The sequence below is a fragment of the Spirilliplanes yamanashiensis genome (assembly GCF_016863475.1).
Classification (GTDB): Bacteria; Actinomycetota; Actinomycetes; order Mycobacteriales; family Micromonosporaceae; genus Spirilliplanes; species Spirilliplanes yamanashiensis.
In genome coordinates this window covers 1-56,902 of sequence record NZ_BOOY01000014.1, presented here as the reverse complement: position 1 = coordinate 56,902, position 56,902 = coordinate 1, and the positions used below count along the sequence as shown (strand labels likewise).

Below are 56,902 nucleotides of genomic sequence, written 5' to 3'. Positions count from 1 at the left end.
ATCGCCTCCGCGGCCCGCTTGTCGCCGAACCGGATCGTGCGCTGCAGCAGCGTCGCCGTGTCCGGCGGCAGCGCGCCCGCCCGGGCGCTGATCGCCGCCAGCAGCCCCAGCTCGTCGGGCGAGCGGGCGCTGGCCAGCTCCTCCTGCGGCTCGATGCCGAGCTTGCGCACCACCGCGTTCGCCGAGCCGTTGAGCAGCCGGATCAGCCACCCGAACGTCGTGGAGAAGACCCGCATCGGGCCCGCCGTCAGCAGGGCCGCGCGCATCGGCCGGGCCAGGGCAGCGTTCTTGGGTACGAGCTCACCGAACAGCATCGACAGCAGCGTGGCCAGCACCAAGGCGAGCAGGTGGTTGACGCCGTCGCTGGCGATCACCGGCTCGAACAGCCGGGCCAGGGCGGGCTCCGCCAGGTAGCCGGTCAGCAGGGCGGTCAGCGTGATGCCGAGCTGCGCGCCGGACAGCTGGAACGACAGCTCGCGCAGCGCCCCCTGCACCGTGCGCGCGCCGCGGTCGCCGCCCTGGGCGCGCTGCGCGATCTCCACCCGGTCCACCGTGACCAGGCCGAACTCGGCGGCCACGAAGAACGCGTTGCCCGCCGTGAGCAGCACGAACGCCACCAGGGGGAGCAGCGCGGTCAGGAGCAGGCCGTCCATGATCGCTTCACCTCGGCATCATTCTGCCGGACGCGCGCACCGCCGTGCGGAATCGCGGTGGACGGTTACCTTCGGGTGATGGTGACCTTGCTGGACGAACTGGTGCTGCTCGCCTACGACGACGACGGCGAGCGCAGGCTCGGCTCGACCGAGCTGGAGTACGGGCTGGGCGGCGCGCTGCTGCTGGAGCTGGCCCTGGCCGGCCGGGTGGACGTCGACGGCAACAGGGTCGTGGTGGTCGACGCGTCGCCGGTCGGCGAGCCGCTCATCGACGCCGCGCTGGCCCGCGTCGCCGCGGAGCAGAAGCCGCGCAAGCCCGGTCACTGGGTCGACAAGCTGCGGCGGGGCGCCCGCGACGCCGTGCTGGAGCGGCTGGTGGCGCAGGGCACGCTCGACCGGGCCGAGCAGAAGGTGCTGTGGGTCTTTCCCCGCACCCAGTACCCGGTGCCGGGCGGCGTGGAGCCGCCGGCCGAGACCGACGCCCGGCAGCGGATGCGCGCGGCGGTGACGAGCACCGGCGACGTGGCCGACCCGCGCACGGCGGCGCTGTGCTCGCTGGTCGCCGCGGTCGGCTTCGACCGCAAGGTGTTCGCCGACCTGCCCCGCGGCGACGTGAAGCGCCGGCTCAAGGAGATCGGCCGGGGCGCGTGGGCGGCCACCGCCGTGAAGCGGGCCATCGAGGAGGTGTACGCGGCGGTCACCATCGCCGTCGTGGCGTCCTCGACCGCCGCGGCGGCGGGCGGCGGGTCCTAGGCCCCCTGCGCCTCGGTCTCCTTGGGCTTCACCGACCGCAGCAGCACGGTGGCGACGTCGACGACCTCGACGTCCTCCTGCCGGCCCTTGCCGGTGACGCCGTCGCCCAGCATCGTGTAGCAGAACGGGCAGCCGACGGCGACGGTCTGCGCGTTCGTCGACAGCGCCTCCTCGACCCGCTCCACGTTGATGCGCTTGCCGATGCGCTCCTCCATCCACATGCGGGCGCCGCCGGCGCCGCAGCAGAACGAGCGCTCCGAGTTGCGCGGCATCTCCGTGATGCCGTCCTTGGCGGCCGCCCCGAGCACCTCGCGCGGCGCCTCGAACACCCGGTTGTGCCGGCCGAGGTAGCACGGGTCGTGGTAGGTCAGGCCGCCGTCGATCGGCTGCACCGGCGTCAGCTTGCCGGTGGACACCAGGTGGGCGAGCAGCTGCGTGTGGTGCACGACCTCGAACGTGCCGCCCAGCTGCTCGTACTCGCGCCCGATGGTGTTGAAGCAGTGCGGGCAGGTCGCGACGATCTTCTTGGTCTTCCGCTCGCCGAACGCCTCGTTGAGCGTCTCGACGTTCTGCTGGGCGAGCATCTGGAAGACGAACTCGTTGCCCATGCGCCGGGCCGGGTCGCCCGAGCAGGTCTCGCCCTCGCCGAGGATCGCGAAGTCGACGCCGGCCTCGTGCAGCAGCGTCGCCACCGCCCGGGTCGTCTTCTTCGCCCGGTCCTCGAACGCGCCCGCGCAGCCGACCCAGAACAGGTACTCGAAGTCCTCGGTCTCGCCGACCCGCGGCACCTCGAAGTCGAGGCCCTTCGTCCAGTCCTCGCGGGTGTTCTGCGGCGCACCCCACGGGTTGCCCTTGTTCTCCAGGTTGCGCAGCATGACGCCGGCCTCGCTGGGGAAGCTCGACTCGATCAGCACCTGGTAGCGGCGCATGTCGACGATGTGGTCGACGTGCTCGATGTCGACGGGGCACTGCTCGACGCACGCGCCGCAGGTGGTGCACGACCACAGCACGTCCGGGTCGATGACCCCGCCCTCCTCGGCGGTGCCGATCAACGGCCGGTCGGCCTCGGCCAGCGCGAGCACGTCCACGTGCGCCAGCTGCGCCGCGGTCGCCTTCTCCTCGCCGGTCAGGTCCTTGCCGCCGCCCGCCAGCAGGTACGGCGCCTTCGCGTACGCGTGGTCGCGCAGGCTCGTGATGAGCAGCTTCGGCGACAGCGGCTTGGCGGTGTTCCACGCCGGGCACTGTGACTGGCAGCGCCCGCACTCCGTACACGTGGAGAAGTCCAGCAGGCCCTTCCAGGTGAACTGCTCGACCTGGGCGACGCCGAACTGGTCCTTCTCCGGGTCGGCCTCCTCGAAGTCCAGCGGCTTGCCGCCCGACATCATCGGCTTGAGCGGGCCGAGGCCCGAGCCGGCCGGGCGCCCGGGGTCGCGCTTGAAGAAGATGTTGGGGAACGCCAGGAAGCGGTGCCAGGCCACGCCCATCGTCACGTTCAGCGAGATGGTGATGAGCCAGCTCATCGAGATGAAGATCTTGACCAGGGCGACCCAGGTGGCGCCGTCCTCCCACGCCGGCAGCGCCGAGCCGATCGCGTGGCTGACCGGGGTGGCCCACAGCGGGTACTCGAAGTGGTCGGTGGCGACCTTGAAGCCGCGGATCAGGAACCCGCAGACCAGCACCGCGACGATGATCCACTCGACGAAGTAGCCCTGCCACATGGTGGAGCCGGTGAACCGCGACAGGCCCTTCGCGCGCGACGGCCGGTTCTTCAGCCGCACCGCGATCAGGTACAGGATGCCCACCGTGCCGAGCACGCCGATCCACTCGGTGACCAGCCCGAACACCGTCCAGTGCCCGATCACGGGCAGGCCCAGCTGCGGGTCGACCACCTCGAAGTACGCCTCGACGACCAGCAGCGACAGCACCACGAAGGCGACCATCACGAACCAGTGCGCGGCGCCGACCGCACTCCACTTCAGCATCCGGGTGTGCCCGGCGGTCTCCTTCAGCATCACCGCCGCGCGCTGCCCCAGCTCGCCGGAGCGCGTCGGATCCGGCTGCCCCAGCCGGATCACCGCGACCATCTGCCGCACGGCGCGCACGGCCAGCGCGACCGCGACCACGGTGACGGCGGCCGCCAGGACGGTGGCGACGATCTGTGCGGTGCCCATCTGCGCTGTGCCTCCTGCTGCTGCCGCGTCGGGTCCTGAGACTACGTTACCCGCGAGTAACCCACACCGGCGCGCGCGGATCTTCCCGGCCAGTCTGCCGGACCCGCGAACGGCACGCGGGCAGAGTGAAACGGCGCGCCGCACCCGGTGAGGGCGGCGCGCCGGGAGCCGGCGCTCAGCGCCAGCGCGCGAGCAGGATCAGCGACGCCACCATCGACCCGAAGCCGACGGCCAGGTTCCAGTACCGCCACGACTCGACCGGGTACTGCTGGTCGGAGAGGTAGTACACGACCAGCCACAGGATGCCCACGACGATCAGCGCCACCGCGGTCACCGGCAGCCACAGCGGGCTCGGCTTCTTGGCCGCCGCCGTCGAGGACGGGCGCAGGTCCGTCGGCGGCGTGTAGACCTTCTTCTTGCGAACCTGAGACTTCGGCACGGCGCTCTCCTGAGGGGGACAAGTCGTGAACAACGCACCTCGGGCCCTGCCGGACCCCCGGCGGCCGCCCGCGGCGCATAGAGTTCGACAGCTAGCGTAGTCACTCCGGATCGGGGACGAGCACCCCACCGGGCAGTTGGATCAGAACGGGCCGGACATGCGGGAGGAAACGGACGTGGACTACACCTCCGGCACCCAGTCGTGGCGTCTCGTGCTCACCCGCGCCGTCACCGGCCTGCTGCGCCGCCGCCGCGGCAAGCGCCAGGCCGGGTGGTCCATCGGCGTCCCGCTCATCGCCCTCGCCGCCGGCCTCCTCTTCACCACCACCGCCACCACCGCCCGCGGCACCGCCCTGCGCGACGACCGCCGCCCCGAACTCACCCAGCTCATCGCCGACCAGCGCACCCGCATCGCCGACCGGGAGGCCCGCGCAGACGCCCTCCAGGCCGCCGTCGAGGCCCAGACCGGCGCCCTGGCCGACGTCGACGGCCCCGTCCGCGCCGCCCGCCGGCAGGCCGACGCCGGCCGCACCGCCGCCGGCCTCACCGCCCTGCGCGGCCCCGGCCTCACCGTCCAGCTCGACGACTCCCCCCGCCGCACCACCGCCGACGACGTCGACGGCCCCCGCCCCGACGACCTCGTCGTCCACCAGCAGGACGTCCAGTCCGTCGTCAACGCCATGTGGGCCGGCGGCGCCGAGGCCATGTCGATCATGGGAATCCGCGTGATCTCGACCAGCGCGGTACGCTGTGTGGGCAATACGCTGCTGCTCCACGGCCAGCCGTTCTCCCCGCCCTTCACCATCCGGGCGATCGGCGACTCCGACGCGATGCAGGCGTCGCTGGCCGGCTCCGCCGGGGTCCAGCAGTTCCGGGACGCGGTCGCCGACTTCGGGCTCGGCTATCGGGAAACCGTGGAGGGGGACGTGACGGTTCCGGCGTACGACGGGTCCACCGGCCTGCGCTCCGCACAGGTGCCCGGCTGATGGCCACCGCCCGCGACCCGCACGACCTCGGCCGCCACCGCGCCCCCGACGGCGAGGACCCGACGGCCTACCTCCCCCGCATCACCGACGACACCCCCGACCCGGCCGCCGGTCCATCCGGCCCGCCCGCGGCCCCGCCGCCTCCCGCGCCCGCCGCGTCCTCCGGACCTGCCGCACCCCCCGCCTTTGCCGCGTCCTCCGCCTTTGCCGCTCCCTCCCGGGCCGCGGTCCCTTCCGGGTCGGCGACTCCGCTCGGGTCCGCCGGTCGTGGCGAGCCGTCCACTGCCGCCGCCGGGTCCGCGGTCGTTCCCGGGTCGCCATCCGCTTCCGGCGGGTCCGCGGCTGGGTCCGGGTCGCCGCAGGCTGCCGGGTACGAGGCCGGGCCCGCCCGGTCGGCCGGGTTCGGGTCTCCGGTTCCGTCGGGGTCCGCCGCCGTCCCGCGGTCGCCGCAGCCGGGCAGCCCCGCCGTGCCGTCGCGGGCCGCCGATGGCGCGCCGCCGCCGGTCGCCGCCGGGTCCGCGGGGGTCGCGCGGGTGGGGGTCCCGCCCGTGTCCGCCTCGGCGTCGGTGTCCGCCGCCGCCGTGTCCGCCGCCGCCACCGCGGCCGAGGAGCGGCAGCGGGAGCTCATGGCGGAGGTCCTGCGCGAGCAGGAGCGCCAGCAGCGCGAGCGCCGCAACCGGGAGCGGCAGGAGCAGACGCGCCGCGGCGGCATCCGGCCCGACTTCGTCAACCCCGGCCCGGCCCCGCACCTGGAGGGCCCGACGCGCGACATGCGGTCCGCGCGGCCCCGCCCCTACGACCCGCCGGTTCCGCCCGCACCCGCCGGCCTGGCCCCGGGCGTCACCCCGGGCCTAGCCTCCGGAACGGGACCAGCCGGAACCGCCGGAACCGCCGGCCACGCCGGCCTCACCCGCGGAGCCGGGCCCGACGAGACCGCCCGGCATCCCGCGCCGCCGGCGCAGCCGCGGCCGGAGCCGCGCCCCCGCCCCGAGCCGCCGCCGGTCCACGACGGGATGGCCGCCCGCGGGGCGGCGGTCCGGCCCGGCGACGAGGCCGCCGCCCGCGCCGACGTTCCGGGCCGTGGGCCGGTGCAGCGGCCCGAGGCCGCCCACCACGCCGAGCCGTTCGCCCAGCCGCCGCACGGGGCGGCGGCCGTGTCGCCGTTGCCCGCGCAGGCCCGTCAGCAGGCGCCGGCCGCCGCGGGGCGGGCCGGTGGGGTGCCGCCGGACATGCCGACCGCGGTGATCGGGCGGGTGGCGGACGAGACGGCGCTGATCCCGGCCGTACCCGCGGAGAAGCCGCCGCCGGTGGTCCCGGCCCGGCCCGCGGTCCCGCCGGGTGGCGCGGAGCGCCCCGACGGGGCGGTGGTGGCGGCCGCGGCGGTCCCCACGACACCTGTTGTGGACGACGAGCCGGCGCCGGCGGAGCCGCCGAAGCGACGGGCGGGTGAGCGGGTGGTCCAGTTGCGCGCGGAGAACACCCCCGAGGGGTACAAGAGCGTGTACTCGGAGCTGACCCGACCGACGCTGGGTTCCCGGATCCGGGCGGCGGTGCGCGGCCTCGGCGAGGCGATGATCACGTTCGGCCTGGTGGTGCTGCTGTTCGCGGCGTACGAGGTGTTCGGCAACACCGCCGAGGTGGAGGCGGAGCAGAGCAACCTGGACGACCAGCTGGCGCAGGAGTGGGCGCAGCCGGATCCGACGGTGAGCGCCGGGCCCGGCCCGAAGGCGCTGAAGCCGCTGGCCGGCAAGGGCATCGCGCGGCTGTACATCCCGAAGCTGAAGAAGCACTGGGTGGTCGTCGAGGGCGTGGAGCAGAAGGACATCCGGCACGCGCCGGGGCACTACCCGGACTCGGCGATGCCGGGCAAGGTGGGCAACTTCTCGGTGGCGGGGCACCGCAACCGGGCGACGTTCTGGCGCCTGGACGAGGTGCACACCGGCGACCAGATGGTCGTGGAGACGGCGACGGACTGGTACGTGTACACCGTGACCCGCAACCACATCGTGCTGCCGAGCGCGGTGGAGGTGGTGGCGCCGGTGCCGGGCAAGCCGGGCGCGAAGCCGAAGAAGGCGATGCTGACGCTGACCACGTGCAACCCGAAGTTCGACAACTACCAGCGGCTCATCGTGCACGCCGAGCTGACCTCGAAGAGCAAGCGGGACAGGTCCCGGCCGGACCAGGGCCAGCCCGCCATCCTGAACGGCTGAGGGTCATGTACGCGTGGATCTGGCGCAAGCTGCCCTTCGGGGTGCCCGGCAAGCTGATCGGCTCGCTGGCGCTGGCGGCCGCCGCGGCGGCGCTGCTGTGGTTCGTGGTGTTCCCGTGGGCGCAGCCGCTGCTGCCGTTCGACGACGTGCAGGTCACCCAGAACACGGACGACCCGGGTGGCGCCGACGACGCCGGGATCACCGGGGGCGGCGGCGAGGACCAGGTCTCCGAGGACGACAACTCCGTGCCGTACCCGACGCACACCAACAACGCCGAGCCGACGCCGACCAGGTGACATGATGCGCATTCTCGTGATCGACAACTACGACTCGTTCGTCTTCAACCTGGTGCAGTACCTGGGCCAGCTGGGCGCCGACTGCGAGGTGCGGCGCAACGACGAGATCACCGTCGCCGACGTCGGCCGGTCCGGCGCCGCGGGGGTGCTGCTCTCCCCGGGCCCGGGTACGCCGGACCGGGCGGGCATCATGATGGACGTCATCGAGACGTACGCGGGTGACCTGCCCCTGTTCGGGGTGTGCCTGGGGCATCAGGCGATCGGGGCGGCGTTCGGCGGCACGGTCACCCGGGCGCCGGAGCTGCTGCACGGCAAGACGTCGCAGGTGCAGCACAAGGGTTCGGGCGTGCTGGCGGGCCTGCCGGACCCGTTCACGGCGACCCGCTACCACTCCCTCGCGGTGCTGCCGGAGACGCTGCCGCCGGAGATCGAGGTCACGGGCTGGACGGAGTCCGGCGTGGTGATGGCGATGCGGCACCGGGAGCTGCCGGTCGAGGGTGTGCAGTTCCACCCGGAGTCGGTGCTGACCGAGGGCGGGCACACGATGCTGGCGAACTGGCTGGCGTCGTGCGGTCTGCCGTCGGCGCTGGACCGCGCGCCGGAGCTGGCCGCGGAGGTCGAGGCGCGGCGCCAGGCGGCGTTCGCGTCCTGACCGGCGGCCGCCCGGTCAGAGGCTGAAGCGGCCGAACAGCCCGTCCTCGAGGAGGCCGCCGCCCCCGCCGTCACCCGGCGGGGTGGAGCCGTCGGGGCCGGGGGTGGTCTGGCCGGGGTCCGGCTCCTGCTCGATGGTCTCGACCCGCACCTGGATGGTGGCGCCCTTCTTGGCGGTGCCCTTGACGCTCTGCTCGAGGATGCGCGGCTCCTGGCCGGCGGGCACGGTCTCCGTCGGGTCGGCGATCGGCTGCACCTTGAAGCCGAGCTCGCGCAGCCGCTGGATGCCGACGTCGGCGATCTGGCCGGTCACGTCCGGCACCTCGGTGAGGTTGCCCTTCGACACGTCGACCTTCACCGTGGTGCCCCGGTCGACGGACTTGCCCTCGTCGGGAGCCTTGACGACGGTCCCCTCCGGCTGGGCGCCGTCGACGGGGTTGGCGTTCATCTTCAGGCCGATGTTCTCCAGGTTGTCGCGGGCCGCGTCCTCGGACAGGCCGACCAGGCGCGGGATCGGCACCTGCTCCGGGCCGACGCACATCTGGTAGGTGACCGTCGAGCCCTGGTCGACCGGGCCGCCCTTCGGCGACCAGTCCGCGACCTGGTTCTTCTCGCAGCCCTCGTCCTTGATGTCGGGACCCTTGGCGGGCACGAGCTTCGCATTCGTCAGCTCGGACTTGGCCTGGTCCTCGGACTGGCCGGTCAGGTCGGGCACGGTGACCTGCTGGACCTGCTGCTCGCCGCCGCGGTTGGCCAGCACCAGGCCGACGCCGAGGGCCACCACCGCCAGCACGCCCAGCGCGGCCAGCACGGCCATCACCCAGTTCGACGTCTTGCGCGGCGGCGGGCCGCCGACGGGGCCGCCGGCCGGGACGGTGCGGGTCATGCCGGTGGTGCGCACCGGGCCGCCCAGCGCCATCGTCTCGGCCTCGGTCATCACCGGGGTGGCGAGCACCGGGCGGCCGGACACGGCGCGCAGCGCGTCGGCGCGCATCTCCTGGGCGCTCTGGTAGCGGTTGAGCGGGTTCTTCGCCAGGGCCTTGAGGACGATAGCGTCGACGTCCGGCGGGACCTCGGGGTTGATGTCGCTCGGGGCCTTCGGGTCCTCCCGGACGTGCTGGTACGCCACGCTGACCGGGCTGTCGCCGACGAACGGCGGGTGCCCGCAGAGCAGCTCGAACAGCACGCAGCCGGCCGCGTAGACGTCGGAGCGGGCGTCGACGGACTCGCCGCGGGCCTGCTCGGGCGACAGGTACTGGGCGGTGCCGATGACGGCGCTGGTCTGGGTCATCGTGGTGGCGCCGCTGGCCAGGGCCCGGGCGATGCCGAAGTCCATGACCTTGACCTGGCCGTTCGGGGTCATCATCACGTTGCCGGGCTTGATGTCCCGGTGGATGATGCCGTGCCGGTGGCTGAACTCCAGCGCGGCGCAGATGTCGGCGATGATCTCCAGGGCGCGGCGCGGCTGCAGGCGCTGCTCGGCGGCCAGCACCTCCTTGAGGGTGTGGCCGGCCACGTACTCCATGACGATGAACGGCAGCCGCTCACCGGTGGCGCCGGTCTCCTCACCGGTGTCGTAGACCGCGACGATCGCCGGGTGGTTGAGGGCGGCGGCGTTCTGCGCCTCGCGGCGGAACCGCTCCTGGAACGTCGCGTCGCGGGCCAGGTCGGCGCGCAGCATCTTCACCGCCACGTCGCGACCGAGCCGCAGGTCGCGGCCGCGGTGGACCTCGGCCATGCCGCCGTAGCCCAGCAGCTCGCCGACCTGGTACCTGCCACCGAGCAGGCGGGCCTGAGCCGTCATGGCGTCCTTCGTCCTTCGATCGTCAGCGGGAGTTGCTCCATCACACGGTACGACGCGACGGCCGGGCCGCCCCCGCCCACATCAACGAGGGCCTGCCCCTGATTGGTGCGATACAGGAACGAGATGACCCCGGCGCACAGCAGCACCAGGATCGCCAGCACCACGGCGACCACGATCAACACCTGCCGGCTGCCGGAGCCCTCCGGGCGCCGGGCGGGCGGGGCGAGCGGCGGGGCGCTCGGCCGGTTGTACGTGGGTCCACCCGTCGACGGTACCGAAGCCGCGCCGCGCGCCTGCTGTGCGCCGGAGACGGGACGCGGCACGCCGGGCTGCTGCAGGGGCGGCCGGGGCGGCGAGACGGGCTGTTGCGGGTACGTGCGCGGCGGCCCCGACTGCGGCCGGTTCGCGCCGTTCTGGGCGTGCGGCGGCACGGCGGTGGCGCCCTGGTGCGGCAGCCCCGCCTGGACGTGAACCGTGCTGGTCAGGGTGGCCGCGGCCTGCCGGGCGACGGCGGCGAGCGCGGCCGCGCTGGGCCACCGGGCGGCCGGCTCCTTGGCCATCGCGCGCTCGACGATCTGGCGGACCGCGGGCGGGATGTCGGCGGGCAGCGGGCGGGGGCTGTCCCGCACGTGCTTCATCGCGATTTCGATGGGCGTGTCGCCGTCGAACGGGCGGTGCCCCGACAGGCACTGGTACGCGACGACGCCGAGCGCGTACACGTCCGAGGCCGAGGTCGCGACGTTGCCCGACGCCTGCTCGGGCGAGATGTACGAGGCGGTGCCGAGAACCGCGCCGGCCATGGTGAGCTGGCCGACCAGCGCGGAGCGGGCGATGCCGAAGTCGGTGAGCACGAGCGTGCCGTTGGGGCGGACCAGCAGGTTGCCGGGCTTCACGTCGCGGTGCACGATGCCCTTGGCGTGGGCGGCCTCCAGCGCGTCGGCGGCCTGCGCGATGAGCGCCATGGTGCGCGCCGGGGTCAGCCGGCCCACCCGGTTGAGGGTGCGGGACAGGGCGTCGCCCTCGACGTACTCCATGACCAGGAACGCGATCTGCTGGTCGCTGCCGTAGTCGTAGACGTCGACGACGCCGGGGTGGTTGACGGTGGCCATGGTGCGGGCCTCGCCGCGGAACCGCTCGGCGAAGCCGGGCTCGTCGAGCAGGGCCGGGAGCAGGATCTTCACGGCGACGGTGCGGCCGAGCACCTCGTCGGTGCCGCGCCACACGTCGCCCATGCCGCCGCCGGCGATGCGCTCGTCCAGGCGGTACCGGCCGCCGAGGGACACCCCGGGACTGATCATGTCAGTCGCCTCCCCGGCCGGCGGCCGCCCGCATGATGCGGCCGGCGATGCGCGCCGCCTCGGCGCTGCCGCCGTCGCCGTAGTCCTCCAGCACGACGCACACCGCGGAGACCGGCTGGCCCTTGTCGTCGATGGCGAAGCCGATGAACCAGCCGATGTTCTTCGTGACGCCGGTCTGCGCGGTGCCGGTCTTGCCGCCGACCTGGAAGCCGTTGATGGCGGCGTTGCGGCCGGTGCCGTTCTCGACGACCAGCTTCATCATGTCGCGCAGGTCGCTGGCGACCTGCGGGGTGATCGGCTCGCGCAGCACCTTCGGGCTCGCGCTGTCGATCTGCCGGCGGTCGGGGCCGAGCAGGCGCTGCACCAGGTACGGCTGCATCTGCTTGCCGTCGTTGGCGACCGCGGCGGCGATCATCGCGCCCTGCAGCGGCGTCATCCGGACCTCGCGCTGGCCGATCGACGACTGGGCGAGCGCGCCGGGGTCGTCCTGGCCGTCGGGGCCCTGGATGGCGCCGGTCTCGCTGGCGGCGACGGGCAGGCCGCCGCCGGTCAGGTTGCCCACGGTCAGCTCGGCGTCCTGGCCGAAGCCGAACTTGGCGGCGGTGGCCTTGAGCTTGTCGGCGCCCAGCTCGACGCCGAGGCGGGCGAAGCCGGTGTTGCAGGACTCGCGGACGGCCTCGGCGAGGGTCACCTGCGACTCGGGGCAGATCGACGGGGCGGCGTTGCGGATCGGCGCGCCGGACGTCGGGGCGGTGTAGGTGCTGCCCGCCGGGATGGACGTCTCCTTGGTGATGCCGTTCTCCAGCGCGGCGGCCGCCATCACGATCTTGAAGGTGGAGCCGGGCGGCAGCACCTCGCTGAGCGCCCGGTTCTTCAGCGGGCCGTTCTCGGCCTTGAGCAGCTCGTCGTACGCCGCCTGCGCCTTCTTCGTGGCGTGGTCGGCCAACGGGTTCGGGTCGAAGCTGGGCATCGACACGAGGGCCTGCACGGCGCCGGTGCGCGGGTCGATGGCGATGGCGGCGCCCCGGTCCACGCCACCGTTGTTCTTCGTCAGCTGCTCGTACGCCACCTCCTGCGCCCGCCGGTTGAGCGTCAGCAGCACGTTGCCGCCGCCGGTGTCGTCGTCGGTGAACATGTCCTTGACCCGGTCGGCGAACAGCTTGTCGCTCTCGCCGGACAGGAAGTCGTTCTCGCTGCGCTCGATGCCGGTGGCGCCCAGGTTGACCGGCTTGTAGCCGATGACGTGCGCGTACGGCTGCTTCAGCGGGTAGGTGCGCCGGTACTTGAGCTGGTCGTTGGTGGCGACGCTCTCAGCGAGCGCCTCGCCGCCGGCCTCGATGACGCCGCGCTGGCGGTCGTACTCGGCGACCTGGACGCGGGAGTTGAAGCCGCTCGTGCGGTATTCGTCGGCCTTGTACGCCTGCACCCAGTTGAGGTTCGCGAACAGCAGGCCGAACAGCACCATGATCACGATGCCGGCGCGGCGGAGCGGGGCGTTCACCGGATCACCTCCGTGGCGGCGCCGTGCAGCTGCGCGGGCGGCTGCTTCGCGCCGGGCGCGGCGGCGGGACCGCCTGCGGCGCCCGTGGCGGGCCGGCGGGCCGCGTCCGAGATGCGCAGGAGCATGGCGATGAGCAGCCAGTTGGCCATCAGTGAGGAGCCGCCGGCGGAGAGGAACGGGGTCGTCTGGCCGGTCAGCGGGATCAAGCCGGTCACGCCACCCACGATGACGAACACCTGCAAACCCATGGTGAACGCGAGGCCACCGGCGACCAGCTTGCCGAACGAGTCGCGCACCGCCAGCGCCGCCCGCAGGCCGCGCGAGACCACCAGGAAGTAGATGACGAGCAGGGCCGACAGCCCGAACAGCCCGATCTCCTCGCCGAGCCCGGCGAAGATGAAGTCGTCCTCGACCTCGGGGATGAACCGCGGCTGGCCGCCGCCGGGGCCGGTGCCGAACAGCCCGCCCGTGCCGAGCCCCAGCAGCGACTGGACCAGCTGGTAGCTCTCGTTGAACGGCCGCTCGCCCTCGAACGGGTTGAGCCAGATCTGGGCGCGGTCGTAGAAGTTGCGGAACGGCCCGCCGACGGACGCGCCCAGCACGTACGCCAGGTAGACGCCGCCGAAGAACAGCAGCAGGCCGATGATGAGCCAGCTGGAGCGCTCGGTGGCGATGTACAGCGTGACGATGAACAGGCCGAAGTACAGCAGGGCGGTGCCGAGGTCCTTCTCGAACACCAGGACCAGGAGGCTGAACAGCCACACCGCGACGATCGGGCCGAGGTCGCGGCCGCGCGGGAAGTCGATGCCGAGGAACCGCTTGCTCGCCAGCGACAGCACCTCGCGCTTGCGCACCAGGTAGTAGGCGAAGAACGAGACCAGCGCCAGCTTGGCGAACTCGCCCGGCTGGATGGAGAAGCCGCCGAACCGGATCCACAGCTTCGCGCCGTTGACCTCGGAGATGCTGGCGGGCAGCACGGCGGGCAGCATGACCAGCACGATGCCGATCAGGCCCAGCGTGTACGCGTAGCGCGAGACGATGCGGTGGTCGCGGATGACGGCCAGCAGCACGCCGGCCAGGATCAGCGACAGCAGCGTCCAGGCGAGCTGACGCCCGCCCACGCCGGAGAAGAGGCCCAGGTCGATGCGCTCGTCGGGCTCGGCGCGGGCGAGGTCGACGCGGCGCAGGTACGCCACCCCGATGCCGTTGAGCAGGGCCACGGCGGGCAGCAGCACCGGGTCGGCGTACGGCGCGAGGAACCGCACCACCATGTGCAGCGCCACGAACAGCGCGGTGAGCAGCGCGGTCGGCACCCAGAACCGCGGCGTGAGCGTCTCCAGCACGGTGGCCTCGACCGTTGCCGCGTACACCGCGACCAGCGCCATCGCGAACAGCAGCATCGCCAGTTCGGCGTTGCGGTGCGTCCGGGGCACCGGGACACGCGGCTGCTCGCCCGCGCTGGCGGGCGGCGGAGCCGGTACGGCTGGGGCGGTCACGAGTGATCCCGTTCGGTCGGGGCCGGCACGGTCAGTCGGCGGGCCGGCAACCGACGGGCGGGTCGACCGGCAGGGCGGCGGCGGAGGAGGGCGGGGCGTCGGGGGCGGTGGCCGGCGTGGTGGCGCCGGGCAGGCCTCCCGGGCCGGACGACGGCGCGACCGACGGGTTCGACAGGGGCGGGACGGTGGGGGTGGTCGCACCGGCGGAGGCCGTCGGCGGGCACAGCGGCTTGAGGTTGGCGTTGGCCGGGTCGGTGCTGGTCAGCGCGGCGAGCGTGCGCTCGGCGTCGGCCCGGTTGTCGGCCTGGATGCCCTGGCGGACCTGCGTCTGCGCGACCGTCGTCAGGTCCTCCAGGTCGCCGGTCGCGCTGTCCTGCTGGACGGTCGACAGGTTGAACCCGGCGATCTCGCCGGGGATGCCCTGGAAGATGGCGAGCTGGCCGGACTCGGTGGCGCCGACGTAGTAGCGGGTCTGGGTGTAGCGCCAGCCCAGCCACAGGCCGCCGCCGAGGATGCCGAGCAGCACCACCATGAGGATCGTGGTGCGCACCGGGTGCCGCTTCGGCTCGGCCAGGTCCTCGGCCGGCTCGGCGACGGGCTCGGGCTGCGCGGGGCGCGGCGGCGCCTGGAGGGCGGCGGCGCGGGCGGCCGAGGTGGAGCCGTCGGCCACGGTGGTGTTGCCGCGGTCGCGGGCGGCCGCGCCGCCGACGATCGGCGCCGCCTCGAGGATGTCCTCGTCGGTGGCGTCGGCGATGACCACGGTGATGTTGTCGGGGCCCCCGCCGCGCAGCGCGAGCTGGACGAGCCGCTCCGAGCAGGCCTGCGGGTCGGCGTACTCGCGCAGGGTGGCGCCGATCGTGTCGAAGCTGACGACGCCGGACAGGCCGTCGGAGCAGATCAGGTAGCGGTCGCCGCGCTGCACCTGGCGGACGCTGTATTCCGGGTCGATGTCGCGGCCGTCGAGCGCCCGGGTGAGCAGCGAGCGCTGCGGGTGGCTGCTGGCCTCCTCGGGGCTGATGCGGCCCTCGTCGACGAGCATCTGGACGTACGTGTCGTCCTTGGTGATCTGCGCGAACTCGCCCTGCCGCAGCAGGTAGGCGCGCGAGTCGCCGATGTGCACCATGCCGATCTTGCTGCCGGAGAACAGCACCGCGGTGAGGGTGGTGCCCATGCCCTCGAGGTGCGGGTTGGCGTCGACGGTGTCGCGCAGCTGCTGGTTGGCGGTGCCGACGGCGTGCCGCAGCGCGTCGACCAGGGCGTCGCCCGGCACGTCCTCGTCGAGCGGGGCCATGGCGCCGATGACGATGTTGCTCGCCACGTCTCCGGCGGCCATGCCGCCCATCCCGTCGGCGACAGCGAGCAGCCGCGGTCCGGCGTAGACGGAGTCCTGATTGCCGTCTCGGATCAGACCGCGGTCGCTCTGCGCGGCATAGCGCAAGGTCAGTGTCATGTCCGTAGCTCGAGGGACGTGCGGCCGATCCGGATCGGCACACCAAGGGGGACGGGCGTCGGTGCAGAGACCTTAGCGCGGTCGAGGTACGTCCCGTTCGTGGAGCCGAGGTCCTCGAGGAACCACTGCCCGTCACGCGGCACGAGGCGCGCGTGCCGGGCCGACGCGTAGTCGTCGGTGATCACCAGCGTCGAGTCCTCCGCCCGCCCTATCGTGATGTGCGCTTCACCCAGGGTGATGCGCGTGCCGGCCAGCTGCCCGGCGGTCACCACGAGCTGGCGGGCCGCCTTGCCGCGCTTGACCTTGGCCACCGGGCGGCCTGCCGGCGCCGCGCCGCCGACGCCCCGGGGAGCGGCGACGATGCGGCTGGACCGGGTGCCGGCGAACAGGTCCCGGCGGATCACCCCGACCACCGTGAACACGAAGATCCACAGGAGGATGAGGAACCCGAACCGGGCGACGGTCAAGACGAAGTCGGGCAAGGTGACCTAGCCGTCCACTCGGAACGTCAGCGTCGTCGTGCCGAGCTGGATCATGTCACCCGGGTTGAGGGCGACGGCGGAGACGCGCTGGCCGTTGACCATCGTGCCGTTGGTGGAACCGAGGTCGGTCAGCACGACCTGGTTGCCGTCGAAGTCGAGCCGGGCGTGCCGGCGCGAGATGCCGACGTCGGGCAGGCGCAGGTTGGCCTGGTCGCCGCGGCCGATGACGGTCGAGCCCATCTGCAGCGGGTAGGTGCGGCCGTCGCCGCCGACCAGGCGCACGTTGCGCTGGCCGCCGTGACCGCCGTGCGGCGGGTAGCCGCCACCCATCTGCGGCTGCTGGTCGTACGCCGGCTGGCCGTAGCCGCCCTGGTCGTAGGCGGGCGCCTGCACCGGGGCGACGTCGCCGCCGGTGTAGACCTCGGCCGTGACCCGGAACATGCCGGTGTCGAGCCCGTCGCCGCGCTCGATCTCGACGATGACGTCGCCGTACACCGTCCAGGCCTGCTCGCCGATGAACTCCGCCTGCGACTGCGCCAGCTCCTGCGCCAGGGCGGCCGCGTACGGCGCCAGGCGGCTGTGGTCGTAGGGCGAGAGATCGATCACGTAGCGGTTGGGCACCAGGGTGCGACCGCCGGCGAGGATCGCCTTGTGCGCCTCGGCCTCCCGCTGCATAGCGTTGAGGATCTCGACAGGGTGGACCACACCCTTGAACACCTTGGCGAAGGCCCCCTCGACCAGGCCTTCCAATCGCTTCTCAAAGCGCTGCAGCACGCTCACCGGCTCCTCCTCGGGTTCCGAGGACATGATGGTATCCGGCAGCCGCTCGCGCATCCCCCGCGCGGAACGGCCGCCAGACCGTGACCCTCGTATGGCCGCCCGCGACGTCGTGCTAACCTCTGTCACGCGTCACGGGCGGTAATCTGTTCGTGGTGCAAACAGGGACAGCGTAATCTGTCCCGGCACCTGCCGAGGAGTGGGGCGGTCACCCGTCTCCCGCACCCGACGCAGGATGATCACCACATCAGGGGATGTGGCGGAATGGCAGACGCGCACGGTTCAGGTCCGTGTGTCCGAAAGGACGTGGGGGTTCAACTCCCCCCATCCCCACCAGCAGTAGCGGCCCCCCGGCAGAAACCGGGGGGCCGGTTGCGTTACGGGGTGTGGTGACCGGGGGCGTTATGCTCCCGTGGTTCCTGTGCTCCCGGACACGTATGGAGAGTCGTGTGAGTGTCGCCCTGGTGACCGGCTCCGGTGGCCTGATCGGGTCGGAGGCGGTCCGCCACTTCGCGGGGCTCGGCCTCGACGTCGTCGGCATCGACAACGACATGCGCGCCGAGTTCTTCGGCGCCGAGGCCTCCACCGCGTGGAACGTGCGCCGCCTCGGCGAGGAGCTCGGCTCCGCGTACACCCACGAGGCCCTCGACATCCGCGACCGGGACGCCATGGCCGCGGTGTTCAAGCGCTACGGCCGCGACGTCGCGGTGGTCATCCACACGGCGGCGCAGCCGTCGCACGACTGGGCGGTGCGCGACCCGTTCACCGACTTCGACGTGAACGCCGGCGGCACGCTCAACGTGCTGCAGAACGTCCGCGAGCACTGCATCGAGGCGCCGGTCATCCACTGCTCCACCAACAAGGTGTACGGCGACCGGCCCAACTCGCTGCCGTACGCCGAGCTGGAGACGCGCTGGGAGCTGGACCGCGCGCATCCGTACTTCGACGGCATCACCGAGGACATGTCGATCGACGCGTGCCTGCACTCGGTCTTCGGCGCCTCGAAGGTGGCCGCGGACGTGATGGTGCAGGAGTACGGCCGCTACTTCGACATGAAGACGGTGGTGTTCCGCGGCGGCACGCTGACCGGGCCCGCGCACGCGGCCACCGAGCTGCACGGCTTCCTGGCGTACGTGATGCGCTGCAACCTGGAGCAGCGCACGTACCGGATGTTCGGCTACAAGGGCAAGCAGGTGCGCGACGCGATCCACAGCCACGACGTGCTCAGCGCGTTCGAGGCGTTCTTCCGCGCCCCGCGCTCGGCGGCCGTCTACAACCTGGGCGGCGGCCGGCACTCGAACACCTCGATGCTGGAGGCGTTCGCGACGGCGGAGCGGATCAGTGGCAAGCCGATGATCACCGAGTACCACGAGGCCAACCGGGTGGGCGACCACATCTGGTGGATCGGGTCGAACGCCGCGTTCCAGGCCGACTACCCGGACTGGAAGCAGGTCTACGACGTGCCGATGATCCTGCAGGAGATCTACGAGGCCAACGTGGACAGGTGGGTCCCGCAGTCGTGAAGCGCAACGTGCTGGGCGTCCTCGTGGACGCCACCGACTACGCCGCCGCCGCGGACGCGGTGATCGCGGCGGCCGTCGAGCGCCGCCCGTTCGCCCTGACGGCGCTCGCGGTGCACGGCGTGATGACGGGCGTGCAGGACCGGGCCCACAACGCCCGGCTGAACAGCTTCGACATGGTCACGCCCGACGGCCAGCCGGTGCGCTGGGCGCTGAACCTGCTGCACGGCGCCGGCCTGACCGACCGGGTCTACGGCCCGACGCTGACGCTGAAGGTGCTGGAGCGGGCGGCGGCCGAGGGCCTGCCGGTCTACCTGTACGGCTCGACGGAGCCGACCCTGGCGCGGCTGGTGCCGGCGCTGGAGCGGATGTTCCCGGCGCTGAAGCTGGCCGGGGTCGAGGCGTCGAAGTTCCGCTCGGCCCAGCCGGGCGAGGCGGCCGACATCGCCGACCGGATCCGCTCGTCGGGCGCGCGGGTGGTGCTGGTGGGGCTGGGCTGCCCCCGGCAGGAGGTCTTCGCGTACGCGATGCGCCCGCTGCTCGACATGCCGCTGCTGGCGGTGGGGGCGGCGTTCGACTACCACGCGGGCCTGCTGCGCAACCCGCCGCCGTGGATGCAGCGGTACGCGCTGGAGTGGCTGTGGCGGCTGGGCCTGGAGCCGCGCCGGCTGTGGAAGCGCTACGTGCTGCTCAACCCGGCGTACCTGACCCGGCTGGCGGCGCAGAAGCTGCGGCTGTGGAAGGCGGCCCCGCCGGCGCCGGCCACGACGCCGCTGGAGACGTTCCCCGTCTAGGCACAGCAGCGGGGCTCCGCCGGCGCCCGTCGCGCCACCGGAGCCCCTGCCGACCCTCCCCAGGTCGGGCCATCCCGTCGCGGATACCGGGCGACGGAAGCTCGACACGAGCGTATGGCAGGGGACACGGCCGATACAGGGTCGAATATGCCTTTCGCCCAATGGAATGAGAACGCTCAGTACGCAAGCCGTCACACAGAGTCCATTTCGGACCCCTACGGGGCGGGCGTCAGGGGTCTGAGCGGGGAAAACCCGGTTCCCGGGGTTGCGCCCGCACGACAGGCTGACACCCGTGACCACCCCGGCTGATCTGACCGTCGTCGGCGCGCTCGCCGCCACCTGGCTGGCCGCGGGCCTGCTGGCCGACACCCTGCCCGACGTCGGCACCGCCCGCGTCCTGCTGCGCCGCACCCGGGCGCTGTCCGTGCTCGTCGGCGTCGGGGCCGCCCTGCTCGTCGCCGTGCCGTTCGTCGACGCCGCCACCCCGGGCGCGTCGCGCCTGCCGTCGGCCGCGCTGCTGCCCGCCGTACCGGCGCTGGTGGTGCTCGTCGTGACCGTGCGCCGCCTCGGCTGGCTGCGCCGCGGCGCGGCCGCGTTCGCGACCGCGCCGCTGACGCCCGCCTCGCCCGCCCTGCGCGCCGCGGCCGCCCACCCCCTGCTGGCGACCCCGTTGCAGGTGACCGGACTCGCGGCGCTGGCCGGCGCGCCGGTCGCCGCGGGTGTCGTGGAGCTGCCCGGGTCCGGCCTGGCCGGCATCGCGATCTGCGTCGTCGGCCTGGCCGTGCTGGTCATCGGCGCCCGGCACGCCCTGCGGCACAGCCGCCTCGCCGAGGGCGCCGTCCGGGTCCGCGCGATGATCCGGTCGTCCTGACCCGCTACGGGCGGCGCTTGGCGTCCTGCACGTAGAGCAGCTCGAGGATCGACCGGGCCGCCTCGAACCAGCGGTCCAGCCACCCGGGCGGCGGCACCGAGCCCTTAGGCGGCAGCTCCAGCAGCAGGCCGCGCAGCAGCGGGTGGTCCGCCATCGAGGGCGGCGGGGCGCCGTTCTCGAGCCAGCCGGGCGGCGGGTAGACGGGCTCGCTCAGGCCGCCCATGTCCAGGGACGGCAGCGTCGGCGGGCGCTCCAGGCCCGCCGCCGGGTCCAGCGCCGGGGCGGCGCCGTTGCGGGGGGCCAGCTCGGCCTCGACCGGCTCGGGCAGCTGGTCGCGGCGCTGCCGGTACGGCCCGACGCCGCCGAATCGGTCCGCCGCCGTGGACGAACCGTTGTTCAGGTTCTCGGAACCCATGAGGATCACTCTCCGCCTGCCTCGCTCGAATGACGCGTCCGACCCGCGCACTACCAGGTCAACGACGTTCAGGCGGAGAGGGCGACGGCACCGGCCGCCGCCCTCTGCCCGTCACAGGTCGAACTCGCCGTCCTTGGCGCCCCCGACGAAGGCGTCCCACTCGTCGGTCGTGAACAGCAGGGCGGGGCCGGTCGGGTTCTTCGAGTCGCGCACGGCGATGCCGCCGCCCACGAACGCGACCTCGACACAGTTGTCGCAGTTGGGGCCGCTGCGCGAGCTCTTGAACCACTCGGCACGGCTCAGATCTACGCGGAGTCCCTTGGTCTTGATCTCCACAATGGCTCCTTAGCCAGCTTGGCAAGCATGGCGGCGGATTCCTCCGGCGAGAGGGCCGCCGTGTGGAGGGAGTTGAAGATCAAGTGGTACTTGACCAGTTCGTCGTTCTTCTCGAGGAACAGGCCCCCGGTCGCGTTCTCGGCGAACACCACGTCCGGGTCCCGGTCCTCCGGGAAGTCGAGGATCGTGAACGTGCCGTCCATGCCCGCATGGGCCCCCGCCTCGAAGGGCAGGATCTGGAGGGTCACGTTCGGCATCTCCGTGGCCTCGATCAACTGGACGATCTGGCCACGCATCACCGCATCCCCGCCGACGGGCCGGCTCAGTACCGCTTCATCCAGCACCACCCACAGGTCGATCGGATCGTCCTGGATCAATAACGACTGACGTTGCATCCGGACACGCACGCGGCGCTCGGCTTCGTCCTCGTCGATGTCGGGGCGGGCGGTGTGGAGCATCGCCTTGGCGTAGTGCTCGGTCTGCAGCAGACCGGGGACCACCTGCTGCTCGTACGCACGGATCCGTTGCGCGGCCGCCTCCAGGCCGACGAAAGCGCCGGTCAGGACGGTGCTGTACGGGTGCCACCAGCCCTTCATCCGGGCTTCTCGCGCTATCTGCACAAGTTCCTCGGCGACCGTACCGTTCACGCCGTAGACGGTGAGCAGGTCCTGGACGTCCTTGGGCGTAGCCGTGTTGTGACCGGTCTCGATGCGGGAGACCTTGGACTTCGAGCAGCCCAGCCGGTCGGCGGCGACATCGATGGTGATGCCGGCCTGCTCCCGATATTTACGCAGCTCAGCGCCCAGCCGACGACGTCGGATGGTCGGGCTCCGGCGCTGGTCCACACACACCTCCGGGGGGCGGCTCCGTGACGGTGGGACTCGGTGCAGTGCACCCTGCGTCACGGTCGGTCCGCTCAGTGTGCCGGGTTTCCGGGGGTCGCACCAAGCGCGCGAGGGGTCCGGCCGACGCTTTCGTGCAACTTGCATAGAGGGACCTCGTGGTGCAATCTTTCCGTAGGCCTGGTGTCACTCTGAGTTTGATGTTGAAGCCCGTAGTGCGCGTTTTGCACCGCTATGACAGGGGCGCCACCTCGACCGTTCGTCCCGTGTGGACGTCCGACCGGATGACCGGGCGGATCGTCGCACGTGGTTGGACTGTTGGGCGTGGCGATGGCGGGAAGGGCAACGTCCGAGGTGGGCAGTCAGCCATCTTGGGTATTGCATAACGCCGCAAGGCGGGCACACTGGCTCTTCGTGCGACAGCACGGACGAACCACCCCGTCCACCCCCGCGACAGGACAGGAGAAGACGTGCTACCTCGGTCCGGTGATGTTCTCCATCTGACGAAGGCTGCGAGCGTGCAATTCACGTCGCCGAAGCTCTTCCGCGTCATCCGGGTGCACGACTGGCCGACGTACGACGGCTGGATCTGGCTGGACGGGTACGAACTCAACGCCGCCGGGGACGCCGTCGAGCGCCGCTCGGTCTTCGTACAGCTCAGCGGCCTGCGGCAGATCGGCAAGGCGCCCGATCCCCGCACCCGCAACTCGCGCCGTCCGGGCGTCACCCCCGGCACGACGTCGGGCCGCGTCATCCGCACCGGCCGCTGACCACCGTCAGCAGGGGTCGACCGTGACCGTCCGGGTCGGCGATCGCCAAGTGCCCGCCCGGGCGGCGATGGTGTACGTGTAGCCGGTGCCGGCCGCGGTCGTCGTGTCGGTCCAGGCGACCGTCGCACGCCCCGCGATCGTCGTCGTGCCGCCGGGCGTGCGGACGATCTCGTACCCGTCGGCGTACGTGTCCGTGGTCGCGGTCCAGCCGAGATCGACCGTGGGGTCGTTGAGCGCCGTCGTGGGGATCGCGAGGGCGATCGACGCCCACGCCGGGTTGGTGGGATTGATCGAGCTGGTGCGGACGCCGGTGCCGCCGGCCGCCGCCACCGGCGCGTGGTAGCTGCGCAGGCCGGCGCCGATGCCGTTGACCGCGGGACCGGCCGTCATTCCGGCCGGCACGGACGACGTGGTGCCGCTGTGCGCGAAGACCGTCACCAGCATGTCGTTCGCCTGGGCGGTCACGGACGACGCGGCCGCGGTGGCGGTGGTGCCGTTGTTGCTGACGCTCACGACCGCCCCGCCGGCGTTCCGGTACGAGGTCAGGCTGCCCACCGCCACGGCGATCGTGCTGAACGTGGCGGTGTAGTCGGCCGGCGGTGAGGCGGGCGCCGCCAGCGCGAACACCGCCAGGCGGACGTCGTAGCTCGCGCCGTCGGCGAAGTTCCCACCGAGATACAGCCACCCGGGCGGCGTGTTGATGCCCGCCGGGGCGGCGCCGCCGTCGTCGTAGGTCATCACCGACATGATCAGCATGTCCCCGGCCGCGGTGGCCGGCGTGGTGAGCGTGATGGAGCCGCCGAGGCCCGAACCCGTCGTCGAGGCGCGGTAGCCCGCTGCGAGCGGGGTGCACGGGCGGTCGGCCGTCAGCGGTCCGGGCGCGTTCAGGGTGTCCGTCCCGAACGTCCCGGCGGCGCCCCGCGCGGACGAGAACGCGGCACTGGACGTCTGGTAGCCGGTCAGGGACGCCAGCCCGACCAGGATCAGCGTCAGCGTGGCCAAACCGTGGCGGCGCAGGCGCCGGCGCAGCGTCGTGTGCCGCATCTGCTCCCGCCTCCTCCCGCCGTCCGGACGGCGCTCCTATCGGCGCGGCGCCGCCGCGGTTGAGGGGCCGATCGCTCAGGAGGCACCGGCCTCCTGCCGACAAGAGCGCGAGAGGAGGTCGCCGGTCGAAGGGACGCAGGATGGGAAGCGGACGCCCCCGTCGCGCCCCGGCGTACCGCCGGCCGGACCTGACGCTCGTCGTGGTGATGCTGCTCGCCGCCGCCGTGGCCTTCGCCGCGATCGGCTGGCGGGACGACCGCACGGCCACGACCGAACCGGTGCTCGCGACGTCCCCGCTGTTCGACGACGACGGCGGCGACGCCATGTTCGCGCTGGCCGCCATGGAACCGGACATCGCCGTCCAACGGTGCGTCCAGGTCGGATACGGCGGGCCCGCCGTCCCGGGCACCGTGCGGCTGACCGCGGCCGACGTCCGGGGCGCGCTGGCCGGCCGGATCGCCGTGACCGTCGAACGGGGCACCGGCGGCCGGTACGGCGACTGCGCCGGCTTCCGGGGCGCGCCGATCTACGCCGGCACCCTCCGCGACCTGGCCGACGACCACGACGACGGCCTGGACACCGGGTGGTCCCCGGGCGCCGGGGAGTCCGCGGCGTTCCGGGTCACCGTGCGGCTCGCGGGCCAGGAGCAGCCGGCGCCCGGCGCGGCGGCCGCCGCCTCGTTCGTCTGGCAGCTGCGGGGACCGGCACCGGTCGCACCGCAGGCCACCGGCGGCACGCCGGCGCCGCCCGGACCGGCGTCCCCGGCCCCGTCCGCCGCCCCGTCCTCGGCCGCGTCCCCGTCGAGCCCGGCCACCGGCGCGCCGACGACCTCCGGAGCCGTTCCGGCCGCGCCGCCCGCGGGACGGACGGCGAGCACCGGCGGCATGGCGGCCGTCCTCGAGGACGTGCGCCGGTTCCTCGAGCAGGCGGGCCGCTACGCGGCGGTGCCGATCGCCGCGATCGTCGCGCTGCTGCTCTTCCTGCTGGTGCAGAGCCGGCTCGATCAGCGCGACCCCAAGCTCGCCCTCGCCCCGGTGTGGGCCGACGACCACCTGTGGATCCCCGAGTCACCGGAGCAGTCATGACGCGCAGCCCCCAGGTCGCCGACGACCTCGTCCCGGTCGCCAACCGCATCGCCGGGGTGCAGCTGAGCCGCGTCCCGGTGTTCGCGGCGCTGCCGCTGCTCGCCGCCGCCACGCCCGGCGCCGCCGTGCCGCCGCTGCTGCTCGGCTGCGCCCTGTGGCTCGCCGTGGCGCTGGCGTCGTGGCCGCTGAGCCGGTTCGGCCGCACGGCGGCGCTGACCACGCTCAACGTGACCCTGATCGGCGACGGCATGGTCCTCGCCTGGGCCTGGTACCGCCTGGACGGGCTCGACGGCCCCGTCAGCCTGGTCATCGTCCTGCACACCATCGCGGTGACCCTGGTGACGGCGTTCCGCACCGGCGCCAAGATCGCGCTGTGGCACTCGCTGCTCGCGGTCGCGGTGCTCGACGCGGTCTCCGCCGGGCTGCTGGGTCCCGCCCGCCCCTTCCCCGTCGTCGACACCGCCGTCTACCTGGGCGGGCTGTGGGCGGCCGCGCTGGGCACGGCGTGCCTGGCCGCCGTCAACGAACGCGAGCTGCGCCGCCGCCGCTACGACGAGCAGGTGCTCCGCGACCTGGCGCTGCGCTCCGGCGCGCAGGCCGACGCGGGCGCCGTGGCCCTGGGCCTGGCCGCGTTCGGGTACGCCGAGCTGTCCGCCCGCCGCGCCGCCGTGGCGGTGCTCACCCACGGCGACGTCGCCGGCCGGCCCGACTTCGGCGCCGTGGTGGACGAGGACGGCACCTCCCGCACCCGGATCCTGACCGGCCCGCCGCCGGCGGAGCTGCGACCCGACGACGTCCGCCTGCTCGGCCGGCCGGACCCGGTCCGCGACGCGTGGATCCACCAGCTGCTGCCCGACCCCGTCAACGTGGTCGTGGTGCCGTTCGCCGTCCAGGACGCGGTGGGCTTCCTCGTGCTGGAGCAGCCGCGCCGCCGTTCGGCCCGGGCGTCCCGCCGCGTCAACCGGCGGATGCTCGCCACCGCCCGGCAGGCCGCCGCGCAGAGTGCCGCCGCCGTGGGACGCGCGCTGGTCGCCGACCAGCTCGCCGCCGCCGCACTCACCGACGGGCTCACCGGCACGGCCAACCGGCGCCGGTTCGACGCCCTGCTGGCGGCCGAGGTGCGCGGGCCGGTGCCGTTCGCGCTGCTGCTGCTCGACCTCGACCACTTCAAGGCCGTCAACGACACCCACGGCCACCAGACCGGCGACGCCGTCCTGGTCGCCGCGGCCGCCGCGCTGCGGGCCGCCGCGGGCGCCGGGTCGCTCGTGGCCCGGTACGGCGGCGAGGAGTTCGCCGTGCTGACCCCCGTGCCGCCGGCCGAGCTGCCCGCGTTCGCCGAGCGGCTGCGCCGGGCGGTGGCGGACGCGGACACCCCCGTGCCGGTGACGGTCAGCATCGGCGCCGCCTGCTTCCCGCACGACGACGTCACCGAGCAGGGCCTGATCGGCCTCGCCGACGAGCGGCTCTACACCGCGAAGCGGGCCGGCCGCGACCGGGCGGTCACGGACGGCGCCTCCGCGGCCGTCCGCCATCCGCAGCCCGCCGGCCTCAACCGGTGACCGCGCGCGCCGATGAAACGGGGGACACCCGACGTCCACGGAAGGCACCCGCACGCATGACGACCGACCACGCCCCGCGCGGCTACCGTCCCCGGCACCGGCCGGGACCGGCCGACGAGCGCGCGAAGTTCGCCGTCATCGTGTCGGCCGCCCTGGTCATCGGGCTGGTCGGGGGCACCGCCACCTGGTCGGCGTGGAACGCCCGGACCGACAACACCGGCAACGAGTTCGAGACCGGCACGGTCGTGCTGCAGGACGACACCAGCGGCGGGACGCTGTTCGCCCTGCCCGCCATGGAGCCGGGCGTGGTCGAGGAGAACTGCGTCGAGCTGACCTACGCCGGCTCGCTGCCGTCCGAGGTGCGGCTCTACGGCGCCCCGACGGCCGGCACGCTGGGCCCGTACCTCAACCTGACCGTCACCCGGGGCACCGGCGGCGCCCACGACGACTGCTCCTCGTTCGTGCCGGACGCCACCTCGTACGCGGGCCTCGGCCCCGGGGTGCTCTTCCAGGACGACCTCACCGACTACCCGTCGACGTTCGCGGCCGGCGTGCCGGACCCGCTGGCGGCGTGGCCGACGAACGAGACCCACTCGTACCGGTTCAGCATCGACGTCGACGACGTGAACGCCGCCCAGGGCCGGACGCTCACCCAGACGTTCAGCTGGGAGGCGCAGCGATGACCGCGGCGCCGGCCGGCCGCACCCGCCGGCTGGCGACCACGGCGCTGATGCTCGTCATGGTGGCGGCCGCCGCGGCGGTGACGCTCGGCCGCGTCGCCGGCCTGCAACCGCTCGTCGAGCAGTCCGGCAGCATGCTGCCCACGATCCGGCCCGGCGCGCTCGTCGTCAGCCGGCCGGTGCCCGCCGACGCCGTGCGCACCGGCGACATCGTCAGCTTCCGCGACACCGGCCGCGGCGGGGCGCTCATCACCCACCGGGTCGTCGACGTCCGGCGCACCGGCGACCTGCTGACCTTCGAGACGCGCGGCGACGCCAACGCCGGCAGCGAGCGGTGGACGGCGCCCGCCCGCGCGGAGATCGGCCGGACGGTGGTCGTCCTGCCGTACCTCGGCATGCTCGTCGCCGGCCTCGCCGAACCCCTGGTGGTGGCGTGCCTCGCGGCGGTCGCCGGCCTGCTGGTCGCCGCCGTCCTCGCCGGGCGGCGCGGACGGCACGGGCGGCGCCGCGGCCGGGCCGTCAGTCGCCCTCGGGTCCCGTCGTCGTCGGGGACGGCGTCGGCTCGGTAGTGCGCGGCTCGTCCGCGACGATCAGCTCGACCGTCGTGCCGGGCTCCAGCTCCGTGCCCTCCCCCGGGACCGTCTCGATGACCGTGCCCGGCTCCGCGTCCGACTCCCGGAACCGCAGCCGGTACGTCAGCCCCGCCTCGTCCAGCGCCCGGCGGGCGTCGGCCGCGGTCAGGCCCACCACCTGCGGCACCGGCACCTCCTCGGGCTCCGGCGACGGCGACGCCGTCGTGGGCGTCGGGCTGGGGGTGCGGCTCGTGCGCGTCGCCGACGGCTTGGTCACGGCGGGCGCCGCCGAGCTGGCCTGCGGCAGCGGGTCGTCGTCGCCCGCGTTGTCCGTGATGAGGAAGACGCCGTAGCCGATCAGGCCCACCAGCAGCAGCGCCGCCACACCGATCAGGATCGGCATCCACCAGGCGCGGCGCGGCTCGTCCGCCACCGGCGCCCAGCCGCCCACCGTCGTGGTCTCCATCGGCACCGGGCGCGGCGGCCGCACCTCGGCCCGTCCGGCCCAGGCGGCCCCGCCGTCGTCCTCCACCGCCGGCATCTGGCGGGTCGCGTCCGCCCCCGGCACCGGCCGGGTCGCGCCGGCGCCCGGCAGCTGCTGCGTCGCGTCACCCGCCGGGGGGATCCGCTGGGTGGGATCCGCCGGCGGCAGGCCGCGCGCGGGGTCCCCGGACAGGAACGCCGTGTCGTCGGCGGCCGGCGGGCGCGGCGGCTCGTCCTCGTCGTCGGCGAACGGGTCGAACTGCCCGGTCTCGTCCAGCGGACGCTGCTCGTCACCCGACCCGCCCCCGGGGCGGCCTCGCTGCTCATCGGACATCGCGTGATCCTCTCGCGGTACACACCGGCTCGCCGGACACCTGTCCAAAATATCCGGTACGCGGTGGCGAATGTGCCGCGACCGCCCCCTGACCGACTGCGCCACCGACGCCCCGGCCCGGCCGAATCGTACGGATGCGACGGACTCGCTGGCGAAGACATCGACCGCTACAGTGCCCCGCATGGCCGGACAGGGCTGGACAGCACAGACAGCCGCGGCGGCCGGAACGGCCGCCGCGGCCGGTGCCGCGCAGCTCGGACTCGGCTACGGCCTCGGGGTCGTCGCCTGGCCGGCGACACCCGCCGACGACCTCGTCTGGTCCGGCAGCCTGGCGTGGTCCACCTGGATCGCGGCCACCTCCACCATCCTCGGCGCGGTCGTCGCCGCCCGCATCGGACGGTCGGCCGTGCCCGGCTTCGTGCTCGCCACGGCCGCCGCCGTCGGCGCCCTGCTCACCGTCGCCCTCATCGCCGTGCCCGCCCGCGAGGCGATGCGCGCCGACACGTTCGCGCCCGAGACCACCGCCGCCGGGTACGCCACCCTCGGCATCCTCGTCGGCCTGGTGCTCGGCGCGTTCGCGGCCCGCTCCCGGCCCGTCGCCGCGAACCTCGCCGCCACCGCCGTCTGGGTGTGGGTCCTCGCGGCCGCCGCCGTCGTCACCGGCCTGGTCACGGGCGGGCGCACGGCCGGCGCGCACCTCGCCGTCTGGCAGCCCCCCGGCGCCGCCGGCCGCCACTGGTGGGCGAACCTGCACTGGCCCGGCGCCCTCGTCATGGTCGCCGCCGCCCTGCTCATCGGCCTCGCCGTCACCTGGGTCGCGGTCCGCCGCGGCCACACCGGCCCCGGCGCGGTCGTCTCCGGGGCGATCGGCCCGGTGCTCGTCGCCGTCTCGTACTTCGTGCTGGTCCCCCGCCTGACCGGCTCCCCGACCGAGCTGACCTCCGCCTACCTGACCGCCCCCTACGCGGTGGTGGCGGGCCTCGCGGGCTCGCTGCTCGCGGCCCGCTTCGCGAAGACCAGCCGGACCGCCGGCGAGGTCGCCCCGGTCCGGCTCACCTCGACGGTACGACCGAAGGCCGCCACGAACGCCGCCACCACCGAGTCGGCCCGCGGCGCGGCCCCGGCGGACCCGTGGGCGAGCCCGCTCGCGGGCAGCTCCGCGGCCGCGGCCGAGCCCCGGCGCAGCCGCCTGCCGTGGCGCCGCCCGGCCGACCCCACCGCCGACGCCGCCGAACCCGCGGCCAAGCCCACCGCCAAGGCCGCGGCCAAGCCCAAGCCCACCGCCAAGCCGGCCGCTTCTCCCGCTTCCGCCGGCTCGGGCGGCGGCGCCGCCTCCGCCGGGGCGACGGCCGCCGGTGAGCCGGCGTCGCCGGGCCGGGTGAAGGGGCTGTTCCGGGGCCTGGCCCGGGTCCGGTCCCGGGGCGTGGCCAAGCCGGTCACCGACGACACCGAACCCACCGCGGACCTGACCGCACCGGCCTCCAAGCCGGCCACCAAGCCGACCGCCGCGCCGACGCCGGGCCCCGCCGGGGCCGCCGCCGGGCAGCCGCCCGCCAAGGCCGCCGCGAAGACCACCCCGGCGAAGGCCACCCCGGCCAAGGACACCTCGGCCAAGACCACCGCGGCCAAGGACACTCCGACGAAGACCGCCCCGGCCAAGGCCGACGGCGGGGCCGGGCCGGCGGCCGAGGCCGGCGCCCGCCAGCCCGGCGGCGCCGCCGGTCGGGGCGGCAAGGAAGCCACCGGCGACGACAGGGACCAGCGCGGTGGGCGGGCCGTCGCCGCCGAGAAGCCGCGGCACAGCACGGTGGCCGCGCCGACCACGATCCAGCGCCCGGTCCTCGGCCCGCCGACGCCCGGGAAGGGGCGCCCGGCCGAGCCCCAGGTCGTGCAGCAGGCCGGGACGCCGAAGCCCGCGAACACGCCGCCGACCGCGCCGGAGCCCGCCAACGAGCCGCCGACGGCGCCCCGGCCGGAGCGGACGGCGCGCTCCGGTCGTACCAAGGGCAGGGACAAGGACCCCGGCGGCCCGGCGGCGGGGGCGTCCGGGGGCGGGACCGGCGGCCGGCCGGCCGGCGGCGAGCCGGACCGGGGCGGGGACGCGGCGCTGTCGTCCGTCAGTCCACTGTGGGTCGAGGACGAGCCGGAGCCGGCCGTCAGGCGCGGCCGGAACCCGTTCCGGCGGCGGCCCGAGGCGACCGCCTGATCATTCGACCGGCCAGGTGTGCACCGGGTCGTTGCTGCGCTGCAGTTTGTTGTAGCGCAGCAGCATGTCGTGCAGGGCGGCGTCGCGGTCGAGGCCGCGGTTGCGTTCGGCGGACCACACGGTCTCGGTCTGCCAGACGGCGCCGTTGCGGCCGGTGCGGCAGCGTTCGTCGATGATGCCGAGCAGCCGGTCCCGGTGGTACGGATCGACCCCGAACCGGTCCAGCCCCGCGTACGCCTTGGGCAGCAGCGTCTCGCGGACCAGGTCGGCGGCGCGGACCTCGCCCTGCCGCGGCCAGTACAGGGCGGCCTCGATGCCGCGGCGGGCGGCGGCGTGGAAGTTGTCCTCGGCGGCGCCGAAGGTGAGCTGCGACCAGATGGGCCGGTCCTCCTCGGCGAGTTCGCGGGCGAGGCCGAAGTAGAAGGCGGCGTTGGCGAGCATGTCGACGACGGTGGGGCCGGCGGGCAGGACCCGGTTCTCGACGCGCAGGTGCGGCCGGCCGCCGGCGATGTCGTAGACGGGGCGGTTCCAGCGGTACACCGTGCCGTTGTGCAGGCGCAGCTCGCCGAGGTGCGGCACGCCGCCCTGGCGCAGCACGGTGACCGGGTCCTCCTCGTCGACGATCGGGAGCAGCGGCGGGAAGTACCGCACGTTCTCCTCGAACAGGTCGAAGATGGACGTGATCCACCGTTCGCCGAACCACACCCGCGGCCGGACGCCCTGCGCCCGCAGTTCCTCGGGCCGGGTGTCGGTGGCCTGTTCGAACAGGGCGATGCGGGTCTCGGACCACAGGTGCCGGCCGTACAGGAACGGGCTGTTGGCGCCGACGGCGACCTGGACGGCGGCGATGGCCTGCGACGCGTTCCAGTAGGCGGCGAACTGCTCGGGCGGCACCTGGAGGTGGAACTGGACGCTGGTGCAGGCGGCCTCGGGCGCGATGGAGTCGTTGGCGGTCTGCAGCCGTTCGACGCCGCTGATGTCGAGGCTGATCTCCTCGCCGCGGGCGCCGACGATCTGGTCGTTGAGCAGCCGGTAGCGCTCGTTCTCGCTGAGGTTGTCGAGCACGAGGTGGCGCGGGGTGAGGGTGGGCAGGATGCCGACGAGCACGATCGTCGAGTCGGCCTTGGCGGCGCGGTCCTCGGCCCGGCCGAGGCTGGCGTGCAGGTCCTGCTCGTAGTCGGCGAAGCCGTCGCCGCAGATGAGCCGCGGGCGGGCGTTCAGTTCGAGGTTGAACTGGCCCAGCTCGGTCTGGAACGTGGGGTCGGCGAGGTTGCTGAGGATCTCGGCGTTGCGCATGGCGGGCTCGCCGTCGCCGTCCATGAGGTTGAGCTCGATCTCCAGGCCCGTCATGGGGCTGGTGGTGTCGAACGAGAAGTCGTCGAGCATGTACGCGAAGACGTCCAGGCAGCGGCGTACCTTCTGCCTGTATCGGACGCGGTCCTCGGCCGAGAACGCGACCTGTGTGACGTCCTTGCCCATCGGGTCCTCCTGTCGCACCCCTGTCCGGGGGCGCGGCGATCCTGATGGAGGGCGGCGTCGGCCTCCGGTGGTGGCCCCTTCACGTTAGGGGCGTCGGGTTGGGTCCGGCTAGGGGCAAAACGGACGCACATCACCTCTGTGTGATGACGCGGCGGCTCACCGTCCTCGATCATTTCCCTCGCGGCGCACGCCAAAACGCCGGCCCGCCGCTCTCGCGGTGGACCGGCGCCGGGACGGTGGGATCAGGCGGCCTGGCGGATGGCCTCGCCCTCGATCTCGATCTTGACCTTCTTGCCGACCATGACGCCGCCGGTCTCCAGGGCGACGTTCCAGGTCAGGCCGAAGTCCTCGCGGTCGATCTCGGTGCTGGCGCTGAAGCCGAAGACGTCGAAGCCGTACGGGCTGCGGTTGACGCCCTCGAACTCGACCTCCAGGTCGACGACGCGGGTGACGTCCTTGATCGTGAGCTCACCCTCGAGCACGAACTCGCTGCCGCTGTGCGACTTCACGCGGGTGCTGCGGAAGGTGAGGACGGGATACTTCTCGGCCTCCAGGAAGTCGCCGCTGACGAGGTGGGCGTCGCGGTCCTTCTGGCCGGTCTGGATGCTGGCGGCCTGGATGGTGGCGACGACGGAGGACGCCAGCGGGTCCTCGTCGACGGTGATGGTGGCGGTGGCGTCGGCGAACTCGCCGCGCACCTTGCTGACCATCATGTGCCGGGCCACGAAACCGACCCGCTTGTGCGCCTGGTCCAGCTCGTACGTGCCGGCAGCCGGGATGACGAGCCCGTCCCAGGTGCGGGTCGCGGCGGCGGTGGTGTCAGACATCGGGTTCTCCTCGGGGAGTGCTGTGCGGGTTGCTGTTGTGTGACGTAGCAACTATACGCACGGCAATATTCCAGCTGTCAAGTACCGCTTGCTACAGTGGGACCATGAGCATCGACTTCGACGACGCGCGCTTCACCGCCGTGGGCCTGTTCACCGAGGCATTCGTCGGGCTCAGCAGCAAGTTCGCGGCCGACTTCGACCGGTACGGCGTCTCCGCCGTCGAGTTCGAGGTCCTCATGCGGCTCGCCCGCTCCCCCGGCAACCAGCTCCGGATGACCGACCTCGCCGCCCAGACCACCCTGTCCACCAGCGGCGTCACCCGGGTCGTGGACCGGATGGAACGCGACGGCCTCGTCGCCCGCCGGGCCTGCCCGACCGACCGCCGCAGCTCCTACGCCACCGTCACCGAGGCCGGCCTGGCCAAGCTCAACGAGATCCTGCCCGGCCACCTCGACCTCATCGACCGCTGGTTCGTCGGCCAGTTCAGCCCCGAACAGCTCGACGAGCTGCTGTCCGCCCTGCGGGTCCTGCGCGACGCCGTGAACCCCTGCGCCACCGTCGGCACGAGCGAACCTGTCGTACCGGCGTCGTAGGTTCGCGGGCATGAAGTACGGCTTCGTGCTGCCCTGGGGCACCGCCCGCGACGCCGCCGACCTCGCCGCCGTCGCCGAACGGCACGGCTGGGACGGCTTCTTCGTCTGGGAACCCGTCTGGGGCGTCGACGCGTGGGTCGCCCTCGGCGCCGCCGCCATGACCACGTCCCGCATCCGCCTCGGCACCCTGCTCACGCCGCTGCCCCGGCGCCGGCCGTGGGACCTCGCCGGCCAGGTCGCCACCGTCGACGGCCTCTCCGGCGGGCGCGTCACCCTCAGCGTCGGCCTGGGCGCCCTGCACGGCGGCTGGACCGCCTTCGAGCGCGACCAGGGCCGCCGCACCCGCGCCGAACAGCTCGACGAGGGCCTCGACGTGCTGCGCGGCCTGCTAGCCGGCCAGCCCTTCACCTACGCGGGCACGCACTACCGGGTCGAGCCCACCGACTTCATGGTGCCGCCGCCGCCCGTGCAACGCCCGCACCCGCCGATCTGGGTCGTCGGCGCCTGGCCCGCGCCGAAGTCGATGCGGCGGGCCGCCCGCGCCGACGGCTGGCTGCCCAACGTCGTGCCCGCGGGCACCGAGTTCACCCCCGCGCTGCTCGCCGAGGGTCTCGCCTGGATCCGCGCCCTGCGGCAGGCCGAGGGGCTGCCCCTCGACGGGTACGACGTCACGGCCGAGGGCGTCACCCCCGCCGGCGACCCGGACGCGGCGCGCGAGAAGGTGGCGCCGTGGGCCGCCGCCGGGGCCACCTGGTGGATCGAGGGCGACTGGTCCGTCGCCCGCGAGCGGGTCCGGGGGTACGCGGAGGAGCGGCTGGCCGCCGGGCCGCCCCGCTGAGCTGCCGCCCCGCCTGCCCGCCGGTGGCGGCAGAACGACCGGCAGAACCGCCGACGGGCCGGGCGTTTCGGGCGGAAATAACCCGATGGTCTCTGCACGCACGGTTAGGGTGGGCGCACGGTTTCACCACGGGGGATGCGGCGAGACCGAGGCACGGCGGGTTCTGACAACGGGGGAGCCTCGTACGCGCCGCGTTTCAAGGGACGTGCCGGCCGTCACCACGACGGCCGACCACGTCCCTTGCTGCATGCGGCCCCGTTTCGCCCGGGCCCGCCGGCTCAGGCGGTGTCGCGGGTGGGCAGCTGCTCGCCGTCCGCCAGGGCCGCCCGGGTGCGCTGCCGCGGCAACAGCACGATGCCGTTCGCCCGGCACACCTTGCCCAGGCACTCCAGCACCACCTGCCGCACCTCCCCCGCCGTCACCCCGGCCAGGCAGGCCAGCGCCTCCGCCGTGTCCCGCGGGTCGCTGCCGTGCTCGAACCACCGCGCCGCCGTCCCGTACGACCGGCGCGCCCGCTCCCGCTGCCCGCGCACCTCCGCGACCGCGCCCTCCACCATCGCCGCCGGGCCGTCCAGCTCCGCGGACGTGCGCCGCAGGTCGGCCAGCACCTCGGTCGCCTCGACCACGCGGCCCGCCTCGGCCAGCGCCAGCCCGGCCGTCGCCAGGGCGCGGCGCCGGTGCGCGGGGGCGCCCAGGTCGTCCAGTGTCGACACCGCCCGGCGGGCCATCGTCTCGGCCTCGGCCAGACTGCCGTCCAGCCGGGCCACGTCCGCCAGGTTCGCCAGCGCCACCGCCCGCAGCCGGTGCTCGCCCGCCTGCGCCGCCAGCCGGTCCACCGCGGTGAGCCGCTGCCGGGCCGCCGGCACGTCACCGGCGCGCAGCTCGTGCCAGGCCAGGTTGTTCTGCGCCACCGCCATGTCCCGGATGCGGCCCGTGCGCCCGGCCAGCGCCAGCACCTCCTCGGCGTGCCCGCGGGCCTCGTCGTAGCCGCCGACCGCCGTGCACAGCCCCGCGAGCAGGGTCCGCGCCGCGAACTGCCCGGGCACGTCGTCGAGCCGGGTGAACGCGTCCAGCGCCGCCCGCGCCGACCCGATCTCGTCGGCCGCCGCGCCGTGCTCCAGCGCCAGCTGCGCCAGCCCGACCTGCGCCCACGCGCGCAGCTCCGGCGCCGCGCCCGCCGTGCGCGGGTCGTCCAGGAGCCGCCGCAGCCACTGCCGGCCCAGCCGGTCCCGGCCGCGGAACCGCCACCACCGCGGCAACGCCGCCGCCAGCCGCAACGCCGTCACCGGGTCGTCGCCCGCCGCGTGCGCCAGCGCCGCCCCCACATCGGCGTTGACGTCGTCCAGCTGCGCCATGGCGTCCGCCGGCCTCGACCCGGCCAGGTCCGGCGCGATCCGCTCCGCGAACCGGGCCAGCACCTCGGCGTGCAGCCGGCTGATCCCGGCCCGCTCGCCCCGGGCGGCGGCCCGCTCGACGCCGAAGTCGCGCACCACGTCGAGCAGCCGGAACCGGAACGCCCCCGACCCGCGCACCCCGAGCAACCCCAGCTCCAGCAACCGGTCCAGCAGCGCCACCGGGTCCGCCGGGCAGCCGCCGCCGGTCAGCATCTGCTCCGCCAGCTCCACCGACCACCGGTTCCGGAACACCGCCAGCAACCGCAGCCCGCGCCGCTCGTCCGGCTCCAGCAGCCGGTAACTCGCCGCTACCGCGTCCCGCAGCGACACCGCCTCGACCCCGGCCGCCCCGGCCAGCGTCACCGCCGCGTCCGGCGCCGTCGCACCCACCCCCGGCCCGGCCGACAGGCCGGTGAGGTCGAGCACCCGGTCCCCGTACCGGTCGAGGATCTCGGTGACCGTGAGGACCCGGCCGCGGGCCGCGGCCAGTTCCAGCGCCAGCGGCAGCCCGCCGAGCCGGCGCAGCAGCGTCACCAGGGCCGGAACCTCGGCGGCCGACAGCGGCTCGCGCCGCACCCGGGCGAGCCGGTCGAGGAACAGGGCCGCGGCAGGATAGGCGGCGACGGCCGCCGGCGGGTCCGGCGGTGCGGCCTCCGCCGTCTCCGCCGCCGGTTCCGGGTCGGGGCTCAGGGCGGGAAGCGGCAACATCGAGGAGCCGGCGCCCGACACGGGCATCAGGTCCGGCTCCGGCCCCGCGGCCACCAGGTCCGGCGGGGGCACCTCCAGCGGCGCCACCGGCCACACCTGCTCCCCCGGCACGCCGATCGGGTGGCGGCCGGTGGCCAGGAAACGCACCGTCGGCACCTTCGCCGCCAGCCACTGCAACGCCTCCGCGACCGCGTCCGGGGCCCGCTCCACCGCGTCCACCAGCACCAGGCCGGGCGTCCCGGCCAGCCGGGCCACCAGATCGTCCGGCCGGCCGACCCGGTACACGGCGGCGATGGTGGTCAGCACGTCCGCGGCCGTCGACACATCGGAGACCACGACGCCCGGCACCCCGCCCGGGTGCCGCTCGGCCAGGGCGTGCGCGACGGTCAGCGCCAGACTCGTCTTGCCCACGCCCGCCAGCCCGACCAGCGTGACCCCCTGCAGCGGGCCGCCCCCGCCCGCGCGGTCGCCGGCGGTGAGACGCGCCGTCAGCTCCGCCACGTCGGCGTCCCGCCCGACCAGCCCCGGCACCGGCGGCAGCGGCGCGACCGGCGGCGGCCCCGACACCTCGGGCGCCTGCCCGCGCGCCGCCGCCAGGAACTCCGCCCGGGCCGCACCCGCCAGATTGAGCGCGGTGGCCAGCAACTCGACGGTGGTCCGCTGCGGCCGGGACGCGTGGCCGCGCTCCAGATCGCGCACCGTCCGCACCCCGATGCCCGCCCGCTCGGCCAGCTCCGCCTGCGTCAGACCGGACCCGCGACGCCGTGCGCGCAGCACGGCGCCGAAGCCCGGCCCGCGCCCCGCCCCGTGCTCCGCCATCACGGTCGAGAGCGTAGACACCCCTGTCTAGCTGCTCGAACCTGCTCGCGGCATCGACGGGAAAGAAATCGTTTCCCCGCAGCAAATGCCGCGACGCGGGGCCGAGAGGGACGCTGTCAGACCCCCAGCGACCGGGCGATGATCATCCGCTGGATCTCCGAGGTGCCCTCGCCGATCTCCAGGATCTTGGCGTCGCGCCAGAAGCGGCCGACGGCGGACTCGTTCATGAAGCCGTAGCCGCCGTGGACCTGGGTGGCGTAGCGGGCGTTGTCGACGGCGGCCTCGCTGGCGTACAGCTTGGCGATGGCGGCCTGGCGCTTGAAGTCCTGGCCGGCCAGCATGCGGGCGGCGGCGTCGTAGTAGGCGAGCCGGGCGGTGTGGGCGCGCATCTCCATGTCGGCGATCATGAACTGGACGGCCTGGAAGTTGCCGATGGGCTGGCCGAACGCCTGCCGCTCGTGGGCGTACTTGAGCGACTCGTCGACGCAGCCCTGGGCGAGGCCGACGGACAGGGCGGCGATGGCGATGCGGCCCTCGTCGAGGATCTGGAGGAACTGGGCGAAGCCGCGGCCGCGCGCGCCGAGCAGGTTCGCGGCGGGCACCCGGCAGTCGTCGAAGGCCAGCTCGTGGGTGTCGGAGCAGTTCCAGCCGACCTTGGAGTAGGCGGGCAGCACGTGGAAGCCGGGGGTGCCGGACGGCACGATGATCGTCGAGAGTTCCTTGCTGCCGTCGGGGTTGGTGCCAGTGACGGCGGTGACGGTGACCAGGGCGGTGATGTCGGTGCCGGAGTTGGTGATGAACGCCTTGGAGCCGTTGATGACCCACTCGCCGGCCGCCTCGTCGAGGACGGCGCGGGTCTGGGTGCCGCCGGCGTCGGAGCCGGTGCCGGGCTCGGTGAGGCCGAAGCCGGCCAGCGCCTCGCCGCTGAGCAGGCGCGGCAGCCATTCGGCCCGCTGGGCGGGGGTGCCGAAGCGGTGGATGGGCATGGCGCCGAGGGAGACGGCGGCTTCCAGGGTGATGGCGACGCTGGAGTCGATTCGGGCGAGTTCCTCCAGCGCCAGGCAGAGGGCGAAGTAGTCGCCGCCCATGCCGCCCTGGTCCTCTGGGAACGGCAGGCCGAACAGGCCCATCTTGCCCATCTGCCGGATGAGGTCGTACGGGAAGGCGTGCTTCTCGTACAGCTCGCCGATGACGGGCGCGACCTGTTCGCGGGCGAACTCGCGGACGGTCTCGCGCAGCGCCTCGTGTTCGTCGCTCAGGCGGAAGTCCATGACGCTCCTCAGACGGGTGTGACGCCGTGCCGGCGCCGGGAGAAGGAACGGTCCTTGCCGCGGGCGGCGGCGTAGCGGCGGATGAGCTCGTCGCGCAGCTGCCCGGGTTCGACGATGGTGTCGATGACGAGTTCGCCGGCGAGCCGGACGAGGTCGATGTCGCGCTCGTACTCCTCGCGCCTCGCCGCGACGAACGCCTCGCGCTCGGACTCGGGCAGGGCGGCGATCTTGTTGGCGTAGACGGCGTTGACGGCCGCCTCCGCGCCCATGACGGCGATCTTGGCGGTGGGCAGGGCGATGGTGGCGTCGGGGTCGAAGCCGGGGCCGGCCATGGCGTACAGGCCGGCGCCGTAGGCCTTGCGGACCACGACGCACATCTTGGGGACGGTGGCCTCACTGATCGCCGAGATCATCTTGGCGCCGTGCCGGATGATGCCCTGCCGCTCGACCGCCGCCCCGACCATGAAACCGGGCACATCGGACAGAAACAGCAGGGGTACGTTGAACGCGTCGCACAGCGACACGAACCGGGACGCCTTGTCGGCGCTGTCGACGAACAGCACCCCGCCCTTGAACATGGAGTTGTTGGCGACGACGCCGACGACCTCGCCGTTCAACCGTCCGAACCCGACGGTCAGCTCCTTCGCCCACAGCGCCTGGATCTCCAGGAACGTGCCGTCGTCGAGCAGCGCCTTCACGTACCGGCGCATGTCGAACGCCTGCCGTTCGCTGGCGGGCACCAGCTCGGCCAGGTCGCCGCGGCCGGGCCCGGTGGCCTCGACGGCGGGCGGGGCGCCCTGGAAGTTGGACGGCAGGTAGGACAGGTAGCGCCGGACGACGTCGAGCGCCTCCTGCTCGGTCTTGCAGAGGAAGTGCCCGACGCCGGACTCGGCGCAGTGCACCCGCGCGCCGCCCATCGCCTCGAGCGTCGTCTTCTCGCCGGTGACCATCTCGACCATGCGGTCGGAGCCGAGGTACATGCTGGCGTTGCCGTCGACCATGGCGACGACGTCGCAGAAGGCCGGGATGTACGCCCCGCCGGCGGCGGACGGGCCGAACAGCGCGCAGACCTGCGGGATGGCGCCGGACGCGCGTACCTGGGTGTGGAAGATCTTGCCGGCGCCGCGGCGGCCGGGGAACAGGTCGACCTGGTCGGTGATCCGGGCCCCTGCGGAGTCGACGAGGTAGATCATGGGGGTGCCGGTGTCGTACGCCCGCTCGATGATCCGGATGATCTTCTCCACCGTGCGGGCACCCCAGGAGCCGGCCTTGACGGTGGAGTCGTTCGCCATGAGGCAGACGGGGCGGCCGTCGACGGTGGCGGTGCCGGTGACGACGCCGTCGGCGGGCAGGCCGTCGGCCAGGGCGTTGGCGTAGAGGCCGTCCTCGACGAAGGAGCCGGGGTCGACGAGCAGGGCGACGCGTTCGCGGGCGAACAGCTTGCCCTTGGCGGCGTTGGCGTCGTGGTACTTGGCGGCGCCGCCGGCCAGGGCGCGCTTGCGGTGCTGCTCGAGCGACACGAGACCTCCCAGGCGACGACCTTAACGATCGTTAGGCTAACGCAGAAGACCCCCGCAACGCCACGGACGGGAGCCCCGCCGTCGCGGGACCCCCGTCCGGGGTGGTGCACCGACGCTGTGGAGGAGCGTCGGCTGGTGCCCGGCACCGGAGTGCCGGTGGGTCACACCCGGGACCGGTGTGACCCGCGCCGGACGCGGCCGTCGCCGGCCGCGTCCCGCGGACTACCTGCTCAGCGCAGGGTGTTCAGCAGGTCCAGCCCACCGAGGTTGAGGCCCTGGCCGTTGAGGCCCTGGGTCACCGCGTCGGTCGGGAGGGCCTCCTGCGAGGCGGCCTTGCGGGCCGACTTGCGGGACTGCTCGCCGTAGCCGTCGCCGTCACCGGTGCCGGTGCCCGGGTCGGTCGGGTCGGTCGGCTCGGTCGGCTCCTCGTCCGGGGTGTCGGTCTCGCCGCCACCGTTGGTGCAGGAACCCTCGCCCGAGCCCTCGCCCAGGATGCCGATGCCGATGCCGGCGACGCAGACCGGCACGTCGACCGGCGCGATGACCTGGGTGCCGTTGCCGACCCCGTTGTTGTCCGTGGACACCTGGGTGGCGTCCTCGGCCGAGTTGCCGCCGCCCGTGTTGTTGCTGACGGAGCCCATGCCGGTGCCCTCGCCCAGGACGCCCAGGCCGACGCCCGCGATGCCGACCGGGATGTCGATCGGGGAGTAGACCTGCGTGCCGTTGGCGACACCGTTGTTGTCCGAGGAGCCCTGGCCGACCGACTCGGTGCTGTTGCCACCGGTGTTGTTGCTGACGGAGCCCTCGCCGTGGCCCTCGCCCAGGATGCCCACGCCCAGGCCGGCCAGGCCGACCGGGATGTTGATCGGCAGGTACGCCTGCGTGGCGTTCAGGATGCCGTTGTTGTCGGTGGCGGCCTGCGTCACGCTCTCGGTCTGCGCGCTCTCGGTGTTGTTGCTGACCGAGCCCTCGCCGTGGCCCTCGCCCAGGATGCCCACGCCGATGCCGGCGATGCCGACCGGGATGCTGACGGGCAGGTAGGCCTGGGTGCCGTTGCCGACACCGTTGTTGTCGGTCGACGCCTGGGTGACGTCCTCGGTGTTCCAGCCGCCCCAGTTGGTGACCTCGCCGGTGCCCGAGCCCTCGCCCAGGATGCCCACGCCCACGCCGGCCACGCCGACCGGGATGTTGATCGGGGCGACGAGCTGGGTGGCGTTCAGGATGCCGTTGTTGCCGTCGGCGACCTGGTCCACGTCGGCGTGCGCCGCGGCCGGAGCGAACAGGAGGGCACCCGCGGCCAGAACGCCAACGCTGAGAGTCTTGCGAACCCAAGTCTTCATGGGGAGAAGATGCCTTTCGGATTATGTTTCAGGATTGGTGTTGAGAACGATCCGTATTCGGTTGTCGGTGATCCCGGGAATCGTGCTGCGGGCGCAGCGGTGCCTGGGCATGACTGCCTGACCCCGCCTGTCGACGTGCGCCGTTGCGGTGACGTGATGTGTGGAAGAAGAACTCCGGCGAGCCGGCCCGGAAAGAGAGCGGGCGGACGCTCGGCACTGACTGACCACCCGGCGGCCGCGCTGAAGCGGGGTCACCGGCGGGTCCCGGCCGTCAGCGGACGGTCCGGGCTACATCACTAGTCAGGTGAGACAGTCGGTGCCTCGGCGTCGTGACGCCGGACCTCGACACTGGTCGCCGCGGGCAGCCGGGAACCGGCGTCCGCATGGCCGACGACCGAGGACGGAACGGTGGCGGACGAGCCACCCTCCGGGGAGGAAGCACCCGACCCGGTGGCCGGTGCTCCACCGACGGCGCCCAGGTGCCCACGCATGGGGGCGTTGTCCGGACGGGTCGGGGCGTCTGTCATGCCCTGGCCCGTCGCGGTGAGGCCGTCGGGAAGGTGCGCTGCGGCGTAACGCTGCAGGGCGAGCAGGGATGCCGTGCCGGTGCCGTGCTCACCGCCGCGGACCTGGTCCGCGGTGGGGGCGAGCGGCAGGCCGGGAACGCCGTCGGCGCTCAGGGCCTGGACCACCGGTGCGTGTGCGGGCACGGCCGGCGCGAAGGAGACGGCCGAGAGGTCCGCGTCCGGGCGCGCCTGTGCCGGGTCGGCCGCGGAGTGCAGCAGATCCGTGAACGGGCGGAGGCTCTGGACGATCGGCTCGGTCGTCGGCAACGGCGTGAGCAGTCCCCGGGTGCCGGCCGGCCCGTCGGTGAGACGGAAGGGTGCGGCCAACACCTTGACGAGTCCGTCGACGCCGTTGGTGGCGGCGAGGACCTCGTCGGTGACGACCGGTGCGGGCGAGGCCGGCACCAGGTCGGTGATGCTGTCGGTCAGGCCCGCCGTCGCGGCCGGCTGGCGTGCCGGCCGGTTCTTGCGCGAGTCCGTGCCCGTGGCGGCCTTCGTGCCGACGACGGTGCCGGTCAGCCGCTCCACACCGTCCAGGACGGTGCGGGTGTCGGCAGCGTCGGTGGCGTCCCGCTCGTCCGCCTCGTTGCCGAGGCCGTTGACGAGCGACACCACGGACAGCCCCTGCTCGGGGGCCGGCGCCGGGTTGTCGGCGGCGTGGGCCGCCGCGCCGGTGAACAGCCAGGCTGCACCGGCGAGACCGCCGACGACGAGGGTACGCAGGCCCCAGCGGAGCCCACGGGTCCTCCGGCGCGCGTCACGGCCCGGCACCTGGGTGGGTGACGGCGGCGTGGCGGCACCGGCGGGCGCGACGCCGGCGGACGGCGTGCGCTCGAAGCGCTCGACCCCCGACCTCGTCATCGCATGCCCCTCGTTGTCGACCGTTTCGTGGCATATGAACCGCAATTGCCACTCGGTATGCGTAACGACGGGATCTCGCGGGGGTCACGCGGACAAATCGGAAAAAATGATCACCGAGTACGTAGGCCGGCCTTCAGCACACCCGACGGCAGCTCCCGGCCGACGATCTCCTGCGCCAGTGCCGCCGCGGCGATCAGCGCGTCCAGGTCGATGCCGGTCTCGTAGCCCATGTCGTGCAGCATGTGCACCACCTCCTCGGTGGCCACGTTGCCCGAGGCGCCGGGCGCGTACGGGCAGCCGCCCAGGCCGCCCACGCTCGCGTCGAACTCCGTCACGCCCAGGTTCAGGGCGGTCAGGATGTTCGCCAGCCCGGTGCCCCGGGTGTTGTGGAAGTGCAGCAGGTCCGGCGTCACCACGGACAGCAGGTCGCGCACCCGCCGGGGCGTACCCATGCCCGTGGTGTCGCCGAAGGCGATGCGGTCCGCGCCGTCCGCGCGGACCCGCTCCACGATGGACCCGACCCGCTCGGGCGGCACGTCGCCCTCGTACGGGCAGCCGAAACTCGTCGCCACGATCACCTCGACGGTGCCGCCCGCGGCGTGGATGAGCGGCACCAGCTGCGCGATGTCGTCGAGGGACTCGTCCGTCGAGCGGTTCAGGTTCTTCCGGTTGTGCGTGTCGCTGGCCGAGACCACGACCTCGATCTCGCGGAAGCCCGCGGCGAGCGCCCGCTGCGCGCCCCGGGTGTTCGGCACCAGTGCGGAGTACCGCACGTCCGGGTCGTGGCGCGAGCGCGCCCAGACCTCGTCCGCGTCCGCCATCTGCGGGATCGCCTTCGGGTGCACGAACGAGACCGCCTCGATCCGGCGCACGCCGGTCGCCGACAGGGCGTCCAGCAGGCGCACCTTGGCGTCCGCCGGGACCGGGTCCTCGTTCTGCAGGCCGTCGCGCGGGCCGACCTCGCGGATGCTGACGAAGCTCATCGCATGCGGCCCACGATGCCGGTGTCGTAGTCGCCGGACAGGAACTCCGCGTTCTCCAGCAGCTCGGCGAAGAACGGCAGGTTGTTCTTCGGCCCGGTGATCTCGAAGCCCGCAACCGCCGCGCGCGCCCGCTCGATCGCCTCGTCGCGGGTGGCGCCGGTGACGATGAGCTTGGCCATCAGCGAGTCGTAGTTCGGGGTGACCGTGGTGCCCTCGGCGTAGCCGGAGTCGACGCGCACGCCCTCGCCCGTCGGCTCGACCCACGTCTTCACGGCGCCGGGGCCGGGCAGGAACCGCTTCGGGTCCTCGGCGTTGACCCGCAGCTCGATCGCGTGCCCGCTGGTCGTCAGCGGGATCTCGACCTCCTCGCCGGAGGCGATCCGCAGCTGCGCCTCGACCAGGTCGATGCCGTGGATGATCTCGGTGATCGGGTGCTCGACCTGGAGCCGGGTGTTCATCTCCAGGAAGAAGAACTCGCCCGTGGTCGGGTCGAGCAGGCACTCGACGGTGCCCGCGTTGCGGTAGTTCACCGCCTCGCCCGCCTTCACGGCGGCGGCCAGGAAGCGCTCGCGCAGCTCCGGCGACACGGCCGGCGACGGGGCCTCCTCCACCAGCTTCTGGTTGCGCCGCTGCACCGAGCACTCGCGCTCGCTCAGGGCCACCACCCGGCCGTCGGCCAGGCCGAGGATCTGCACCTCGACGTGGCGCACCCGCGGGAAGTAGCGCTCGATGAGCACCGAGCCGTCGCCGAACATGCGCTCGGCGAAGCCGCGCACCTTGTCGTACTCGGTGCGCAGGCCGGCCTCGTCGTTCGCCACGGCCATGCCCATGCCGCCGCCGCCCGCCGCGGCCTTCACCATCACCGGGTAGCCGATCGTCGCGGCGGCGTCCAGCGCGGCCTCGACGGTGGCGGCCGGGTCGGTGGTGCCCGGCGCGACGGGCACGCCGGCCTCGGCCATCAGGTTGCGGGCGTTGATCTTGTCGCCCATCGCGGTGATCGCGTCCGCGCTCGGGCCGACCCAGACCAGGCCGTTGGCCTCGACGGCGCGCGCGAAGTCGGCGTTCTCGCTGAGGAACCCGTAACCGGGGTGGATGGCCTGCGCGCCGGTCTGCTTGGCGGCGGCCAGGATCGCCTCGGTGTTGCGGTAGCTCTGCGCCGGGTTCGCCGGTCCGACGCACACCGCCTCGTCCGCCTCCAGCACGAACGGCATCCCGGCGTCCGCCTCGGAGTGCACGGCGATCGCGCGGATCCCCAGCCGCTTGGCGGTGCGGATGATCCGGCGGGCGATCTCCCCACGGTTGGCGATGAGCAGCGACTCGATCATTTCTCTCCCTCGTCCCTTTCGGGGGACGTTACTGCCCGCGCGCCGGTTACCGTCCGGTTGGTGCCGACCCTCACGCGACGGGCTGTCCGCCCCCGGTCAGCGCCGCCGCGGCGGCCTCGCGCAGCAGCGCCGCCCGGCGCCGCCGCTCGACCTCGCCGCCCAGGAACGGCGTCGAGTTCATCAGGCCGAACGCCGCGTGGGCGAGCACCCGCGCCTCGGCCGCGTCGAGCCCCGGGCGCAGCCGGGCCAGCACGCCCACCCACTCCTCGACGTAGAGGCGCTGGAGGCGGCGGATCTGCCGGCGCGGCTCCTCGGGCAGCCGGTCGAGCTCGTGCAGGTGCAGGGCGATCACCGCCGGGTTCGCCAGGGCGAAGTCGACGTGGAAGTCGATGAGGTCGGCGAGCGCCGCGCTGGCGTCGTCGGGGTGCGCGGCGACGCGGTCGCGGCCGCCGTGCAGCAGGCTCTCGCTGACCGGGATGAGCGCCGCGACCAGCATCGCCTCCTTGCCGGCGAAGTGGTGGTACAGCGCGGGACCGGTGACCCCGGCGGCCGAGCCGATGTCGTCCATGGAGACGCCGTGGTAGCCGCGGGAGGCGAACAGACCTACTGCGATCTGCAGGATCTCGTCCCGGCGCGACCGGCGCCGGGGTGCCGGCGGACCGGTCCGCCGCTGCTGATCAACCGTCACCGGCTCACTCTAACCCCTCGTCGGACCCTGGTTACTGAACGGTCGTTTAGTTCTGGCGACCGTCCCGGCTGGTAGGACGGATCAGTCGTCCAGGCCGTGCTCCGCGCGCAGCGCCGCCGCCTCCGCGAACCGGCCCAGCTCGTCCAGCGCCTCCGCGAGCAGCCCCGCCGCCCCGGCCCGCCCCGGCGCCCGCGCGCCCAGCCCGGCCAGCGCCCCCGCCAGCAGCTCCGCCGCGTCCGCCGGGCGGCCAGCCCGCAGCAGCGCCTCGCCCGCCATGACCGCCAGCCGGTCCGCGTCGCCCGTCGCGCCGATCGACCGCAGCCGCTCCGGCGCACCGTCCAGGTACGGCAGCGCCTCGGCGAACCGGCCACGCGCCATCAGCAGCCGGCCCGCCTCGTGGCCCAGCACCGCCCGCTCCCACACCAGCGGCGGCTCACCGGCCAGCTCCGGCGGCAGCGCGTCGTGCCGCCGCACCGCCTGCGCCAGCACCGCCTCGGCCGCCGCCACGTCGTCCGCCCAGTGCAGGGCGGTCAGCCGGCGGCGCAGCACCCGCAGCTCGCCCGCCACGTCGCCCGCCGCCGCGTACGCCTGCGCCGCCGCCTCGAACCGCCGCGCCGCGTCCGCGTCCCGGTCCGCCCGGAACAGCAGCTCGGCCGCCTGCTCCTCGACCTGGCCCCGGCCCGCGTCGTTGCCGCCCAGCCGGCCCACCAGCTCGTCGTACAGCGCCAGCGCCTGCGCCGTCTCGCCGAGCTCCGAGTACACGCCCGCCAGCACGAACCGGGAGTCGTCCGCGGCGGGCACGGCGTCCAGCCGGGTCCACCACGTCACCGCCTCCTCGGCCACCTCGGCCGCCTCCACCAGGCGCCCCGCGTCCCGGTACGCGGCCGCCAGCTCGTGCCGCGCCGCCGCCCCGCCCGCGTCCAGCCCGCGCTCGGCGCACAGCGCCACCACCTCGACGTAGTCGGCCACGGCGTCGCCCGGGCGGTCCTGCGCCACCAGCGCCCGCGCCCGGGCCAGCCGCGCGTCCAGCGCCCGGTCCGCCGGGCCCGCCGCCAGCGCGTCCGACGCCGCCGCCACGGCCGCCACCGGGTCCGGCGACCCGGCCGCCACGACCAGCGCCGCCGCCGCGAACCGGTCCGCCGGGCCGTGCGCCCGGTAGAACGCCACCGCCGGCGCGGCCGCCTCCGCCGCCTCAGGCCCGCGGCCCAGGTTCGCCAGCGTGGTCGCCCGGCGCAGCGCGATCCGCGCCGTCAGGCGCTCGTCGCCCGCCCCGGCCGCCACCGCGTCCGCCTCGCCGAACGCCGCCAGCGCCGCATCGCCCCGGCCGGTCACCGCCAGCGCCAGCGCCTGCCGCGCCCACGCCGCCGCCAGCCGGGCCGGTTCGCCGCCGGCCCGCAGCTGGTACGCCAGGTCCGCGGCCACCGCCTCGGCGCCCGCCTCCGCGTCGCCGGTCAGGCAGGCCGCCACGCCCCACGCCGCCCGGCTGCGGTGCGCGCGCCGCTCGTCGCCCGCCGCCGCGTACCGCTCGGCCGCCGACCGCCACGCCGCCATCGCGCCCGCCGCGTCCCGGGCCAGCCACGACTGGTCGCCCGCGACGTCCGTGCGCCGCGCCGCCAACAGCGCGTCCGCCGGCTCCGGGAACCGGGCGTCGAACGCCGCCAGCACCGCCGCGACCGCCTCGTCGGCGTCGGCGTCGGCGTACCGCTCGGCCAGGTCGAGCAGCTCGGCCGCCGAGGCGTCCGCCGGGACCCGCGCCGGCTCCGGGGCCGGGACCGCGACCGCGACCGGCACGGCCGCGGGCGCCCGCCGGGCCGACGGCGACAGCGGCAGCGCGTCCGGGAACGGCGCCGCGCCCAGCCGCTCCGCGACCCGCCGGCCCTGCTCACCCGTGCCGTTGCGGGCGTCGAAGCGCGCCGCCAGCGCCGTCGCGTACGCCGCCAGCTCCTCGCCCAGCTCCGCCGCCGGAGTGTCCCCCGCGGACCGCCGGTGCACCGGCACCGCCCCGTGCCCGGTGGCGGCCAGGCGGCGCAGCAGCAGCGCCGCCGACGCCGCGAACACCATGCCCGCCGCCGGCGACGGCGCCCGGTCCAGCCAGTCCACGTGCCGCTGCAGGATCTCCAGGCCGCGGTGCTCGTTGCCGGTGCGCGCGCAGAACGCGATGTGGTCGCCGATGTCCCACAGGTCCGCCACGTTGCCGCGGACCAGCCGGTACGCCCGCCGGTGCGCGTCCGCCGCCGCGTCCCCGCGGCCCGTGCGCACGTACGGCTCCAGCAGCCCGATCAGGATGCCCTGCGGCTGCTCCGTGCAGGTCAGCCGCCCGGCCAGCACCGGCTCGGCCAGCGCCACCGCCTCGTCGTCGCGGCCCTGGAACGCCAGCCACGACACCTGCGCCGACGGGTCGCAGCCCGCGCAGTCCGACAGGTCGTCGCGCGGCGTCGTCAGCCACCGCTCGTACCAGCCGGCCGCCGCGTCCAGGTCGCCGACGTGGCGGGCCACCAGGAACCGGTGCTTGTACACGGCCTGCAGGCTGTGGCCGCCCTCCCGGTAGCGCCGCTCCATGTCGTCGAGCACCGCGTACGTGCGGCTCAGCGGCACCTCGGGGAATTTGGTCAGCGCCACGACCATGTACTTGAAGTACCAGAGCAGGTTGTGCTCCCAGGTCGCGTGGAACGGCGCCGGGTCGCGGTCGTGGTCGGCCAGCAGCCAGGCGAACGTCACGAACGACTTGCCCTGCTCGCCGCCGTACACGTAGGCCGTCGTGGCGAAGATCCGGGCGGCGTACGCCAGCTCCCGGTCGCCCGCCGCGTCCGCGTGCCGCAGCACCTGCTCCACCAGGGCGATCTGCGCCGCCCCGTACGGCAGCTGCCGCGCCTCGTGCAGCAGCCGCCACAGCTCGTCGACGGACTTCACGCCTGCTCCCCCGGCACCGCGCGGCCGAGCAGGCCCAGGAACGAGGTGTTCAGCAGCGCCGCGTCCGCCGGCCGGATCGGGTGGTAGCCGAGCAGCAGCGCCTGCCCGTACAGCGCCTCCACCGCCAGCGCCACCAGTTCCGGGTCCGCCAGGGCGGTGACCCGGCGCACCAGCGGGTTGCGGTGGTTCAGCACCAGCTGCGGCCGGTCCGGCGGGCCGGCGTCGGCGATCGCGTCCAGCACCCCGCCCCACAGCTCGTCGGCGCGCTCCCGGGTGGCCTGCAGCTCGTCGTGGAACGCCGCCGACCGGGTCACCAGGTACAGCGCCGGTAGTGACGCCGGCTCGAACGCGCGCACCACCACCTCGCAGCCCAGCCGGTCGAGCCGCCGCTGCGCCGCCGCCAGGAACGGCCGCAGCGCCAGCTCCGCCGCCGGGTCCAGCAGGTCGAACCGGGTGGTCAGGTCCGACGGCTCCAGCCGCTCGACCACCGCGTCGCGGTCCAGCCCGCGCAGCCGCTCGATGATCTCCGCGTCGTACGTGTAGCCCGCGTTCACCACCGCCAGGTCCTGCGCCGCCGCCACCGCCGCGAGCTGCCGGAACTCGTCCAGCGTCGCCGCGTACCGGATGCCGCCGTGCTGCCGGCGGAACTCGGCCAGCGTCATCCGCCCGACGTTCGTCTCCATCGGCCACCACTGCTCGACCAGGCGCAGCATCTCGTCGTCGTGCAGGGCCAGCGCCTTCACGCCCAGGTGGTGCACCTGGAGGAACTCGGCCAGCCGGCGCGGGTCCAGCCGCGACAGCCGCACCAGCCAGCCGCGCAGCTGGTCGGCGATCGCCTCCCGGGTCGACTCCAGCAGGCCGTCCTCGTACAGCGCCTCGCGGCTGGCGGTGGGTCGCAGCTCGCCCGCGTCCACCACGCACCGGGCGAAGAACGCCCACTCCGGCAGCAGCCCCTCGACGCTCTCCGCCAGCAGCATCCGCTTCAGGTACACCCGGTGCCCGCCGCGCGCCGCCGGATTGACGGGGGTGGGCAGCACGAACGCGGCGCCGGTCAGCCCCGCCTCGGGCACGTTCAGCGGGATCACGTCGAACGGGGTGAACCCGAACGTGCGCTCCGCGTACGCCGTCAGCGCCCGGTCGTCGCCCAGCAGCCACGGCGGGTCGCCAGCGGTGGTGGCGACGCCGTCGACGCGCACGTCCACCGGCAGCAGCGAGCCGAACAGCTGCGCCAGGCCCGTCACCGTGGCGCCCGACAGCCAGTGCTCGGCGCCGCGCCGGGGCAGCAGCGTGACCGTCGTGCCCGGTTCGCGGTCCGCGCCCGGCGCCACCTCGTACCGGCCGTCGGCGAAGCCCGTCCACAGCACCGCGGGGGCGCCCGCCCGCCGGGTGTGCACCCGGATCTCGTCGGCCACCAGGAAGCAGGACAGCAGGCCGATGCCGAACTGGCCCAGGAACTCGTGCCGGGCGAAGCCCAGCTCGTCCCGCTTGGAGCTGCGGCCGATCGTGGCGAGCAGCTCGTGCACCTGGGCCTCGGTGAGCCCGATGCCGTTGTCGGCGACGCGCAGCACCCCGTCGCCCGTCTCGATGCGCACCGCGCCCGCCGGGGCCTCCGGGTCGCCGGCGCGGCGGGCGGTGATCGCGTCGAGGGCGTTCTGCAGCAGCTCGCGCGCGTACACCCGGGGGCTCGCGTACAGGTGGTGGCTGAGCAGGTCGACGATGCCGCGCAGGTCGACCTGGAAGGCGTTGCTCACGGCCGGTCAGGCTACCGAGATCAACGCCGTTTCGTGGTCCCGTTTTCGGTCCGTCCACCACGGCCTTGTCGCCAGCGCCGCCAGCGCCGCCCCCAGCGTGTTGACCAGCACGTCGTCCACGCTGGACACCCGGCCGACGTCCGCCACCCACTGCGCCGCCTCGATGCCCGCCGACGCCACCGCGGCCAGCAGCACGATCCGCGGCAGCGTCGCCACCGGCCGCCACAGCACCGGCAGGAACGCGCCCACCGCGGCCAGCGCCAGCAGGTTGCCGCCCACCTGCTCGGCCGCCGTCAGCCACGACCCGTCGAACCACGACGGCACGTCGCGCAGCGGCCGCAACGCCAGCGACCGCGGCGCCGGCTGCGGCGTGAACAGCATGACCAGGAACGGCACGGTGCCCGCGACCAGCCCGACCACGGCGGCGGCCCGCCGCCGCCCCAGCCGCCCCACCAGCAGCAGGTATGCGACCACGCCGCCGACCGGCAGGACGATCAGCGCCGCGACGATCGTGGCGCCGTGGTCGCGCCAGGCCGCGCTCACGCGAGCGTGCCCGGTTCACCGCCCTGCACGATCGGCGCCCGGACCAGGTTCCCCCACTCCGTCCACGAGCCGTCGTAGTTGCGCACCCGCGGATAGCCCAGCAGGTGGTGCAGCACGAACCAGGTGTGGCTCGACCGCTCGCCGATCCGGCAGTACGCGATCACGTCGTCACCCGGGTCCAGCCCCAGCCCGTCGCCGTAGATCGCCCGCAGCTCCTCCGCCGGCCGGAACGTGCCGTCGTCGTTCGCCGCCGCCTTCCACGGCTTGTTCAGCGCCCCGGGGATGTGCCCGCCGCGCAGCGCCCCCTCCTGCGGGTACGCCGGCATGTGCGTCAGCTCGCCCGTGTACTCCTGCGGCGACCGCACGTCCACCAGCGGCCGCCCCGCCCCCACGTGCTCGACCACCTGCTCCCGGTACGCCCGCACCGGCGCGTCGTCACGCGTCGGCGTCGGGTAGTCGCCCGGCGCGCGGTCCGGCCGGTCCCGGGTCAGCTCGCGCCCCTCGGCGACCCACTTCTGCCGGCCGCCGTCGAGCAGCCGCACGTCCGGGTGCCCGAACAGCGTGAACACCCACAGCGCGTACGCCGCCCACCAGTTGAAGTTGTCGCCGTAGAACACGACGGTGTCGGCGCGGTTGATGCCCTTGGCCGTGCACAGCCGGGCGAAGTCCACCGCCGTCAGGTAGTCGCGGGTCACCTGGTCGTTCAGTTCGGTGTGCCAGTCGACCTTCACCGCGCCCGGGATGTGCCCGGTGTCGTAGAGCAGCACGTCCTCGTCCGACTCGACGACGACCAGTCCGGGGGCGCCGAGATTCGCGGCGAGCCACTCGGTGGTGACGAGCTTGTCGGGGTGGGCGTACGCCTGCAGCTGGGGCGCGGGATCGTTCGGAACGGCCATGGTGGTAACGCTATCCCTGGCGGGACTCCACCGGTTCCAGGTGGGGGCGCTTGGCGGTGATCAGGTCGCCCGACGAGCGGCCCGTCAGCCGGCGCTTGATCCACGGCGCCAGGTGCTGGCCGGCCCAGCGCAGGTCCGCCTGCCGCGCCGCGAGCCACGGGGTGGCGGCCGGGCGGGGCGGGACGATGAGCCAGTCCTCGTCGGCGCCGACGCCGAGGGCGGTGAGGACGTGGGCGGCGACGCGGCGGTGGCCGGCGGCGCTCATGTGCAGGCGGTCCTCGCTCCACAGGGCGGGGTTGCGGAACTCGTCGTCGGCGAACAGGTCGACGAGGGTGGCGCCGTGCTTCTCGGCGACCTCGCCGACGCCCCGGTTGAGGATGGCGACGCGGGGCGCGAGCATGCGCTGGCCGGGCAGGCGGGCGAGGACGTCGGCGAAGCGGAACATGACGACGTCGGCGCCGGTGGCGCGCAGCCGGCCGATCACCGTGTCGAGGCGGCCGACGAGCTCGTGCGGTTCGCAGCGGCGGCGCAGCACGTCGTTGCCGCCGGCGGCGAAGCTGACCAGGCCGGGCTTCATCGCGAGCGCGGGTTCGACCTGGTCGGCGACGACGCGGTCGAACAGGCGGCCGCGGACGGCCAGGTTGGCGTACCCGAAGCCGGGGCCGGCCTCGGCGGCGAGGCGGACGGCGACGAGGTCGGCCCAGCCGCGGTAGCTGCCGTCGGGGTACGTGTCGTCCATGCCCTCGGTGAAGCTGTCCCCCACCGCGACGTAGCTGCCCCAGCGCACGCCGATACCCCCTTCTCGGTTCCGGGCGGCCGGTCGGCGCCCGCTCAGCAACGACCGCGCCGACGCGCCGGTTATTCCGGCGACCGGCGGAGTGTGCCTCATTACGCTGCAACGATGCTGCTGCGGATGTCGAGCCTGTTCCTGCGGACCCTGCGCGAGGACCCGGCGGACGCCGAGGTGCCGAGCCACCGCCTGCTCGTGCGCGCCGGTTTCGTCCGCCGCGCCGCCCCGGGCGGCTACACGTGGCTGCCGCTGGGCCTGCTGGTGCTGGACCGGGTGGCGGCGATCGTGCGCGAGGAGATGGCCGGCATCGGCGGCCAGCAGGTGCACTTCCCGGCGCTGCTGCCGCGGGAGCCGTACGAGACGAGCGGGCGCTGGACGGCGTACGGCGACGACATCTTCACGCTGAAGGACCGGCGCGGGGCGGACCACCTGCTGGCGCCGACGCACGAGGAGATGGTGACGCTGCTGGTGCAGGACGTCACGTCGTCGTACCGGGACTTCCCGCTGATCCTGTTCCAGATCCAGACGAAGTTCCGGGACGAGGCGCGGCCGCGGGCGGGGGTGCTGCGCGGGCGCGAGTTCCTGATGAAGGACGCGTACTCGTTCGACCTGGACGACGTGGGCCTTGCCGCCGCGTACGACGCGCACCGGGCCGCGTACCAGCGCATCTTCGCCCGGCTGGGGCTGGAGACGACGATCGTGTCGGCGGTGTCGGGGGCGATGGGCGGCTCGGCGTCGGAGGAGTTCCTGGCGTCGACGCCGGTCGGCGAGGACACGTTCGTGGGCTGCACGGCGTGCGACTACGCGGCGAACACCGAGGCGGTGGTGACGCCCCCGGCCCCGGCGGTGACGGCGGAGCACCCGCCGCTGGAGGCGCACGACACCCCGGACACCCCGACGATCGCCTCGCTGGTCGACCACGCCAACGCGCACCGGCTGGCGGGCCGCGCCGACTGGACGGCCGCCGACACCCTGAAGAACGTGGTGGTCCGGGCGGGCGGCGACCTGGTCGCGGTGGGCGTGCCCGGCGACCGCGAGGTCGACCTGAAGCGGCTCGGCGCGGCGCTCGGCGCCGACGTGGCGATGTTCGACGACTTCCCGTCGCGGCCGGACCTGGTCCGCGGCTACATCGGCCCGCAGGGCCTGGGCCTGCGCTACCTGGTCGACCCGCGGGTGGCGCCGGGCTCGGCGTGGCTGACCGGCGCGAACGAGCCGGGCCGGCACGCCACGAACGTGGTGAGCGGCCGCGACTTCGTGCCCGACGGCGTGGTGGAGGCCGCGGACGTGCGCGCCGGCGACCGGTGCCCGGCGTGCGCGGACGGCGAGCTGACCATCCGCCGCGGCATCGAGGTGGGCCACATCTTCCAGCTCGGCCGCCGCTACACCGACGCGTTCGGCCTGGACGTGCTGGGCGCCGACGGCAAGCCGGTGCGCCCCACGATGGGCTGCTACGGCATCGGCGTGACCCGCTGCGTCGCCACGATCGCCGAGCAGCACCACGACGAGCGGGGGCTGGTCTGGCCGCGCGCGGTCGCGCCCGCCGACGTGCACGTGGTCGCGGCCGGCAAGGCCGGCCACGTCCAGGCCGCCCTCGACCTGGCCGCCGAGCTGACCGGCCGCGGCCTGCGCGTGCTGGTCGACGACCGCGCCGTGTCGCCCGGCGTCAAGTTCACCGACGCCGAACTGATCGGCGTCCCGACCATCGTGGTGGTCGGCCGCCGCCTGGCCGAGGGCCTGGTGGAGGTCCGGGACAGGGCATCGGGTACGCGCGCCGACGTGTCCCTGGCGTCCGTCACCGAGACGGTCCTGGGCGGCGTGTGAGCACCGTGATCAGGGGGTATCGCTGACGCATGGCACGGTTGACGGTTGCTGACCTGATGACCCGCGAGGTGGTCTACCTGCCCGCGGAGACCACCCTGGACGAGGCGGCGCAGGCGATGCGCGACGGCCGCATCGGCGACGTGCTCGTCACCCGCGGCCCCACCCTGTCCGGCCTGGTGACCGACCGCGACATCGTGATCCGGGCCATCGCGGAGGGCCGCTCGCCGAAGGACGCGACGCTGGGCGACATCGAGAGCCGCGAACTGCTGATGATCGAGGAGTTGGCGGGCGTCGCCGAGGCCCTGCAGGTCATGCACGACCGCAACGTACGCCGCCTGCTCGTCTGCGACGCCGACCGGCACATCGCCGGCATCATCTCGCTGTCCGACGTGGCGATGCACCCGCGCACGTCGGCCCTGCTCGCCGACGACTCCGGCCCGACGGCCATGGCCGTCCCCGCGGCCCGCGTCGCCGACCCGGCGTAGCCTCGCCGGTGTGCCCGACATCCCGCCGAAGCTGACCGAGATCGTCGACGACTTCGCGAGCGCCCCGCGCGACGTGGTGCTCGAGATGCTGCTGGAGTTCTCCGACGCCGTCCCGCCCCTGCCCCCGGAGCTGACCGGCCACGACGGCATGGAACAGGTCCCGGAGTGCCAGACGCAGTTCTTCCTGCGCGCCGAGGTGCAGCCGGACCGCACCGTGCGCACCTGGTTCGACTGCCCGCCGGAGGCGCCCACCACCCGCGCGTTCGCCGGCATCCTCGCCGAGGGCCTGGCCGGCGCCACCGCCGACGAGGTGCTCGCCGTCCCCGACGACCTGTACCAGCGCATGGGCCTGGCCACCGTGATCAGCCCGCTGCGGGTGCGCGGCGGCACCGCCGTCCTCGCCCGGCTCAAGCGGCAGGTGCGGGAACAGGCGGACGACCGGCCGCGTTGAGCCCCGTCGTGGAGATCGAGATCTGGACCGACGTCGTCTGCCCGTGGTGCTACATCGGCAAGCGGCGCATGGACAGCGCGGTGGCCGCGTACCCGGGTGACGTGACCGTGACGTACCGCGCGTACCAGCTGGACCCGACGCCGGTGCGCGAGCCGCAACCGCTGGTCGACGCCCTCGCCGCGAAGTTCGGCGGCCCGGAGCAGGTCACCGCCATGACGTCCCGCGTGACGGACATCGCCGCCGCCGACGGCCTCCGGCTCGACTTCTCCCGCGCCGTCGCGGCCAACACCTTCGACACCCACCGGCTGATCCGCTGGGCGGGCAGCCACGGCCGCCAGGCGGAGCTGCTGGAGGCGGCCCACCGCGCCCACTTCACCGACGGCGTCGACCTCAACTCGCACGACGCCCTCGCCGGCCTCGCCGCCGAGATGGGCCTGGACGCCGCGTCCGCCCGCGCCTACCTGGCCTCGTCCGACGGTGCCGACGAGGTGCGCGCCGAGTTCGCCGCCGCCCGTGAGCTGGGTGTCTCCAGCGTGCCGACGTTCGTGCTGGCCGGGAAGTACGCGGTGGTCGGCGCCCAGGACTCCGCCACGCTGCTCGCCGCCCTGGAGCAGGTGGCCCGCCGCGAGGCCGCCGCCGCCTGACGGCGCGTCAGGCGGTCCGCGCCTCCAAGACCGCCAGGTCCCGCTCGGCGTACAGCCGGTGCTCGTACTCCTCGTTGAGGATGATCGACAGGCAGTCCCGCACGGCGTAGCTGCGCGGGCCCGGCCACCCGGGCGCCTCGACCGGCTCGGTGTGCCCGGCGAGCGCCTCGTCGGTCAGCCCGTCGAGCACCCGCCGCATCATGGCCATCCGGTCCCGCCGCAGCTCCAGCACCGTGCCGAGCGCGGGCCGGGCCGCGCGGTCGCGCGGCACGCCCGGCACGTCGGCCATCTCGTCGAACGGCAGCGCCAGCGGATGCCAGGGCGCCGGATCGCCCAGCACGACCCGGCCGATCCACGAGTCGGTCGCGAACACCAGGTGCCGCAACGTCTCGACGAACGACCACTCCCCGTCGACCGACTCGTGCAGCAGCTCCTCGGGCAGCCGGGCCGCCCGCTCGACGGTCCCCCGCCAACGCTCCCCGATCAGGTCCCACGCCCGGCGGAAGCCGGCCGCGTCGTCCGGTCGCATCAGGACGCGGTCGGGGTCGCGGCGGTCCAGCTCGGCGAGGATCAGGGGCGCGACGTCGACGCCGTTGATGACCAGGTTGCTGACCTCGCCGTTGATGTCGACGTCGACCAGCTCGACGCCGCGCATGACCGCCCCGGTGAGGTCGGCGCCGTGGAACCGCGCGCCGCTGAGATCGGCGCCGCGGAACTCGGCACCGCTGAGATCGGCACGGTCGAACCGGGCGCCCTTCAGGTCGGCACCGTCGAACCGGGCTTCCTTCGGGTCGGCGCCGGGGAAGCCTGTTTCCGCGGGCCGCCGCTGCTGCGGATCCGAGCCCGCCGCGTCCGAGCCCGCCGCGTCCGAGCCCGCCGCGTCCGAGCCCGCCGCGTCCGAGCCCGCCGCGTCCGAGCCCGC

General features: G+C 74.1%; 51 protein-coding genes and 1 tRNA gene (1 of these 52 cut by a window edge). 21 read left to right on the top strand and 31 right to left on the bottom strand.

Translation table 11 applies throughout. The features are described from left to right. On the bottom strand, positions 1-653 hold the 5' portion of the coding sequence (locus tag Sya03_RS10205; protein ID WP_203937981.1) for a hemolysin family protein. 643 nt of this gene lie to the left of the window's left edge; the window shows 653 of its 1,296 coding nt (coding positions 1-653); the start codon lies at positions 651-653; the stop codon falls past the left edge of the window. A gap of 78 nt (positions 654-731) precedes the next feature. Between Sya03_RS10205 and Sya03_RS10200 the strand changes: the two genes are divergently transcribed. Continuing rightward, entirely contained in the window at positions 732-1,406 is a 675-nt protein-coding gene (locus Sya03_RS10200; RefSeq protein ID WP_239107294.1) for a GOLPH3/VPS74 family protein, read from the top strand. On the opposite strand, the gene Sya03_RS10195 is transcribed toward Sya03_RS10200, so the two are convergent. Beyond that, complete coding sequence (locus tag Sya03_RS10195) at positions 1,403-3,577, bottom strand: (Fe-S)-binding protein (RefSeq protein WP_203937980.1); 2,175 nt, start codon at positions 3,575-3,577, stop codon at positions 1,403-1,405. The genes Sya03_RS10200 and Sya03_RS10195 overlap by 4 nt on opposite strands. A gap of 175 nt (positions 3,578-3,752) precedes the next feature. Next, the gene (locus tag Sya03_RS10190; RefSeq protein ID WP_203937979.1) at positions 3,753-4,016 is read right to left on the bottom strand and encodes a cell division protein CrgA; all 264 of its coding nucleotides are present in this window, start codon (positions 4,014-4,016) and stop codon (positions 3,753-3,755) included. Positions 4,017-4,191: 175 nt separating this feature from the next. Here Sya03_RS10190 and Sya03_RS10185 point away from each other — a divergent pair, with 175 nt between their 5' ends. From Sya03_RS10185 to Sya03_RS10170, 4 genes are all read left to right on the top strand, one after another. Further along, the gene (locus tag Sya03_RS10185; protein WP_203937978.1) at positions 4,192-5,001 is read left to right on the top strand and encodes a DUF881 domain-containing protein; all 810 of its coding nucleotides are present in this window, start codon (positions 4,192-4,194) and stop codon (positions 4,999-5,001) included. Positions 5,002-5,549: 548 nt separating this feature from the next. Continuing rightward, entirely contained in the window at positions 5,550-7,211 is a 1,662-nt protein-coding gene (locus tag Sya03_RS10180) for a class E sortase (protein WP_239107293.1), read from the top strand. 5 nt (positions 7,212-7,216) lie between these two features. Further along, entirely contained in the window at positions 7,217-7,507 is a 291-nt protein-coding gene (locus Sya03_RS10175; protein ID WP_203937977.1) for a hypothetical protein, read from the top strand. Between the two features lie 4 nt (positions 7,508-7,511). Then, complete coding sequence (locus tag Sya03_RS10170; RefSeq protein ID WP_203937976.1) at positions 7,512-8,159, top strand: aminodeoxychorismate/anthranilate synthase component II; 648 nt, start codon at positions 7,512-7,514, stop codon at positions 8,157-8,159. Between the two features lie 15 nt (positions 8,160-8,174). Here Sya03_RS10170 and pknB read toward each other — a convergent pair whose 3' ends face one another. Genes pknB through Sya03_RS10135 form a run of 7 tightly spaced genes read right to left on the bottom strand, consistent with a single transcriptional unit; the run spans position 8,175 to position 16,996 of the window. After that, entirely contained in the window at positions 8,175-9,962 is a 1,788-nt protein-coding gene (pknB, locus tag Sya03_RS10165) for a Stk1 family PASTA domain-containing Ser/Thr kinase (protein ID WP_203937975.1), read from the bottom strand. Then, positions 9,959-11,260, bottom strand: a complete 1,302-nt coding sequence (locus Sya03_RS10160) for a serine/threonine-protein kinase (protein ID WP_203937974.1) — start codon at positions 11,258-11,260, stop codon at positions 9,959-9,961. The genes pknB and Sya03_RS10160 overlap by 4 nt, the downstream gene beginning before the upstream one ends. Position 11,261: 1 nt before the next feature. Next, positions 11,262-12,761, bottom strand: a complete 1,500-nt coding sequence (locus Sya03_RS10155; RefSeq protein ID WP_203937973.1) for a peptidoglycan D,D-transpeptidase FtsI family protein — start codon at positions 12,759-12,761, stop codon at positions 11,262-11,264. After that, entirely contained in the window at positions 12,758-14,257 is a 1,500-nt protein-coding gene (locus Sya03_RS10150) for an FtsW/RodA/SpoVE family cell cycle protein (RefSeq protein ID WP_239107291.1), read from the bottom strand. Before Sya03_RS10150 ends, Sya03_RS10155 begins: the two co-directional genes overlap by 4 nt. 31 nt (positions 14,258-14,288) lie before the next feature. Then, positions 14,289-15,707, bottom strand: coding sequence for a protein phosphatase 2C domain-containing protein (locus Sya03_RS10145; protein ID WP_203937972.1), 1,419 nt, complete (start codon positions 15,705-15,707; stop codon positions 14,289-14,291). Next, positions 15,704-16,189 carry an FHA domain-containing protein FhaB/FipA gene (locus tag Sya03_RS10140; RefSeq protein ID WP_203937971.1) on the bottom strand — a complete coding sequence of 162 codons (486 nt, stop codon included), beginning with the start codon at positions 16,187-16,189 and terminating at the stop codon, positions 15,704-15,706. Before Sya03_RS10140 ends, Sya03_RS10145 begins: the two co-directional genes overlap by 4 nt. A 6-nt stretch (positions 16,190-16,195) precedes the next feature. Next, on the bottom strand, positions 16,196-16,996 hold the full coding sequence (locus tag Sya03_RS10135; RefSeq protein ID WP_203937970.1) for an FHA domain-containing protein: 801 nt from the start codon (positions 16,994-16,996) through the stop codon (positions 16,196-16,198). Positions 16,997-17,216: 220 nt separating this feature from the next. Between Sya03_RS10135 and Sya03_RS10130 the strand changes: the two genes are divergently transcribed. The 4 genes from Sya03_RS10130 (at position 17,217) to Sya03_RS10115 (ending at position 20,151) form a co-directional block, all read left to right on the top strand. Further along, positions 17,217-17,302 (top strand) — tRNA-Leu (locus Sya03_RS10130). 113 nt (positions 17,303-17,415) lie between these two features. After that, positions 17,416-18,489, top strand: a complete 1,074-nt coding sequence (locus Sya03_RS10125) for an NAD-dependent epimerase/dehydratase family protein (protein WP_203937969.1) — start codon at positions 17,416-17,418, stop codon at positions 18,487-18,489. Continuing rightward, complete coding sequence (locus Sya03_RS10120; protein ID WP_203937968.1) at positions 18,471-19,280, top strand: WecB/TagA/CpsF family glycosyltransferase; 810 nt, start codon at positions 18,471-18,473, stop codon at positions 19,278-19,280. Before Sya03_RS10125 ends, Sya03_RS10120 begins: the two co-directional genes overlap by 19 nt. A 292-nt stretch (positions 19,281-19,572) precedes the next feature. After that, positions 19,573-20,151 carry a hypothetical protein gene (locus Sya03_RS10115; RefSeq protein WP_203937967.1) on the top strand — a complete coding sequence of 193 codons (579 nt, stop codon included), beginning with the start codon at positions 19,573-19,575 and terminating at the stop codon, positions 20,149-20,151. Positions 20,152-20,155: 4 nt separating this feature from the next. Here Sya03_RS10115 and Sya03_RS10110 read toward each other — a convergent pair whose 3' ends face one another. The 3 genes from Sya03_RS10110 to Sya03_RS10100 all read right to left on the bottom strand — a co-directional run bounded on the left by Sya03_RS10110 (position 20,156) and on the right by Sya03_RS10100 (position 21,747). After that, positions 20,156-20,575 (bottom strand): hypothetical protein, encoded by a 420-nt coding sequence (locus Sya03_RS10110; RefSeq protein ID WP_203937966.1) that lies wholly within the window; start codon positions 20,573-20,575, stop codon positions 20,156-20,158. A 102-nt stretch (positions 20,576-20,677) separates the two neighbouring features. Then, positions 20,678-20,896: a DUF397 domain-containing protein gene (locus Sya03_RS10105; RefSeq protein WP_370872135.1), complete on the bottom strand. Its 219-nt coding sequence runs from the start codon at positions 20,894-20,896 to the stop codon at positions 20,678-20,680. Then, positions 20,872-21,747, bottom strand: a complete 876-nt coding sequence (locus Sya03_RS10100) for a helix-turn-helix domain-containing protein (RefSeq protein WP_203937964.1) — start codon at positions 21,745-21,747, stop codon at positions 20,872-20,874. Before Sya03_RS10100 ends, Sya03_RS10105 begins: the two co-directional genes overlap by 25 nt. Positions 21,748-22,214: 467 nt before the next feature. Between Sya03_RS10100 and Sya03_RS10095 the strand changes: the two genes are divergently transcribed. Then, complete coding sequence (locus Sya03_RS10095) at positions 22,215-22,514, top strand: hypothetical protein (protein WP_203937963.1); 300 nt, start codon at positions 22,215-22,217, stop codon at positions 22,512-22,514. A gap of 6 nt (positions 22,515-22,520) precedes the next feature. Here Sya03_RS10095 and Sya03_RS10090 read toward each other — a convergent pair whose 3' ends face one another. Continuing rightward, a complete protein-coding gene (locus Sya03_RS10090) occupies positions 22,521-23,558 on the bottom strand; it encodes a hypothetical protein (protein WP_203937962.1) in 1,038 nt (345 codons plus the stop codon). Between the two features lie 140 nt (positions 23,559-23,698). On the opposite strand from Sya03_RS10090, the gene Sya03_RS10085 reads away from it, so the two are divergent. Genes Sya03_RS10085 through Sya03_RS10070 form a run of 4 tightly spaced genes read left to right on the top strand, consistent with a single transcriptional unit; the run spans position 23,699 to position 27,451 of the window. Next, positions 23,699-24,643: a hypothetical protein gene (locus tag Sya03_RS10085; protein ID WP_203937961.1), complete on the top strand. Its 945-nt coding sequence runs from the start codon at positions 23,699-23,701 to the stop codon at positions 24,641-24,643. After that, complete coding sequence (locus Sya03_RS10080; RefSeq protein WP_203937960.1) at positions 24,640-26,202, top strand: GGDEF domain-containing protein; 1,563 nt, start codon at positions 24,640-24,642, stop codon at positions 26,200-26,202. Before Sya03_RS10085 ends, Sya03_RS10080 begins: the two co-directional genes overlap by 4 nt. Positions 26,203-26,258: 56 nt before the next feature. After that, positions 26,259-26,885, top strand: coding sequence for a SipW-dependent-type signal peptide-containing protein (locus Sya03_RS10075; RefSeq protein ID WP_203937959.1), 627 nt, complete (start codon positions 26,259-26,261; stop codon positions 26,883-26,885). Further along, positions 26,882-27,451, top strand: a complete 570-nt coding sequence (locus Sya03_RS10070; protein ID WP_203937958.1) for a signal peptidase I — start codon at positions 26,882-26,884, stop codon at positions 27,449-27,451. Before Sya03_RS10075 ends, Sya03_RS10070 begins: the two co-directional genes overlap by 4 nt. Here the strand turns inward: Sya03_RS10070 and Sya03_RS10065 are convergent. Next, the gene (locus Sya03_RS10065) at positions 27,402-28,271 is read right to left on the bottom strand and encodes a PASTA domain-containing protein (RefSeq protein WP_203937957.1); all 870 of its coding nucleotides are present in this window, start codon (positions 28,269-28,271) and stop codon (positions 27,402-27,404) included. The two genes, Sya03_RS10070 and Sya03_RS10065, sit on opposite strands and share 50 nt — an antisense overlap. Before the next feature lie 181 nt (positions 28,272-28,452). On the opposite strand from Sya03_RS10065, the gene Sya03_RS10060 reads away from it, so the two are divergent. Then, positions 28,453-30,477, top strand: a complete 2,025-nt coding sequence (locus Sya03_RS10060) for a hypothetical protein (RefSeq protein WP_203937956.1) — start codon at positions 28,453-28,455, stop codon at positions 30,475-30,477. On the opposite strand, the gene Sya03_RS10055 is transcribed toward Sya03_RS10060, so the two are convergent. Together Sya03_RS10055 and Sya03_RS10050 are read right to left on the bottom strand one after the other, a co-directional pair. Next, a complete protein-coding gene (locus Sya03_RS10055) occupies positions 30,478-31,956 on the bottom strand; it encodes a glutamate-cysteine ligase family protein (RefSeq protein WP_203937955.1) in 1,479 nt (492 codons plus the stop codon). It abuts the gene before it with no gap. A gap of 242 nt (positions 31,957-32,198) precedes the next feature. Beyond that, entirely contained in the window at positions 32,199-32,783 is a 585-nt protein-coding gene (locus tag Sya03_RS10050; protein WP_203937954.1) for a YceI family protein, read from the bottom strand. 104 nt (positions 32,784-32,887) lie between these two features. Between Sya03_RS10050 and Sya03_RS10045 the strand changes: the two genes are divergently transcribed. Beyond that, positions 32,888-33,376 (top strand): MarR family winged helix-turn-helix transcriptional regulator, encoded by a 489-nt coding sequence (locus Sya03_RS10045; protein WP_203937953.1) that lies wholly within the window; start codon positions 32,888-32,890, stop codon positions 33,374-33,376. A 10-nt stretch (positions 33,377-33,386) separates the two neighbouring features. Next, positions 33,387-34,214 carry an LLM class flavin-dependent oxidoreductase gene (locus tag Sya03_RS10040; RefSeq protein WP_203937952.1) on the top strand — a complete coding sequence of 276 codons (828 nt, stop codon included), beginning with the start codon at positions 33,387-33,389 and terminating at the stop codon, positions 34,212-34,214. 278 nt (positions 34,215-34,492) lie between these two features. Here Sya03_RS10040 and Sya03_RS10035 read toward each other — a convergent pair whose 3' ends face one another. From Sya03_RS10035 to Sya03_RS09975, 13 genes are all read right to left on the bottom strand, one after another. Next, the gene (locus Sya03_RS10035) at positions 34,493-37,135 is read right to left on the bottom strand and encodes an ATP-binding protein (protein ID WP_203938091.1); all 2,643 of its coding nucleotides are present in this window, start codon (positions 37,133-37,135) and stop codon (positions 34,493-34,495) included. Positions 37,136-37,251: 116 nt separating this feature from the next. Continuing rightward, a complete protein-coding gene (locus tag Sya03_RS10030) occupies positions 37,252-38,406 on the bottom strand; it encodes an acyl-CoA dehydrogenase family protein (protein ID WP_203937951.1) in 1,155 nt (384 codons plus the stop codon). Positions 38,407-38,414: 8 nt separating this feature from the next. Further along, a complete protein-coding gene (locus Sya03_RS10025) occupies positions 38,415-39,926 on the bottom strand; it encodes an acyl-CoA carboxylase subunit beta (protein ID WP_239107289.1) in 1,512 nt (503 codons plus the stop codon). A gap of 230 nt (positions 39,927-40,156) precedes the next feature. After that, complete coding sequence (locus Sya03_RS10020) at positions 40,157-41,266, bottom strand: hypothetical protein (protein ID WP_203937950.1); 1,110 nt, start codon at positions 41,264-41,266, stop codon at positions 40,157-40,159. Positions 41,267-41,562: 296 nt separating this feature from the next. Then, entirely contained in the window at positions 41,563-42,693 is a 1,131-nt protein-coding gene (locus Sya03_RS10015) for a hypothetical protein (RefSeq protein WP_203937949.1), read from the bottom strand. A gap of 110 nt (positions 42,694-42,803) precedes the next feature. Continuing rightward, entirely contained in the window at positions 42,804-43,676 is an 873-nt protein-coding gene (locus tag Sya03_RS10010; protein WP_203937948.1) for a hydroxymethylglutaryl-CoA lyase, read from the bottom strand. Next, positions 43,673-45,001 (bottom strand): acetyl-CoA carboxylase biotin carboxylase subunit, encoded by a 1,329-nt coding sequence (locus tag Sya03_RS10005; RefSeq protein WP_203937947.1) that lies wholly within the window; start codon positions 44,999-45,001, stop codon positions 43,673-43,675. The genes Sya03_RS10010 and Sya03_RS10005 overlap by 4 nt, the downstream gene beginning before the upstream one ends. Before the next feature lie 70 nt (positions 45,002-45,071). Next, positions 45,072-45,689, bottom strand: a complete 618-nt coding sequence (locus Sya03_RS10000) for a TetR/AcrR family transcriptional regulator (protein ID WP_203937946.1) — start codon at positions 45,687-45,689, stop codon at positions 45,072-45,074. 81 nt (positions 45,690-45,770) lie between these two features. Next, positions 45,771-48,599, bottom strand: a complete 2,829-nt coding sequence (locus Sya03_RS09995; RefSeq protein ID WP_203937945.1) for a tetratricopeptide repeat protein — start codon at positions 48,597-48,599, stop codon at positions 45,771-45,773. Further along, complete coding sequence (locus tag Sya03_RS09990; protein ID WP_203937944.1) at positions 48,596-50,350, bottom strand: HSP90 family protein; 1,755 nt, start codon at positions 50,348-50,350, stop codon at positions 48,596-48,598. The genes Sya03_RS09995 and Sya03_RS09990 overlap by 4 nt, the downstream gene beginning before the upstream one ends. A 6-nt stretch (positions 50,351-50,356) precedes the next feature. Next, complete coding sequence (locus Sya03_RS09985) at positions 50,357-50,893, bottom strand: VanZ family protein (RefSeq protein WP_203937943.1); 537 nt, start codon at positions 50,891-50,893, stop codon at positions 50,357-50,359. Beyond that, positions 50,890-51,789 carry a sulfurtransferase gene (locus tag Sya03_RS09980; RefSeq protein ID WP_203937942.1) on the bottom strand — a complete coding sequence of 300 codons (900 nt, stop codon included), beginning with the start codon at positions 51,787-51,789 and terminating at the stop codon, positions 50,890-50,892. Before Sya03_RS09980 ends, Sya03_RS09985 begins: the two co-directional genes overlap by 4 nt. Before the next feature lie 10 nt (positions 51,790-51,799). Next, positions 51,800-52,576 (bottom strand): SGNH/GDSL hydrolase family protein, encoded by a 777-nt coding sequence (locus Sya03_RS09975; protein WP_203937941.1) that lies wholly within the window; start codon positions 52,574-52,576, stop codon positions 51,800-51,802. A 114-nt stretch (positions 52,577-52,690) separates the two neighbouring features. Between Sya03_RS09975 and Sya03_RS09970 the strand changes: the two genes are divergently transcribed. The 4 genes from Sya03_RS09970 to Sya03_RS09955 are packed head-to-tail and all read left to right on the top strand — an operon-like array spanning position 52,691 to position 55,980. Further along, the gene (locus Sya03_RS09970; protein ID WP_203937940.1) at positions 52,691-54,400 is read left to right on the top strand and encodes a proline--tRNA ligase; all 1,710 of its coding nucleotides are present in this window, start codon (positions 52,691-52,693) and stop codon (positions 54,398-54,400) included. A gap of 29 nt (positions 54,401-54,429) precedes the next feature. Continuing rightward, positions 54,430-54,885, top strand: coding sequence for a CBS domain-containing protein (locus Sya03_RS09965; RefSeq protein ID WP_203937939.1), 456 nt, complete (start codon positions 54,430-54,432; stop codon positions 54,883-54,885). A 10-nt stretch (positions 54,886-54,895) separates the two neighbouring features. Continuing rightward, positions 54,896-55,336 (top strand): SufE family protein, encoded by a 441-nt coding sequence (locus Sya03_RS09960; protein ID WP_203937938.1) that lies wholly within the window; start codon positions 54,896-54,898, stop codon positions 55,334-55,336. Between the two features lie 8 nt (positions 55,337-55,344). Then, the gene (locus Sya03_RS09955; protein WP_203937937.1) at positions 55,345-55,980 is read left to right on the top strand and encodes a DsbA family oxidoreductase; all 636 of its coding nucleotides are present in this window, start codon (positions 55,345-55,347) and stop codon (positions 55,978-55,980) included. Positions 55,981-55,987: 7 nt separating this feature from the next. On the opposite strand, the gene Sya03_RS09950 is transcribed toward Sya03_RS09955, so the two are convergent. Beyond that, on the bottom strand, positions 55,988-56,902 hold a 915-nt coding region (locus tag Sya03_RS09950), incomplete at its 5' end, for a DinB family protein (protein ID WP_203937936.1).

What these genes read in the sequence shown, in the direction of transcription:
- Sya03_RS10085 (WP_203937961.1), top strand. Translation starts at nt 23,699, where the DNA reads ATGGGAAGCGGACGCCCCCGTCGCGCCCCGGCGTACCGCCGGCCGGAC.
- Sya03_RS10035 (WP_203938091.1), bottom strand. Translation starts at nt 37,135, where the DNA reads ATGGCGGAGCACGGGGCGGGGCGCGGGCCGGGCTTCGGCGCCGTGCTG.
- Sya03_RS10065 (WP_203937957.1), bottom strand. Translation starts at nt 28,271, where the DNA reads ATGTCCGATGAGCAGCGAGGCCGCCCCGGGGGCGGGTCGGGTGACGAG.
- Sya03_RS10015 (WP_203937949.1), bottom strand. Translation starts at nt 42,693, where the DNA reads ATGACGAGGTCGGGGGTCGAGCGCTTCGAGCGCACGCCGTCCGCCGGC.
- pknB (WP_203937975.1), bottom strand. Translation starts at nt 9,962, where the DNA reads ATGACGGCTCAGGCCCGCCTGCTCGGTGGCAGGTACCAGGTCGGCGAG.
- Sya03_RS10045 (WP_203937953.1), top strand. Translation starts at nt 32,888, where the DNA reads ATGAGCATCGACTTCGACGACGCGCGCTTCACCGCCGTGGGCCTGTTC.
- Sya03_RS09970 (WP_203937940.1), top strand. Translation starts at nt 52,691, where the DNA reads ATGCTGCTGCGGATGTCGAGCCTGTTCCTGCGGACCCTGCGCGAGGAC.
- Sya03_RS10030 (WP_203937951.1), bottom strand. Translation starts at nt 38,406, where the DNA reads ATGGACTTCCGCCTGAGCGACGAACACGAGGCGCTGCGCGAGACCGTC.
- Sya03_RS10060 (WP_203937956.1), top strand. Translation starts at nt 28,453, where the DNA reads ATGGCCGGACAGGGCTGGACAGCACAGACAGCCGCGGCGGCCGGAACG.
- Sya03_RS10075 (WP_203937959.1), top strand. Translation starts at nt 26,259, where the DNA reads ATGACGACCGACCACGCCCCGCGCGGCTACCGTCCCCGGCACCGGCCG.
- Sya03_RS10160 (WP_203937974.1), bottom strand. Translation starts at nt 11,260, where the DNA reads ATGATCAGTCCCGGGGTGTCCCTCGGCGGCCGGTACCGCCTGGACGAG.
- Sya03_RS10090 (WP_203937962.1), bottom strand. Translation starts at nt 23,558, where the DNA reads ATGCGGCACACGACGCTGCGCCGGCGCCTGCGCCGCCACGGTTTGGCC.
- Sya03_RS10055 (WP_203937955.1), bottom strand. Translation starts at nt 31,956, where the DNA reads ATGGGCAAGGACGTCACACAGGTCGCGTTCTCGGCCGAGGACCGCGTC.
- Sya03_RS10010 (WP_203937948.1), bottom strand. Translation starts at nt 43,676, where the DNA reads ATGAGCTTCGTCAGCATCCGCGAGGTCGGCCCGCGCGACGGCCTGCAG.
- Sya03_RS10050 (WP_203937954.1), bottom strand. Translation starts at nt 32,783, where the DNA reads ATGTCTGACACCACCGCCGCCGCGACCCGCACCTGGGACGGGCTCGTC.
- Sya03_RS10020 (WP_203937950.1), bottom strand. Translation starts at nt 41,266, where the DNA reads ATGAAGACTTGGGTTCGCAAGACTCTCAGCGTTGGCGTTCTGGCCGCG.
- Sya03_RS10080 (WP_203937960.1), top strand. Translation starts at nt 24,640, where the DNA reads ATGACGCGCAGCCCCCAGGTCGCCGACGACCTCGTCCCGGTCGCCAAC.
- Sya03_RS10135 (WP_203937970.1), bottom strand. Translation starts at nt 16,996, where the DNA reads ATGTCCTCGGAACCCGAGGAGGAGCCGGTGAGCGTGCTGCAGCGCTTT.
- Sya03_RS10145 (WP_203937972.1), bottom strand. Translation starts at nt 15,707, where the DNA reads ATGACACTGACCTTGCGCTATGCCGCGCAGAGCGACCGCGGTCTGATC.
- Sya03_RS10200 (WP_239107294.1), top strand. Translation starts at nt 732, where the DNA reads ATGGTGACCTTGCTGGACGAACTGGTGCTGCTCGCCTACGACGACGAC.
- Sya03_RS10005 (WP_203937947.1), bottom strand. Translation starts at nt 45,001, where the DNA reads ATGATCGAGTCGCTGCTCATCGCCAACCGTGGGGAGATCGCCCGCCGG.
- Sya03_RS10175 (WP_203937977.1), top strand. Translation starts at nt 7,217, where the DNA reads ATGTACGCGTGGATCTGGCGCAAGCTGCCCTTCGGGGTGCCCGGCAAG.
- Sya03_RS10040 (WP_203937952.1), top strand. Translation starts at nt 33,387, where the DNA reads ATGAAGTACGGCTTCGTGCTGCCCTGGGGCACCGCCCGCGACGCCGCC.
- Sya03_RS09965 (WP_203937939.1), top strand. Translation starts at nt 54,430, where the DNA reads ATGGCACGGTTGACGGTTGCTGACCTGATGACCCGCGAGGTGGTCTAC.
- Sya03_RS10195 (WP_203937980.1), bottom strand. Translation starts at nt 3,577, where the DNA reads ATGGGCACCGCACAGATCGTCGCCACCGTCCTGGCGGCCGCCGTCACC.
- Sya03_RS09980 (WP_203937942.1), bottom strand. Translation starts at nt 51,789, where the DNA reads ATGGCCGTTCCGAACGATCCCGCGCCCCAGCTGCAGGCGTACGCCCAC.
- Sya03_RS10070 (WP_203937958.1), top strand. Translation starts at nt 26,882, where the DNA reads ATGACCGCGGCGCCGGCCGGCCGCACCCGCCGGCTGGCGACCACGGCG.
- Sya03_RS10170 (WP_203937976.1), top strand. Translation starts at nt 7,512, where the DNA reads ATGCGCATTCTCGTGATCGACAACTACGACTCGTTCGTCTTCAACCTG.